A 57,671-nucleotide genomic window follows, 5' to 3' on the forward strand; every position below is an offset into this window, starting at 1 on the left:
TTTCCTTTATTGACTACTTCAACCAAACGATGGCAAAGCCCTTTCAATGGACATTCAAGGGTAAGTTACTGGCGTTCTAAACCATAGGCTTATTTATGCCGCCGAGTACTAGTCAATTCCATCAAGCTACTTTACTCTTAGCAAGCTTTTTATAACATTTCGGTTACACAACATATGAACTTCTATCTATTGACGATTCATCCATTATTCGATATCGAAATGGCTTATTGGCAAAAGCTATATAGATAGAAGTTCATACCCTTTGTATCCCTCATGCAGTCGGGTGAAGGGCTTTGAATCGATAAAGAATTACAGTCTAAATATCAAAGGCGATAACACATTCAATCAATTCTTTATTCATTGATGAATGTAACTTCTACTTTTGAAGTGTCTTGTATTTCATCAAGTGTTTTGTGTTTGCGCTATGTACGAAGTCATTCGTCTTAACGATTGCGCACTTGATATTTGCTCTTTTTTTCCAACTCAAACCGCAATTATTGTAGGAAAAATCAAAATGGCTAACATTACTGGAAATGACAACTCAAATACTCTCTACGGCGATATCAATGGTTATGCTGAGAACGATGTCATTAGGGGACTAGGAGGAGATGACATAATTTATGGTGGCGGTGGTAACGATATACTCTCTGGTGACGATGGTAACGATTGGCTTCATGCTGGCGCTAGTGATGGTCTCTTTTCTCAGTCTATCTATGGTGGCAACGGTAATGACACGATGTTGGGTGATGGTAGCGAGATCATGCAGGGTGGTACCGGCAACGACATTTACTATGTCAATCATGTAGGTGACAGCGTTATTGAGGAACTTAATGAGGGGGTTGATCTTGTACGTTCTAGCATCAGCTATACGTTGACCTTCGGTGTCGACAACTTAGCTTTGGAGGGCAATGCTGCCAACGGCACGGGCAATGGTTTAGATAATGAGATCTGGGGTAACGCCGCCGACAACCTTCTCTCGGGTGGCGATGGCAATGATGTGCTCCGGGGCGGTGATGGCAATGACGTTCTTCGGGGTGACAACGGTGACGATCACATTAATGGGGAGTCGGGTAGTAACCAATTGATTGGAGGGAGCGGCAACGACGTTTACTATATCCAGAATGCAACCACCACCGTCTTTGAGTCTGCTTCTGGGGGAAATGATGGTGTGCGCTCCATCGTCAGCTTTACCTTGTCAGCAAATGTCGAGTCCCTAGCCCTGGATGGCACTGATGCTATTAACGGAACGGGTAACGGCCTAAATAATACTATCCACGGTAACGCTGCCAACAACTCCATCTCTGGCGGCGGCGGGAACGACTATTTAGCAGGTCTCGGAGGAGATGACATCATAACAGGTGGATCAGGGCAAGATGGATTTCTCTTCGTTGCTCCGCAGCAAGGAATTGACACGATTAAGGATTTTAGCGTTGTGGATGACAATTTCTGTATTGATCGAACTGGCTTCGGTTCTGGATTAGCAGCAGGATACATTACAACCGGTCAATTTCGGCTTGGATCAAGAGCTCAAGATAGTAGCGATCGCTTTATCTACAACAAATCCACTGGAGCGGTGTACTTCGATGCTGACGGCATTGGAGGAGCGTCTCAAATTCAGATTGCTAAAGTATCAGCTGGCTTATCGCTGACGAATAAGGACTTCTTAGTCGTAGGTTAGGGTTTATTTTAGAAGTTGTTTTTTCGTGCGCTTCGCGCACGAAAAAACAACCCTGCGAAGAACTTAAGAAGGGCGATCGCTAAAGAATGGAGAGGGCGATCACCCTCCTTCTGATAAACTTGCGGCCATGCTTCCAAATGGTGCTGATACCCTGGCTGGCAGCGAGTTCCACTAGGATAGGGGGAAGGGAAAAAGTTTTTCTAACTCAGGGTCGTAGCGATCCAGGGCGTACTGCATCACTCTGTCGGAGATTTCACCTGCTTCGTAGCCTTTGAGTGTGCAATACACCTCGATCAACCGCTCTCGGTAAAGAGCACCGGAATACATGAGGTTCAAGGCACGCTGAGAGAAATATTCTAAGTTCATGGTTGGTTGCACCAATTGGGGTTTTAACTGTTTTACAAATGCTGAGGGTGTTCGGCTGGGCCGTTTCAGCGGAAGTGACACGATATTGTTGACAGGGCGATTCCTAACGGAGCGGCAAAGCCGAGCGCCCATGTTCCTACAAACCGCACATCACGCTTCATGGTGTGGGTTATCAAAGATGTGAGCTTCAAAGCGATTAATCGTTGTTGCTTCCAATTGTTCCCACTGGGGTCTGTGTACCCGTTTAAGGGACTCATTGAAGGCATAGCATGGGAAAAAGGAAAGATCAGGGTCGCCACAGAAAGTACATCGTTAAATCCACCTAGATTTAGAATGCCCAAGATTCCAAAAAAGCAGTAATTTTAACGAAAAGTTTTGTAAGCATGCTGAGCTTTCTGGTTTCGTCTGTGGCGTGGCAGGGTGAGTTATAGCCCTAACGTTCTACAATTCAGTCTCAAATTTCGGAAGGGATAACCATCTCTTTAGTCCGTTGTTTCAAGCTCTACAGGTAGCTTACTTCTGTCTGTCGAACCAATGACGGCATCCAGCCGCTTCATAAACATTGAGGAGCGATCTCCCGACATCACCAACTGATCAATCGCCCGTGTCATCGCCACATAAAGCAGCCGGGCCTCCTCTTCTGGGGTGCTATGGGTATTCGGCAGGAACCCTAAACCAGGAATAAAGACTACCGGGAATTCCAACCCCTTTGAGGAGTGCATCGTCACAAGCTTAATGCTGGGTTGGCTAGGGTGATAGCCTTGCTTACCAGCCTGGTTGATCCATTCCACCGGGACATTGGCTTTCTGAAGGCGATCGCACACCTTCTGGGCCATCCACTGACTGCGGTACACCACTGCCATATCACTCCAGGCAATCCCCTTCTCGTGGAGTTGCCGGGCACGGTTTATCAGGTGCTCGACTTCTGCATTAAAGCTGGGTAACTTGATGAGCTGGGGTTGTGGCCCTCGTCGCCCGGCACTTTCAGGCAGCACCAGCAACGGAGAATCTTCACTATCTCCAGTTGTTCCCAAAGCAGATTCATCCAGGTTTGTTTGGGATGCATTTGGGGACAGGTACTCTTTGGCGAAGGTATAGGCAACAGAAAGGATTTCTTCTGTGTTGCGGTAATTCACTTTGAGGATCGTAGTGCGCCCCTGAGCTTGAATACCAACGCTCTTAAAGCTGAACTTTCGCTTTTTTTGGTTGCCGTAGATATGCTGGGCATCATCATAAAGCAACAGCAGAGCATTGGTACTGGGGTCCACCATCTGCCCCACCAGTTTCAGCCAATGGGGTTGGAAGTCGTGCCCCTCATCGATGAGAACAGCTCCATAGGTGCCAGCGGGGATAGTTCCAGCTTCAACCGCCTGGATGACTCGCTGTACTAACTCCTCCACATAGGCCGTCCCCTGAAACTGGTTGCTGCTCGGTTGAGGAACAGCATGCTGGCGCAACATCTCCATACACCAGCCGTGGAAGTGGCGGATATGAACCTGGCGATCGCCTATCCCCTTCTCATTCAGTAGGTGCCGCAGCCGTGCCGCAAGGGATTTATTAAAGCACAGCACCAGGACGGGCTTATTCAGCTCAGCAGCCAGCTTTAGGCAGCGGTACACCAAGATAAGGGTTTTACCAGAACCCGCAACCCCATGAATCACCCGATGCCCTTCTCCCAGACTGCGAGCTAACTGCTCCTGCTGCATGTCCATCACCCGAATCAGGTCAGGGATGGCGATCCCCTCCTCTGAGATGTCATCCGGGAAAAGGGAAAGCTGTTCTCCAATACGCACTTCCGGGAAGAGGTGCCAGCGAACACGATCGATCTGGGCTGTTGTCAGCAACTCACCAAAGTTATAGGTGCAAAGGTTCCAGAGCCGCTGCTGAAATTCCATCGGGTCTACATCTTCATACATTTCATCCTGGCAGATGACGAGGTTGGGCTGGAGGATAGCTCCCAGGTCAGCAGTGTCAAATTGCTTACGGGTGATGTTAGTCAGCACCAGGCCGTAGCTGTAGGGGAAGGCAAGTTTACCGGCATAGGGGCCGGTGCTCTGGATGAGCAGCGAATCTTTTTCGAGGAGATTGGCGATCGCCATCATATACTCCCGCGCCTGCCGTAGGGGATTGCGATCCGCCTTACCGCCATTGGGTGTTATGAGGATGGCATTATCCGGGTCGATGCTCCGAATTGTACTGAGTTTCCAATCCTTCACCTCCAAAACGATAATGCCTCGGAGTGGGTGGAGCAGGATGAAATCAGGGTGAAGGCGTTTGCGGCCTATCGGTACGTTGTACCAGAGCAGGTAATCATCCTCCAGCTTACTTTCTAGCCGTTGGGCAAGGCGACGTTCTCCCGGTGTCATACGCTGGGAGCAAGTAGAGAAGCTAGGGATGAGGGTTGCCATAGACATCAGGTAGTTGAATATACCTGGCTCTAGAATGCCCAAATTTTAGAGGAATGCAGTAATTTTAGTTATGCTAGGGGTTCCAGGTGTAGGGATAACTATATTGGTACCGTTAAAAGCAGGCTTGCACAGCCATCGTAGACATTGTTCGAGCAGTTTTTCTGAAACCCTTGCTTTGCCTATGCTTCGCGTACGCAAAGTCAAGGGTTTCAGAAAAACTGCCTAGAGTATTGATCAAGTAAAGCCGAGATAAAGCTGCCGTTGAGCGCAGCTCAGAACGTTCTAATAAAAATCCATTTGGAACAACCGTGGCTGATTCAAGCGCAAAGCGCTGTATTACTTTATAAGGTTTCTAAATTCAGTAATTTTATGAGAAATCTAAGCTAAATGTTGATGACACAGAGAGTAGCCGTTATATAGCATCAGAGTATTCTTCTTCTATGCTTATTGTCCTAAAGGACATTTTTTCTGGGTTATTAGGCAAAAGTACTCTCCCACAAAACCGTTACCGGATAACCCATTTAAGACCTCTTCACCTGATTTAGAATCTGGAATGCTCGCTTACATGCTGCACTTATACTCCTTCCTGGATCGTTTCAGATTGCTGAGAAAAAGCTACATAGCCAAAATTATGCTAGTTGCTTTTCTGGGTACTCATGTCCCACTTCTGGCTCTACTTCTAAGTTTTGTCATCTCAAGTGCCTACTCCTGGGAAATGGCGATACGAGTACTGGTCACTGCCTTAGTGGCAACATTAATAGGTACAGCCGCCACCCTTTATGCTCTACGTCATCTCCTAAATCCCGTATTACTGACATCTGCCGCATTGCAGAACTATCTGGATACTAAAAAATTACCTGAACTACCAACACACTTTGTTGATGAAGCAGGTCTGTTAATGGCAAATACGTCCCATACGCTCTATCGACTTGATGAATTAATTCATTACATCAGCAGCTACGACGATTTGACAGGACTGGCTAATCGTGACCTATTTTGCGATCGCCTCTACCAGATGTCTCAAGTTCAAAATCACTCAGGTCTTACAGCCGTTCTTGTACTGGGGATTGACGATTTTGTGGGCATTAGCCACACAAGGCAGCGTGAGACCACAAAGTTGCTATTGAGGGCGATCGCTCAGCGCTTAATCACCTGTCTTCCCCAAACCAACAGCTTTGCGAAGCTAGATGGAGATGAATTTGCAATTGCTCTGACCGAGATTTCTTCCCTAGAAAGTGTGATTAAACAATCTCAGTTACTGTTGAGTACACTAGCAAAGCCCTTTTTAATAGAGAACAGCCTGATTCACGTCACTAGTAGCATTGGGATAACAATCAATCATTTTGAGGATCGCAATGGCATCGCTCAACTTTTGCAACAAGCTCAAGCTGCCCTTCATACTGCAAAACAACGAGGACGTAGCCAGTACCAGTTTTATTCACCTGAGATTACTGCTCAGCTGCAAGAAAGATTGACGTTAGAAAATGAATTACATGGAGCGCTTGAGCGCAACGAAATGGAAGTTCATTACCAGCCGTTAGTCAACTTACAAACCGGAGAAATCACAGCAACCGAAGCGCTATTGCGCTGGAAGCATCCTACACTTGGTCTGGTTTCGCCAACTAAGTTTATCCCGATTGCTGAGTCTAGCGGGTTAATCGTCTCTCTGGGAGAATGGGTTTTGCGAACAGCTTGTGCTCAAAATCGGGCCTGGCAACTGGCAGGATTTCCGCCCCTTCGAATATCTGTTAATTTGTCGGCTCGACAATTTGAACAACCCAACCTAGTAGAGCAAATTAAGCAAATTCTGGTAGAAACTGGCTTACAGCCATGTTATCTGGAATTAGAAGTAACCGAGAGTTCATTAATGGTTGATATTAAGCAATCAATTGAGACTCTAGAACAACTACGAGAATTAGGAGTATTCCTAGCACTGGATGATTTTGGAACGGGGTATTCTTCGTTGAACTACTTGAAGCAATTTCCGGTAGATATGCTCAAGATCGATCGATCTTTTGTGCAAGATGTGCCGTTTAACCCTGATAGCATTGCAGTAACGAACGCTATCATTGCATTAGGTAAGAGCCTCCAGTTAAAAATTACAGCAGAAGGCTTAGAAACCCAGGAGCAACTTAATTACTTGCGGATGCAGGGCTGTCACGAAGGCCAGGGATTTTATTTCAGCCGCCCTGCACCAGCAGAGACCATTACCCAACTGCTGAAAACCAACTTTCTGCTGGAAACAAGCTTTTTAGTGAAAACAAACTTTCAGTGAAGGTTGATGCACTCCATCGTTCGCCATTGCTGCCACAGTTGATCTTTTTCGCTTCATTTTCATACTGAGATGATAGCGTTCTAGAGATGTGGATGGGATGTGGTGAAAGGGGCACTTCGTGCCCCTTTCACCACATCCCATCCACGCAGTTGAACCATGACCCACTGAGGTTATCGTGCGTTCGCCAAGTATCCAACACATGATTATTACAGAATTGATCAGCTCGTTTTGTGAAGCACTCAATACACGTACTCCTTATGAGGCTGAAACTCGCATTCGGCAGCATGAGGGTGAATATCCCTATATGAATGTACGTGGTATTCCAGTCATCGATGCAGATGGTAGCGTCTGTTTGGCCATCAGGAATCAAAGCGGATTCATGTGATAGACGTATGGTTGGTTGCTATAGAAGAAGCACTCATCACCCCTTTCACAGCAATCAACCATACGTTTGGAACACAACTGTTATCTAGATGAGCTTGAGCCCCAGCACAATCAGACCCACGAGGCTGAACAAGCCGAGCGATCGCCGGAAGTAGTTGACTCCAGCAAAGAGTTCCTGCCATGCCCAAGTGAACAATGCACCATACCCTATTAAGCCAAACGTTGTTTGGATGTTTCCACTCGGAAGTACAAATTGAAGCAAAGCTGCTGTTAATCCAACTAGAATCGGCAGATTGGGTACTTGAGCAATTACAAGGTTACCCTCACTATCCCGGAAGGTATGATCAATCCATGTACGTTGCTGTGCCTTGGTGTCCTCTAGCTCGCGTTTTACTTGATCAGTGTTCACTTGAGATGTCATCTGTTCTACCTAAAATGCAACTGAAAATCATGGTAGTAGCGTTCCAAATGACAGCCCTATATCGGACGTTAGATTAACTAATCACTTAAGCAGTTTTGATACTTTGGTAATGAGCCATTTAGCATAACTGTTAACTTTTGAAATAGACAAATTCTCCTTAAGTTTGATTCATCCTGAGCCAAGCCGGGTATTTGTATCGCAACTCGCCATTGCCAGAGTGGGCAAGCTCAAGCTTGCTAAACGCTTGTAGCGCTCGCTCCCTCTATCTTTTTGAACTTTCAGTTGCCGGTGCAACCGTAGCCATTGGAACAGGAATGCTAGGGTTCGCTTAAGGGTTACTTTTTCGTGCGCTTAGTGTACGAAAAATAATCTTCTCAGACAGTTTCAAAGCAGGCCCTAGCTCAGGCCATCCAGCGGAATATGACAATGAGCGATCGCCCTTCTAAAGCACCACCCGTACTACTAGCGTAGGTGGATAAGGCATCATTGCAGTGGAAACTGCTGAGGTCTGTTCCTCGAATTTTTTTGGCACGTTTAGTAAATCAGCTTGCAGGAGTTCCCGTACTGGGGCTTGATTACTTAGTAGATATTAAAACTCCGAAAGATAAACTGTTGGTAAAATCCTTGAAAAATTGCTGTCAGCGTAGAGAACACATTTATCGGTTTTGAGAGAGGCAAATGCTTATGTACCTCTTCCCAAACCGATAGATATGCAGGTATGCCCCATGAACGCTTGTCAGTAAGCCGTGTTGGAAACGTACGATCGCTTGCATAATAACGTTCCTTTAAAGGATTGTCGGGGAGAGTAGCCTGACAATATCCTCCATAGCTTTCTAAATAAGTGGAAACCGCATACCCTCCTCATGCGTCAGGCGTAAGTAACGGTAAAGGTAATAAGTGCCTCAGCCATATTCCCCCATAAGCTTTCTGGAGGTACGTTATGTGGATTAGCCCCGATAAAGTAGAACTGTTTCAACACCCTGTCCCTGGCATTCTAGAAGCGGAGGTGTCCATTCACCAGACAGGACGGGTAAAAGCGATCGCCTCTTCCTGGCCGGCTGAACTTTATCCCTCAGATGCACGCACAATCGCTGTCGGTTCTCCCGTGTTGGTGATGGGCATCCGAGGCATTACGCTGCTAGTCAAGTCCGAGTTCTGAGCATTCATGACGTTATTTCTCTTACTCCAACAATTGCATCAACTATAGTTTTGTCTGGCATCATGCACCACTCCTGATGATGGTTATTTAACCAATTGTCCAGCAAAGGATTAATTGAGCCTCAACCACCGGTGTAGAACTTCCGCTAACCAGTAACAATTCTCTTCGCTTAAGCCCTTACCCAGAAATACTTCTGTCCGTCCTACTTGCAGGACAACCACTCTAGCTTCATAACGGTTTTTGCCACTACCAAAGGTCTTTACGGTCTGAAAAACATCTCTAATAGCACGGGTTTCACCGATATCGATAGAAATTAGCCAGCCAAATGGACGCTTGTAAATGCAATATTCTTGCTGGTTGAATTCGGCAAAAGTAGGCAAGAATTCCCAGTAGATCATTACGACAAGCAGCACAACGATCAGTATCACAAAGAAGACAACAGAAAAAGAGGCCATGAGATAAGGCAACACGGGACTGAACATGGCTCCTAAGATTGTCAGCGCAACCCCAATGGGGATGAGCAATAACAATTGCCAGCGGTTGGGACCAGGAATTGTTATTGACAAGTTTTCGGGACTTTGTTGGACGGTGATGTTAGCTCCAGTGGGAGCAGTAAAGGATCGTGTTTCGATAATTTCCTGCAAGGGAGCAGGAGGAGGCAACGGGGGTGATTGAACTCGGTACACAGGCTTAGGGGGTTGATCCTGCATAGCAGCCAAAGCCTCCCTTGCGGATGGGAAGCGATTGTCTACATCTGGTTCCGCCAGGCGGCTGATCCATTGCTCAAAAGTAGGATTCAGGCTAGTGCGATCGCCAAACTGAATCCGCAGATCCTTCTGCGGCAACTCAGCCGGAGATACCCCGGTCACTAAATGAATCAGCGTCGCGCCCAACCCATACAGGTCAGAGGCAGGAACGGCCCGTCCACCAAATTGTTCTATCGGTGCGTATCCATAGGTACCAACAACAGTCAAGGTAGCGCCTTCCGCCGCTGCCCGGTTCTGCACTGCACCAAAATCAACCAGATAGACGCGCTTATCCTCCCCCAATATCACATTACTGGGTTTGATGTCCCGATGCAGGACAGGTGGGCTAAGCTCATGAAGATAAATCAAAAGCTTTAACAAACTGGTTGCTATCTGGCGAACCTGATTCTCACTAAAGTGTTTTCCCTGCTGCAATAGTTGCTTAAGAGACTCCCCAGGCAAATAATCCTGAACCAACCCGAACCAGAAAAGCCGATCTTCGATCGTAAAAGAATCACGATATTTGGGGATCTGGGGATGATTGAGCTGTTTGAGCACCAAAGTTTCCCGCTCAAACAGTTTCAAATCCTCCCACTGCATGCCGTCTCCAAGCGATAGTAGTTTAACGACAACGGGTTCCGGTGGTTGCAGAGATATGTCCTGCGCCAGCCAAGTTTGCCGCCCTACTGCCTTCCCCAAAGAACGATCCAGTTGGTAACGATTCTGTAGAATTTGTCCAGGTTGTAGCATGGGCGATCGAAGTGCTGATAGGTTGAAGTGGCTCTGCCCACTCTATAGAAACTACCGCAGTGGGTTTAAATTACACTACCCGCCACGACTGTTAAAGTCGGCATTTCGGATAAAAGTTCCGTTGTTTGAGATTACACGATAGTGATACTCACAGGGAGCAACGTTCCAAAATTGTAATTGTCTAGTAGGCTGGGGCAGAAGTGTATAACCTATTTTTTGTGGTGGGGTGCTTCGCACCCCACCACAAAAAATAGGCAACGAACTTAGGCCGTAGCCTACTAGTCTATGCAATTCCGTTCTGTTCTATTGAATTGATGGTGAGAGGCCTCGTAATTGGCGGATTAAGCTCGCCTCTGGCAATCATGAACGTTATTTCTTCTAATAACTGCGAGGGGTCTGTAATACCATAGAGACTAAACTGATCCTTTAGGCATCTAAGCTATGAAGAAAAGAACAGGAATCAGAATTCTTGAATTTAGTGTGCTGGTGATTGGTGCTGTCCTCGTTGTCTGGTTTGTCAATCAGGTGGGTATCGAACAAATTCGAGCCAATGTTAATCAATTCGGTATTTGGGCACCACTGGTTGTGTTACTGTTGCGATTGACCAGCATTGTAATCCCAGCTCTGCCCGGAACTGCCTATTCGATTTTGGCAGGAACTCTATTTGGTTTCGTCAATGGATTAATTGTGATTGCGATCGCAGATTTAATCGCCTGCACTGTCAATTTCTTCATTGCAAAACGCTATGGCAGGGAACTTGTAGAAACCCTGGTAGGTCAACGCTTCATAGGTAAAATAGACCATCTAAGCCACACCTACCTGGAAGGTAATTTTTTCCTATTTACCGGGGTATTAATGACAGGGGTGTTTGATTTTGTGTGCTATGCCGTTGGATTAACCCAAATGTCATGGCGCAGTTTCATGACTGCTTTGAGCTTAAGTATTGTGGTTGCGAAACCACCGCTCGTTGCCCTTGGCGCTGGCCTCTTTGAAGGTGGGCGAGTGCTATTAGGTGTAGCCCTTCTGGGCACCTTCGTGTTGGCAATCATTACAGGATGGCTCAAGCGCCGTCGAGCTTTGGAGCAACAACGTGAGGACGAGTAATTTTACCGGGTCGAAACTTCTCTGTGTTCTGAGGCTCCTGGCCCTTCATGGGCGCTAGAGAGCGTAAATATTCTGAATCTTGCCAGCTAACCGCATCAGTAACGTGCACCCAGTCAGCAAAACCAAGATGAGTAAAAATTTTCTAGATTCAGTTTATCAGGGCAAGAATCAGTGGTGGCTCTATTCTTTCGTCATCCTAACTATTATTTTATATTGGTGGTTTCTAAGCGGCTACATTGCTATTTTCTTTCACTCTGTCTTATCTTTAAATTTGGATTCTTCTTACATAAACTTCTTTGTTTCCACCTCCATCCCTTTTATTTTTTTACTTGCAATTTTAATTCTTGCAGTCAAATGGCTTCATCAACGAAAATTCTATTCGTTAGTTAATCCGAATTCATCTATCGACACTGGACGATTATTTTTAGGACTTAGTATATGGGGTCTTCAACTCTTGATTCTTACTTTTTTAGATGTAATTCTGCATCCAGAAGGCTATATTTATACATTTGATGTAGGTCAATGGTCTCTACTCCTACCTCTCGCACTATTTCTTATGCCCATTCAAACCTCAGTCGAAGAGTTTCTCTTTAGAGGGTATATAATGCAGGGACTAAGCTTGATTACCAGGAACAAGTTTATCTTAATCTTGATAACAAGTTTTATATTTGCGCTACCTCACTTTAGTAATCCGGAAATGCAACGCGGATTCATATGGAGTGCTCTTACCTATTTTGCCTATGGAGTTTTCTTCGCTTTTATAACTCTTAAAGACAGTGGTTTGGAGTTAGCATTAGGTGTTCATTGTATTAATAACTTATTTGTTTTTTTAGTCGCAAATACATCAGATTCAGCCCTTCCGTCTCCTGCTGTTTTTACTTTTGTAGGGGCCATTGATCCAAGAGCAGATTTTTTCTTCTTGCTGATTCAAGCTGTAATCTTTTGTGCAATAGTTTTCAAAGGAGTACCTCGAAACTTTGAATCAGTGTAAGTTCTGCAATCCCAGTCATTAATATGCCATGCAGCTTTAATATCAACGTATTCTATTTTCTCGAGAACCGCCCTAGCTATTACTTGGAGTCTATCTGAAAACCTAATTTGAGAAAAGTGTGTACGTATACACCCCTCCTAAATTAGGTTTTCGGCTTCCACACAGATTTTCAAAGCCATTCAGGTCATTAATCAAATATTCTAATCTTATCCAGGGAATTACTGAAATCTCGTTAGACTATCCGGAAAATTACTTAAATACTTTTTTGCGATTTAGGCCATAATCAGCACAGATTTTTCTAACCTGTTGCAATGCGGCTAGCTTAATTTTACAGGTACATACATGATGAAAGGGGCTTCTGCTGCTGTGGGCTTGCCTATGCCCATGAATGAGTATTATGCGTCTAATTCCGATATTTCTCTCATTCATCACCTATTTGAAGCTCAGGTTAGTCAGTGCCCAGAGGCGATCGCACTCGAAGCCTATAAAGAAATTGCCTCCGATTGTCAGGGTGAGTTTTTAACCTACCAAGCCCTTAACGATCGCGCCAATCAACTAGCACATTTTTTGCAATCCCACGGGGTTAAACCCGATACCCCAGTAGGTCTCTGCGTTGATCGATCGTTTGATCTGGTGATCAGCGTATTAGCGATTCTGAAGGCAGGAGGAGCCTACCTGCCGCTCGATCCGAGCTATCCAGTCGAGCGGCTGCACTACATGCTGGAGAATGCTCAAGCTCCATTACTGCTGACGCAAAGTCACCTGCTACCTCATCTCCCATCGGGCACGATTTCAACAATTTGTCTGGATACAGAAGCTCAGAGTATCACTCAGCTCAGCACGGCCAATCCAACCAGCGAAGTTGAGGTAGGGCATTTAGCCTATGTGATTTATACCTCTGGCTCAACGGGACGGCCCAAAGCCGTTGCCATGCCCCATGCTCCACTGGTTAACTTGATTCAGTGGCAACAGCAATCATCGATTACCGCAGGGGCAAAAACCCTGCAATTTACCCCGATTAGCTTTGATGTTTCGTTTCAAGAAATCTTTGCCACTCTGACCACGGGCGGCACACTCGTACTGATTTCCGACATCAGACGCCGTGACCCACTGGAGTTGTTGAAGTGCTTGAATCAAGCCCAGATTGCACGATTATTTCTGCCATTTGTTGCGCTACAACACTTGGCAGATGCGGCTTGTGACACGGGTACTATTCCAACGCATCTGCGCGAAGTCATTACGGCTGGGGAGCAGTTGCGGATTACTCCGGCGATCGCTCATTGGTTTAGCCAAATGCCCGATTGCACCCTCCATAATCACTACGGCCCATCGGAAACCCATGTCGTGACTGCCTACACGATGCAGGGGGCACCGTCAGAATGGGAACTGTTGCCGCCCATTGGTCGCGTGATCGCCAATACTGAAATTTATTTGCTGGATCCGCAACTGCAACCCGTACCCGAGGGAACGGCGGGAGAAGTCTACATTGGAGGGCTGTGTCTTGCCCGCGAATACCTCAATCGTCCCGACCTGACGCACCAACGGTTTATTGCCAATCCGCTGACCACGCGATCAACGGAACGGCTTTATAAAACAGGAGATTTAGCCTGTTATTTGCCCGATGGTAATTTGAAATACCTGGGACGGGCCGATCAACAGGTTAAGATTCGAGGTTTTCGGGTTGAATTGGGAGAAATTGAAGCGGTTCTAGAACAACATCCGGCCGTGCAAGAAGCGGTGGCGATCGCCCGTGAAGATGATTCGCGTCAGCGTTTAATTGCCTATGTCATTGTGGCCCCAGAGCTGACGGACGATGATATTGCCAGGTTGCCAAAGCTGTTGCGTCAGTTTCTCAAAACACAGCTTCCTGACTACATGCTGCCCCATAGCATGATGGTTTTAGATCAGTTTCCCCTCACACCGAGTGGAAAAGTGGATCGTCTGCACCTACCCATTCCACAACATCAGCCTGAGGTCGAAAGTCTCACACGACCTCGCACCGCGACAGAAGCGACACTCGCGCAGATCTGGGCCGGGGTGCTGGGTTTACAGCATATTGGAATTGATGACGATTTTCTAGAGTTGGGTGGGCATTCGTTATTGGCAACCCAGGTGATGTCTCGGATTCGGGATGCATTTGGGGTTGAGCTGTCGTTGCGGTGCCTCTTCGATGCTCCAACCGTGCGGCAACTGGCCGAAACTATTGTTGCGCAGCAGTCCTCCGATACTGCACCACTTCAGCTAGAGCCTGTGCCACGGAATACAGACTTGCCTCTAGCCTATGTGCAAGAGCCATTGTGGTTACTTGACCAGTTAATGCCAAGCCATCCGTTCTACAGCGTACCTGAAGCATTTCGAATTGAGGGGTCGCTGGATGTTCAAGCACTGGAGCAAAGTTTCCAGGCCATTGTCGATCGCCATGAAGCGGTGCGAACAAACTTCTTAATCGTGGATGGTAAGCCTGTTCAGGTTATTCGTCCCTCGATGTCGTTCCATCTAAACGTGGTTGATTTAGAGCCTCAGGCGATCGCCCCCTCACTACCCGTCACCCAACAAGATACAGAACTGGGATGGCTGATTCTAGAGGAATCGCGCCGACCCTTTGATCTAACTCAGGATTTGTTGCTTCGTGCCACGTTATTTAGCATGAGCAACACGGAGCACGTTCTTTTCATCAACCTTCATCACATTGTTTGTGATGGTTGGTCGCTCTCAATCCTGCTCCACGAATTATCAACGATTTACCAAAATTACGTCTTTCACACGTCTATTGCATTACCAGCGTTGAAGATTCAATATGCAGATTTTGCAGTATGGAATCGTCAATGGCTGCAAGATGACATTCGAGAACAGCAGCTTGCCTATTGGAAACAAAAATTGGCAGGCTTGCCACCAATGCTACAACTGCCGACGGATTATGCCCGTCCATTGACGACGCGCTATCGTGGTGCTCGTCATTTTCTGAGCTTGTCTCATCAGGTGAGCGAACGCCTGAAGCAGTTGAGTCACCAGGAAGGGGCTACGCTGTTTATGACCCTGCTAGGGGCCTTTCAAACTCTACTGTTTCACTACAGTGGGCAGGACGATATTGCGATCGGTTCCCTCCTCGCCAACCGCCACCGTCCAGAACTGGAAGCGCTGATCGGATTTTTTGCCAATACGATTGTGCTGCGAACCGATTTGTCTGGACAACCGACATTTCGGGAATTGCTCCAGCGGGTGCGGGAAACGACCCTGGAAGCCTATGCCCATCAAGACTTGCCTTTTGAACAACTGGTGCGATCGCTCCAGCCCGACCGTGATCTGAATCAAAACCCACTGGTTCAGGTGGTGTTTAACTTACAGAACACGCGCACCTCAGCCTGGGGGATACCAGGTGTTGCCTTAACGCAACTGGCGATCGACAACGAAACCGTCAAGTTTGACCTATTTCTGGAGTTAGCGGAAACTCCAACGGGTTTAACCGGCTACTTTGAGTACAGTACAGACCTATTTCATGCCGACACGATCGCCCGTTTAGCCGAGCATTTTCAAATTCTGCTGGATAAAATTGTGGCGAACCCGGATCAAAAACTGTCCGAGTTCTACTTGCTCACTCCCACCGAACAGCAGCAACTCTGCACCTGGAATCAGACCCAGGCCGATATTCCTTCAGCCTGTATGCATCAACTCTTTGAGGCGCAGGTTGAACGAACCCCTAATGCGATCGCTGTTGAGTTTGAAGGGCGATCGCTCACCTACCGGGAACTGAACCAGCGATCCAATCGATTGGCGCATTATCTGCAAACGCTGGGGGTGAAACCAGAAACCCTGGTAGGGATTTGTGTGGAGCGATCGCTCGAAATGGTCATTGGGTTGCTCGGCATTCTCAAAGCAGGAGGGGCCTATGTGCCTCTCGATCCGGCTTATCCCCAGGCACGACTGGCGTTTATGCTGGAGGACTCTGAGATTTCAGTTTTGCTGACCCAGCATGGACTGGTCAAGAAGCTGCCAACTCATACGGCCCAGATCGTCTGTTTGGATACTCATTGGGAACAGATTGCGATCGCGCCCCAGGAAAATCTCGATAGCGGTGTCACCGCTGACCATTTGGCCTACACCATTTACACCTCGGGTTCTACAGGCAAGCCCAAAGGGGTGCAGATCGAACATCGGGCGCTGACCAATTTTCTGCACTCCATGCGGCAACAACCAGGTTTAACTGCCCAGGACACACTGCTTGCTGTGACGACAATTTCGTTTGACATCGCCGCTCTGGAACTATATCTCCCCTTGATTGTCGGAGCACGCCTGGTATTGGTCAGCCGTGAGGTTGCCTCCAATGCAACTCAATTGTCCAGAGCGCTTCAGCAATCGGGGGCTACGGTGATGCAGGCAACCCCTGCAACCTGGCGGTTGTTGCTTGCGGGAGGATGGCAGGGAAATCGTAGCTTAAAGCTTCTCTGCGGCGGCGAGGCATTACCCAGAGAACTAGCAAACCAACTACTCCCAAGATGTCAGTCTCTCTGGAATATGTATGGCCCAACGGAAACAACGATTTGGTCGGCGCTTCATCCGGTAGAGCCAGGGGATGGGCCTGTGGTTGTGGGACGGGCGATCGCCAACACCCACATTTATATCCTCAACTCCCATGCCCACGACGTCTTTAACCCAGTTCCAATTGGCGTACCAGGTGAAGTCTTCATCGGCGGAGACGGGTTAGCGCGAGGCTACTTAAACCGTCCAGAGTTGACCGCTGAGCGCTTTATCTGGGGGCAACTGGATGGAACAGCAACCCGCCTGTATAAAACGGGGGATCTGGGCCGCTATCGACCGGACGGCACCCTGGAAATCCTGGGACGGGTCGATCACCAGGTGAAAATCCGAGGATTTCGGATTGAGTTGGGAGACATCGAAGCAGCTCTTAGCCAGCATTCCAGCATTCGAGAGGCGGTTGTTGTGGCCCGGGAAGATCAGCCCGGTGATAAGCGGTTGGTTGCCTACGTGGTGCCGAAGTCTACGTCAGAGGGAATGGGCAGCCCAACAGACATTCAAGCCAGCCTTCAGGCAGAACAACTCCAGCAATGGCAAGCCATCTACAACGAAGCTTATAGCCGGACATCCAGCAGCAATATTGCCGATCCCACATTCAACATCGGCATCTGGACCAGCAGCTATACCGGGCTACCCTATGAAATGGAAGCCATGCAGGAATGGGTCGATCGCACTGTCGATCGCATTCTTTCCCTGCGGCCCAATCGCGTGTTAGAAATCGGTTGCGGTACCGGACTTTTGCTATTCCGCATTGCACCCCATTGTCAAGATTATCTTGGCTTTGATCTTTCAGAAGCCGCTATCCAGTATGTTGAGCAGCAGTTGCAGCGCAACCCAGAACAATATTCCCATGTCACACTCGCTACCCGTAGCGCCGATGCCCTTGGAGATATAGAGCCGGGAACTGTGGATACGGTTGTGCTCAATTCCGTGATTCAATATTTTCCTGACGTTGACTATCTGGTACGGGTTTTAGAAACAGCAGTCAACCTTGTCAAACCAGGCGGTTCTGTTTTTGTCGGAGATGTGCGCTGTTTATCGTTGTTGGAAGCATTCCATACATCGGTTCAACTGTATCAGGCATCAGACGAATTACCCCTTGCCCAGGTCCAGCAATTGGTCCGTGACCACGTTGCTCAGGAGACTGAGTTGTTAATCGACCCGTCCTTCTTTACGGCTCTCCAAGATCATCTTCCTACCATCAGCCAGGTTGAGCTGCAACTGAAACACGGTCAGCATCAGACTGAAATGACCCGTTTCCGTTACGATGTCATTCTCCACGTTGGCTCCAAGCAGGATACTCTGACCGTAAATCCTCATGTTTGGGATTCAGGTTGGACTCCAGCGGCTATCCGTCAGACATTGCAGCACCATCAGCCCGAGGTTCTGGCCCTAACGCAGGTGAAGAATGCACGCATTGCTGCTGATCTCGAAGCGATGAGTATGCTCTCTACCCTGGAGGCTTCTCAAACCGTGGCGGGGCTAAAGGCAGCCTTGGTGAACCGGGAACCAACTGGGATTGACCCGGAATTGCTGTGGAGTTTAGGGCAGGAATGGGCCTACCACGTTTCTATTACGTGGTCAGAGCAGGTGGATTGTTTTGATGTGGTCTTTCAGCGATCGCCCACCCCCACCATTCAGCTAAAACCATCATCTGCGGTGCCAGTGCGCCCGTGGCATTCCTACAGCAACAACCCCTTACAGAACCACAGCACCAGCCAAATCGTGCAACAGTTGCGGAGTCATCTCAAGGAAAAACTACCGGAATTCATGCTGCCTTCGGCGATCGTGTTGATGGAGTCATTGCCCCAAACACCCAATGGTAAGGTCGATCGCAATGCCCTCCCTGCACCTCACCGAGAATCCCTGAACCTGAGGGATTTCACAGCACCCCGCTCCGACACTGAAAAACAGTTAGCCATGATTTGGGAACAGGTTTTGGGAGCCACACGGGTAGGAATTCACGACAATTTCTTTGATCTGGGCGGTCACTCTCTCCTGGCAGCTCAAGTTCTGGCCCAAATCCAACGTGTGTTTCACATTGAGTTTTCCCTGGTCAACCTTTTCCTGGCTCCAACTATCGGGCAACTGGCACCCCTGATTGAGGAGAGAACAGCGCCAACACCAACAACCCTCCAACCTTCCCCCCTTGATCTACGGGCAGAAGTTGTTCTGGACGCAGCTATCAGAGCCAATGGAAAGGCGATCGCCCCCACAGCCCAACCCGCCAATGTTCTACTCACAGGAGCATCCGGCTTTTTTGGAGCGTTTCTCTTGCATGAGTTGCTCCAGCAAACTTCTGCCAACGTTTACTGCTTAGTGCGGGCCAGCGACACGGAAACAGCGAGGCAACGGCTACAGCGTAATCTAGAACACTATTCTTTATGGCGATCGGAGCAGGCTGACAGGATCATCCCCGTTGTAGGTGATTTATCCAAGCCGTATTTAGGGCTGGCCCAGGAGACATTCCGAAGATTGAGTGCGACGATCGACAGCATCTATCACAATGGCGGGCTAGTCAACTTTATCTATCCCTACCCTGTACTAAAAGCAGCGAATGTTTTGGGCACTGAAGAAGTCTTGAGACTGGCAGGTCAAACCCGGACAAAACCTGTTCATTTTGTTTCCACCGTAGGAGTATTCTCACCGATCGCCTATGAACATGGACAGAGCATTCGTAGCCAGGATCAGCCTGAACGATTGGAGGGGCTCTACGGCTACACCCAGAGTAAGTGGGTCGCAGAGCAGTTAATTAATCAGGCTCAAGCGCGAGGGATTCCTGCCGCAATCTACCGTCCTGCCTGGATTGAAGGCCATAGTCAAACGGGGATCTGCAATCGAGCCGATTTCGTGCGCAGTCTCATCAAAGGCTGTATCCACATGGGCCTAGCCCCAGATTGGAACATGCCGATGGACATCGCGCCGGTCGATTACATCAGTCGAGCGATCGTACATCTGTCCCAAAAACCAACATCCCTGGGAGACGCCTTTAACTTCTCAAATCCGCGATCGCTCATGTGGACGCAACTCGTCGAGTGGATGGTGCAATTTGGCTATTCACTGAAGACAGTTCCCTATGAACAATGGCTGACTGCGGTTCGCGATCAGGCTCAACATCCAGACCACGCACTCCATGCTTTCCTGCCGTTTCTGACGGAACCCCTATCCGGCTACCCGCTATCGGTTCCCGAGATCTACTTCCAAACGAATGCCATTCACTTTGATACTCAAAACATCCAGGCAGGCCTGGCAGACATCAATCTGGTCTGTCCCCCATTAGACGATCAACTGATGACAACCTACTTCTCGTATTTCATCCGCAGTGGATTTTTACCACCTCCTGATGCGTTACAATAAAGCCCTTTTAGGGCTGCCTCAAAAACCATTTGGGGCAATTGATAAGATCTCCTGCAGGAATCGGCTTTTGAGGGGCGTGAATTGTTGTGAAACGATTCACCCAGGAGATTTCTTCTTTGCGCATACAGATGCCAGAAAAATCAACTTTCTCGGAATTTTTTGATTAGAAAAGGGGGGGAGATTCCCACCCTTTTTTGTGCCCTATAACTCTTTCTAACCTCAGTTCGGGTTAAGGGCCTTTTCGAGTGCCGCGCGTTGCGCGGCACTCGAAAAGGCCCTTAACCCGAACTCAGGTTTTCTAATGCTCAAGTCGGTACAAGATATACATATAGCGCTGTGGGCGTTGATTAAGTACGTTGGGATGGGGCACTTAAAGCACAGGCATATTGCTATATAAATAGATTTTGATTAAGTAAAATTACGTTAACAATGGGTAGCTTGGGGGCATACTCTGAGTATTCTCGGATGCCCACTACTCCTCCGAGGCTTAGATAACGAAATCATGTTCAATAGATTTCGTTGCTTCCAGTATGGGTTCCTACTTGGTGACCAGAAGACCTTATCCAGAAGAGAGTTATGCAACAGAGCATTCCACGCAGAAAGTTTCCACCTGTTTTGAACTGGACTGTTTTTCTTGTAGCCCTGGCTCTCGGTCCAATTCATTATGGCCTGGTTAAATTGGGTGGAATTCTGTCCTATCAAGGGGCTTACACAGCACTCTGGCCGTCTTCAGGTGTTTTTCTGATTGCAGTTTTACTGTTGGGTTATCGTATTTGGCCTGCTTTGTTGCTGATAGATTGGCTTTGCAATTATTTGCTGTTCTATCCAGATAATCCTCTGTTGAGCGCGGTCATTGCCACAGCCGATCTCTCTGATGCCTTGGTAACGGCATTTTTGCTTCGCCAGTTTATTAGACGGCAGAACCCTCTAGAGCGATCGCACGACATTTTCCGATTTGTTGTGTTGTTGATGGTGAACCCAGTACTGAGTTCTACCATTGCTACGGGAGCATTATGTTTTTACGGAATTACGCCGTGGGCAGATTTTCTGTTTACTTGGCGAACCTGGTATATGGCTGTGTTCGCCGGAATGCTGATTGTTACCCCCGTTGGTTTGTCCTGGTTCTATTCTTTCAAACCATGGGGAAGTTTTAAGGCAGCTTATGCCGCAACGTTTACTAACGTATCTCGCAGCCAAAAACAGAAGCTGATTGAGTTTACCTTTCTGTTACTTCTATCCGTTTCTGTGAGCCGAGTTGCATTTTGGGGGGGCTATCCAATCGAATATATGATGATTCCCCTCCTAATTTGGGCGGCCTTTCGGTTTGAACAACGGGAATCAACTCTTCTGGTACTAATCGTCTCTATTATTTCAACGTTTGGGACTGCCCGTGGATTTGGCTCTTTTGCTAGAGAATCTGTCACACAATCCCTGAGTCTTTTACAATCTTTTATTTGTGTTCTTTCCGTCACAACTCTAATTCTCTGCACCGTACTCGCAGAAAACCGCAGAGCCAATATTAAATTGAGGCAGGCCAACGATGAACTAGAGCTTCGAGTCGAAGAACGCACTACGGAGTTAAGGGAGGCTAAACTCCTTGCCGATCGCGCGAATCAGGCTAAGAGTGATTTTTTGGCCAATATGAGCCATGAGCTTCGTACCCCGCTCAACGGTATCCTCGGCTATGCTCAAATTCTTCGGGCTAAGAACTCCAACAATGCAGAGCAAAAAGCGATTGAAACCATCTACCAATGCGGCTCCTATTTATTGGTATTAATCAACGATATTCTTGATCTCTCCAAAATCGAAGCCAGAAAAATGGAGCTTTTTCCAAAGGATTTTCATTTCCCATCTTTTCTGGAAGGGGTGATTGAGATTTGTCGGATCAAGGCAGAACAAAAGGGCATTACATTTTCCTATCAGCCTGATATTCACCTCCCCGATGGAATCCATGCGGATGAGAAACGGTTGCGTCAAGTTTTGATTAATTTGTTGAGTAATGCAATTAAATTCACGGACCAAGGGGAGGTCAGCTTTACCGTCAAAGTTGAGCATGGGATTAATGAAGCGACTTGGCAAGAAGCTGAAGATTATCCTCGAAAACCACTCAAAATCCGCTTCCAAGTCAAAGATACAGGGGTAGGAATGTCCCCTGAACAGCTAGAAAGGATCTTTTTGCCATTTGAGCAGGTTGGAAGTTCTGCAAAGCAAAGTGAGGGAACAGGGTTGGGATTAGCGATTAGCAAAAAAATCGTAACCCTGATGGAAAGCACTATCGAAGTGCAGAGCGAGCCTGGAAAAGGTAGCACTTTCTGGTTTGAGGTCGTGTTACCCGAAGCGCAGGAATGGAGAAATACGTCTAGAACAACACAGTTTGGAGAGATTACGGGATTTGAAGGCAAGGCGCAGAAGATATTAGTCGTGGATGATCGGTGGGAGAATCGCTCGGTAATCCGACATTTGTTGGAGCCAATTGGATTTGAAGTTTTTGAGGCAACCCATGGTCAGGAGGGTTTGGCGATCGCCACCCAAATTCACCCCGATTTAATCATTGCAGATTTGGCGATGCCCATTATGGATGGATTCGCCATGGTGAGACACCTACGCCAATGTACTGAATTGCAAAATACAATCATCATTGCATCATCTGCCAGTGTTTTTGATTTCAATCGTCAGGAAGCTATCAATGCAGGCTGTAATCATTTCCTGCCCAAACCCGTACAGGCCGATGAATTACTCGGACAACTCCAACAACTGCTCCATCTGCAATGGATTTATCAGCCCGTCGATCAGATTTCTGAGATAGTAACAGAGCAACCCTCCGAAGCAGAACTCATCATTCCGCTGGCCGCCGAACTCGAAGACCTTTATGAAGCAGTACAACGATGTCGGGTCGTCACTATTCAAGCAGAGGCTCAACGACTGAAGCAAATGAATCCCAAATATAGTGCTTTTGCCAGTAAAGTTTTAGCCCTTGCAGATGAATTTGAGATTGATGCGATCGCCCAATTGATGCAGACCAATCTGGCCCATGACAGTTTAGAACAATGAATATGACAACCTCAAATTCCATATTAATAGTCGATGATACTCCTAATAACATCAAAATCTTGCTGGACGTTCTTAATACTGCAGGGTTCGAGGTTTCTGTCGCTAAAAGTGGTGAAATAGCTCTTGAAAAGCTACCTTTTATCCAGCCAGATTTGATCTTGTTGGATGTAATGATGCCTGGAATTGATGGATTTGAAACCTGCCGTCGCCTCAAAGCTGATGAGAACAGCAAAAATATTCCTGTTATCTTTATGACGGCGCTTTCAGATTCTGTCAATAAGCTTGCAGGACTACAAATGGGAGCAGTTGACTACATTACAAAACCAATAGAAATTGAAGAAGTTTTAGCTCGTATCAATATTCATTTGACGCTTAAAAACACACAACAAGCATTGATAACTGAGATCGAGGAACGACGACAAGCAGAGACAAAATTAAAAGAAACTCTACTCAATTTAAGACAAACTCAGACGCAGCTTATTCAAGCTGAGAAAATGTCAAGTCTGGGGCTGCTTGTTGCCGGAGTTGCCCATGAAATTAATAATCCAGTCAACTTTATTTATGGCAATCTAGACCATACTCATCAATATACTCAAGTGCTAATTGAATTATTACAACTTTATCAACAAAAGTTTCCGACTACTGATTGTGAAATTCAAGCCAAAATCGAAGAAGCCGATTTGGAATTTATGTTAAATGACTTTCCTAAATTGCTGACTTCTATGAAAGTGGGGATAGAACGTATTCGGGAAATTGTTCTATCTTTACGTATTTTCTCGCGTTTAGACGAAGCAGGCCTGAAAAAAGTAGATATTCACCAGGGGATAGATAGCACTTTGACAATTTTAGGGCATCGGTTAAAAGCTAACTCCCATGATTCTGATATTGAAGTTATCAAAAATTATGGAGACCTCCCCCTTGTGGAATGCTATGCGGGCCAGCTTAACCAAGTATTTATGAATATTTTGAATAATGCGATTGATGCATTATTAGAAGAAAATCAAAAACAGACTGTTCCAACTATTCAGATCTCCACAAGTATTACAGATGATCAATATATCAGTATTCAGATTGCCGATAATGGTCCGGGCATGACAGCGGATATAGCACAACAAATTTTTGATCCGTTTTTTACGACGAAGTGTGTTGGTGTTGGCACTGGTATGGGGTTGGCCATCAGCTACCAAGTGGTCGTTGAGCGTCATCAGGGGGTTTTAGAGTGCCGATCTCAACCGGGAGAAGGTACTGAGTTTTCAATTCGAATTCCTCTCAGTCAAAAACTTATTAAGTAGCTCACCCCAAATCGATGTGAAGCTCACAGAATGAGAGTGCGTAAACCATCCCCCTCAATACAAGCTAGGAGAACTGGGCTAGTTAAAGTTATGGCCTCAACACTGGCGATTTGGTTCAGTAGCTTACAAATACAGGACTTACACAAGTCCGCTACCTGTAGTGCATGTTGTTGTGAGTGGGGTGCGGAGCACCCACTCACAACAATGCGTAAGTCCTGAAATATTAGGCATATAAACACCTCTTCTACCACTTTAGAGGCTCTATCTCTACCGCAGGATGGCTGTGTTTTAGCCCAGTATGACTACACTGTGAGACAACTGTTGCAAAGCATGATTCTATTTAGGAGAAATTGTAAATATGTTTGCTGATGACTCAAAAGATGTCCCCAAGCAAATTGCCGAGGAAGATTGGTTTAGTCGTGGCAAGGCGGATGCACTCATGGGCTATTCCAAGTGCCCCCCCGAAACCGATCCCGAGCAAGCAAGCCTGTATGACCTGGGGTATGGGGAAGGAAGCATTCAACATTCTCTGGCCGAGATGTCCACCGTGTCAGAGGATGCGATCGCCAAACATGAGGAACTGTAGCGCTTCCTTTTTCATGGTCTTGTTTGCCATATAACAGCAGGATAGCAGCCTGTGGGAAAGGAGCCAGCGCCTGTGGGAATGCTGAGACAGTTAAGTATTTTGTCTAACTAACGGGCACCTAAAACCCTGCCCTCCCGATTGTAAATGGAGCGATCGCCCATAATGCAACCAGAACAAATTGCCATTGTTACAGGAGCAAATCGTGGAATTGGATTGGAAGTGGTGCGGCAACTTGCTCAAAAGGGGATAACCGTCATCCTTGGAGCACGGGATTTACAAAAAGGCGAAGCCGCAGCCATACCGCTCATCAGCGCAGGGTTACCCGTTTTTCCACGCCAACTCGATGTCACCGATCCAGAGAGTATGACTCGGCTGGCTGCTCAAGTGGAGCAAGAGTATGGACATTTAGATATTTTGATTAATAATGCAGGCATTCTCTACGATACTTGGCAACAGCCCAGCACAGCAGACTTAGACACGGTGCAGGAAGCGATCAACACCAATATGCTGGGGCCGTGGCGAATGTGTAAAGCATTTGTCCCCTTACTACGGCGTAGCCAACACGGTCGGATTGTTAATGTTTCGAGCGGAGCCGGCTCGATCGCCAGTATGGACAACGGCACTCCTGCCTATAGCGTCTCCAAAGCTGCATTAAATGCTTTTACACGTTCCCTGGCAGCTGAACTGAAGAGCGCAGGAATTTTAGTCAATGCCATCTGTCCTGGATGGGTGGCAACCGATATGGGAGGCGCAGGTGGGCGACCTGTAGAAGATGGGGCCGCCAGCGTCGTTTGGGCTGTCATGCTAGCTGACAATGGACCAACCGGTGGTTTCTTCCGAGATGGTCAACCTGTGCCGTGGTAAGGGTAAGGAAGTTGCCGAGTATCACATCTCAAAATTACCTCCAGCCTCTTCTAAGGAGATTTCCAGCAATGAAATTACCCCCAGGATGTTGGTGTTTTGCCCGCGAAGCGGGCAAAACACCAACATCCTGGGTAAATAACCTCCTAAGCTTGTACATGCCTAAAAAACAGACTATTTTAGGAGCGGAATCGTCATAACTTTAGCAGGCTGCTCTCCCTATACGCTTAATAGTTAACGTTTTAACAGTGGGCACATAGCCCGGATGCTTGACTAGGGGCATATTTTAGCCCGTCTAAACCGCTTAGCTCAAATCCATAACCAAATGGCTTCCGACATTTCAACAGCAGGATGGCAACAGCGAGTTGCAATTATTCAAGGGGACATTACACGGCAGGATGTAGATGCGATCGTCAATGCTGCCAATGAATCACTGTTAGGGGGTGGCGGAGTAGATGGAGCCATTCACCGCGCTGCTGGGCCTCAATTGTTAGAGGAATGCCGGAAATTAGGAGGTTGCCAAACAGGGCAAGCAAAAATTACCAAAGGGTATAACCTTTTGGCCAACTGGGTCATCCATACCGTCGGCCCTATCTGGCATGGAGGGAAGTATCACGAAGCTGAGTTATTAGCCCGTTGCTATCGCAGCAGTCTTGATCTGGCTGTGAAGCATTCGATCCAGACCATTGCCTTTCCAGCTATCAGCACAGGCGTCTATGGTTTTCCACTGGAGCAGGCAACTCAAATCGCCGTTCACGAGGTCAAAGAGTTCTTGAACCAAGATGTAACCATCCAGCAGGTACGGTTTGTGTGTTTTGGGGAGGCAACCTACGCCTGCTATGAGAGCGTGCTTACTTGACCAGTGCGTCCTTATAAAGGCTATCACCTCTGGTCCCAGCTCGGTGGGCGACGCGTTATAGGTCAGCATTGAAATGCCACAAGTCTTTTCCTCCTCGCACTGTGAAGCCTACAGGACAGGGAAGAGGTCTATTTTACGTGTTGTTCAGGCAGTATCACGGCTCGATCTACTGGGGGTCTGGGTCAGTTATCCTTCACCTTCAGTTGATAAATCCGTGTGGATTTGTGCTGCGTCACCATCCGCCAATAGAAACCATTTGGAGGGGGGGCCATGCGATCGCCGCATCGATACCCCAAAATGATGTGACCATTTCGGTAGAGTCGTTGCAACTTCTGTCGCAGGTCGTCTTGAGGCAGCACCCAAAATAGATGAGATACTCCAGCACAGCCAGACTTGTAAATGCTTAACGATACCCATTCCATAATGGGTTGGATTTCCGCTCCCGATAGACCACTGTTCTCCTGACCGTAGCTATGGAGTTGGAAGGTTGTTAGCTCGCTTCTGGATGCGGTTGTTACTTTCTCAGGAAGCCAGGAAGCAGCGACCTGTTGGATGCGTTGTAGGTGGCCCATCGTAAATACAGAAAGGTAAAGCTACCTTAAAGTACCCAAGGTTGAACGGACGATAGCAATAACCTCAGGTTACCTAGCAACGTTACTCCGCATCACACATTGAATGGATTGCATAACCTGTTGACGCAAACGCGCCTCCTGAAGCCGATCAGCAACCTGCCGTGCCCGATCGCCCTGCCCAAATTGGGCGTATTGCAACGCGATCGCTTCTAACAAGCTACCCCGATCATCGGTCCTATCGAGAATCGTTAAGCCATCTACCCCAAACCGATCGACCTGTGATTCCTCGCCAGGAATGGTTTGAGCGAACTGGAATGCTTGAGCGAGAATGGGGAGTGCTGCATTAACCTGCTGTAAATCGCCATAGCGTTGAGCGATCGCCAATAATAGCTGAGTTTTATGGCTTGGCTCGACGAGTTGATCGACAACGGGCAGTGCCAAGTCAAAGCGATTTTGCTGTACTAAAGCTGTCGCACTGGTCTGTAAGCGTGATTCGCGAGCGTCTGAGTTGGGGGTAGCTTGCGCGAGTTGCAGAGCGCCGACATATTGTTGCGCATCCATAAATACAGCAAACGGCTGATCAACAGGCCCACCCAATGTCGGGTTTATTATCGACTCATCTAACTGACTGACCTGTTGCAGGAGTTGACGCATCAGGTCATTCTGCCCAGTTTGCGAATACACAACTGCAAGCGCAGTAAGAGCGCTGGGCTTGGCTCGAGGACCCTCCGTCAAATCTTCGGGAAATTGGCGTTGGTAGGCTGCGGTGAGAGAATCTACACTCTGTAACGTCTGCTGTAGCAAATCATTGGCCCAACTGGTTTGGCCTGCTTGATGGGCTTTGAGGGCGATCGCCGCTAATAATCGAACCCGCAAAACTGGACGGTTGTCGAGAGGAAGTTGTTGTGCCCATTGAGCCGCTTGAGTGTATTGACCCGTGGCTGCATAAGCGGTTGCGATTTCGACCACTTGCGCATCTTGAGGACCGTAATCAATGGCGGCAATGCGGTTCCATTCTTTGCCAACCCATTCAAACTGCTGAGTGGCGATCGCTACTTGAAGCATATCTTGTAAGTGAAAGCGTTGTTCCGAGGAGTCCGGAACCGTTTCAACATAGCTCAACTGTTCGGACAGCCACGATTCAACCACATCATGCTGCCCAGCCTGGCTAAAGGCAACCAGCACAGACTTGGTTACCTCTTGCCGCGATGACCTTAACGCTGTTTGTGTTAGTTGCAGAGCTTCGTCGCGTTGTCCCAATTGCAAGTAAGTTTCGACCAAATTTCTATAGGTAAATTCCGGATTGGGCAGCCCGTTTGCCGATTCTGCCAGTTGTCTTGCCTGACTGACCCATTGCTCAGCTTTAGCAGGTTGATTGATGTTGTAGTAAGCGATCGCCAGTGCCTCAAATGCCTGAATCCGTTGAGTTATAGCGGGAATTGATTGCGCTGATGCTTCTGCTTGGGTGAAATGGCCATCCGTTCGCCAGATAATCATTCCTTCAACAATTCCTCGTAAGGCGATTGATTGAATTTCGTATTGATCGGGCAAACGGTCTGCAATTGCTTGGGCATTTGTGAAGTAGCCAATTTGAGCGTAGGTGGTTGCCATACGCTGAAGGATGAACCACTTAAGCGGTTCAGATGTATTGGGTGGAATTTGCTCAACCGCTCCTCCAACTTGAGTGAGAACGACCAGCGCCGATGTTGTGTCGTCCATCAGAGCGTATGCTTCTGCAACATCGATCAAAGCACTTGCGGTAAAAACTTCACCACGAATGGATGTTGCCGCCTGACGTGCTTGTTCTAGTGCTTGTCTGGCTTGCTGATTTTCGCCTGGATCTAAGGTGATGGAGTAACGGGCGATCGCGGCTAATGAGCGAGTTTTGACGTAGCTATAGGCTGGCGTAAGTTGATTTGCAGTTTGGGAAAACTGCCCTAAGGTTGCTTGAAGTTGAGCCGATTGAGCTTGTTGATCAAGGTTCTGCGTTAACCGCTGCCATCGTGTGGTGGGATAACCTTCATTGGCATCTAACAACCATTGCTGTAAAAAGTCTGCTTGAAGGCGCGGATTTTGTAACTGAGCGGCGATCGCCAATGCTGCTTGTAACGATTGCAGAGCTTCTTCTGAATGCGATTGCTCAAGCGCAGAACGAGCCTGCTCTGATGCCATCCCCAGGCGGTTTTGTATGGGCAGGTTGAGATCACAGGTTGCTACAACTACTGGAGTTTGAGCCAGTGCAGAATAAGCAGGATTGAGAGTATTTTCTAGTGTGGTGATTACCAATACACTTAACAGGAGAGCTGAGTGAATAGAACGAATCATGTTTGATAATTTATTTTGAATGGTTCATTTCTTCTGGGAACAATTTCACAGAAAATAAAATACAGCGCTGAAAATTGTAATTCTGCTTGCAGGAATTGGACTTTTCTACATTAATCAATTGACGTGAATCAATTGAACGAGGAGGAGACACTTCCTGAGCTGGTTTTTCGCCCGATCGCTTCCCTTTCACATATCACCGGGTAATCGCTGCATTCCTATCAGCGCGATCGCCATCAACAGCGAGGGAAGATTCCAGAAAACTGCCAGGTCTAACAAAGCTCCAGCAATCACTCGACCTCCTGCATGAATCGATTTCTGAAAGCGTGAATCGTTGCGCGACTGCACCGCACGATGATTCACGCAGGAGGTCTACTACACTGTGTCCATGTTTTGATGTATAAATGCCTGACCTTGTGTAAGGCCAGGCATTTGGGTATATATAGCTGGGGTCTTTATAGGTTCGTCCCCGTGGTATTTATAAGCGCTCTCATCAGTTTTAGTATTGCTCACATACGCTTGTGTCCGCTTCTACCAGGAGTAGGAATACTAGGAACCGAAAGAGGGAGCCCTAGTCTGGATACAGCGCTTCACGCAGACGACGCTCCAAGAAGCGACGTTCACTCTCATTTGTAACCAGTTCCAATGCCCGTGTATAACTCTGCGTCGCTTCTGTGAATGCTCCAACGCGCCGCAATAAATCCGCACGGGTAGCATGGAATAGATGATAGCTGTCGAGTTCAGTGGCAAGTCTATCAATCAGTCCAAGTGCTACCTGAGGACTATCGGCCATCGCGATCGCCACTGCCCGGTTGAGCGACACGATCGGTGATGGTTGCAAACGTTCCAGCACACCATAAAGCTGCGCAATCTGTGCCCAGTCTGTTTCTTCGGCTCGTGTAGCCTGACAATGGAGTGCTGCGATCGCCGCTTGCAGGGCATAAACTCCCGTTCCACCCCGTAATGCCTCTTCCACCAGTGGCAACGCCTCGGCAATTTGTTGGTGATGCCAACGACTCCGGTCTTGATCCTCAAGCAGAATTAGGTTGCCTGCCTCATCCAGACGCGCATCGCGTCGCGAGTCATGGAGTAACATCAACGCCACCAGTGCGGTCGCTTCTGGAGGAGGCTGGGGCGACATCAACTGCCTCAGCAGTTGCCCCAGCCGGATTGCCTCAGTGCACAGGTCTGCTCTGACGATCGTCTCGCCTTTAGTCGCCGCATAGCCTTCATTAAAAATGAGATAAATCACCGTTAGCACTGCGTTTATTCGAGAAGCGAGATCGGTTGCATCTGGCATTTTGTAAGGAATTCCTGCATCTCGAATCTTGCGTTTGGCACGCACCAGCCGTTGTGCCATCGTCGCTGTAGGTACGAGAAATGCGCGGGCAATTTCGTCTGTTTCCAGTCCACCTAGCATTCGCAGGGTCAGAGCAACCTGTGCTTCGGTTGCCAGGGCCGGGTGACAGCAGGTAAAGATTAGCCGTAGTCGATCGTCTGGAATTTCATCAGAGTCGTAAGTGGGCTCCTCGCTCGACGGAATTAAACCGGATGCAGCGTACCACTCTAGTTTTTCGTTGAGTCGCGTGCGTCGTCGAAGGCGATCGATCGCTTTGTAGCGAGCTGTGCGGATAATCCAGGCGCGAGGAAGATCGGGAACACCGCTGGTCTCCCACTGATTGACTGCTGCTGCAAACGCCTCCTGTGCCGCTTCCTCTGCAATATCAAAATCTCCCACTAGTCGAATCAGGATGGCGACAATCCGCCCCCATTCGGCCCGATAAACTGAAGCAATCGCCTGAGTTACATCTGATTTTGAGGTTGAAGCCATACCTGACATAAAAAGACATCAAAAAATTTTGACAAGGTGTCGATTTGAGCGATTGTTGTTCGATTCACTTACAAAGGAAGCAAAGTTCAATCGTACCGAATGAGAAATTTTTTGGCGAGGTGTCGATTTGAGCGATTGTTGTTCGATTCACTTGCAAAGGAGGCAACCCAATGAAATACATGCTGCTGATTTACATGGAAGAAAATGCTCTGAGCGAAATTGAGCGGGAGCATTGCTATGCAGAATCGGCCCAACTCGCCCAGGAACTCAACGTAAAGGGCCAATATCTGGCGACTGCTCCCCTCCATCCTGTTGCGACAGCAACCAGTGTCCGGGTACGTGAGGGCAAATCATTGGTGACCGATGGCCCATTTGCTGAGACCCGTGAACAATTGGGCGGTTTCTTCCTTATTGATGCTCAGGATCTGGATGAAGCGATCGCGATCGCCGCGCAGATTCCAGGTGCCCGAGTTGGCACGGTCGAGATTCGCCCTGTGCTTGAAGTTGCAGGTTTGCCAAAAGGCTAGTGTTCGCTAGTTCCAGCTTGCCTGATTTTGCCAACCGTCCCAATCCAACTATTAGAACCTTCAATCCACAAATTGAACAAGGAGATACTTCAATGCGATTTATGTTGCTCATGATTCCCAGAGGCTACGAGAATGCAGCTCCAGGAGCGATGCCGGATGCCAAAGCGGTTGAAGCCATGATGAAATATAACGAATCCCTTCAACAGGCGGGTGTACTCATTACCCTCGAAGGGCTTCACCCACCCTCAATGGGCGCACGGGTGACCTTCAGTGAGGGAAAGCCAGAAGTGACTGAGGGAGTTTCCTCAGACGTGAAGGAGGTGCTTGGTGGCTACTGGATGATTCAAGTGAACTCGAAAGAGGAAGCCATTGAGTGGGCTTCTCGCTGTCCGGCCTCAGGCAATGAGACGATCGAAGTCCGTCAAGTACAGGAATTTGAAGACTTTCCTGAAGATGTTCAGGAAGCCAGTGCTGAGTTTACAGAGTCATTTTCTAACACAGCAACAGAAAATACTCACACAACCCATGAAGCTCAAATTCACCAGCTAATTACCGACCAACAGCATGCTATTTGCACAAAGGACGTGGATCAAATCATGTCTCGCTATGCTGATGGGGCTATCCTCTTTGACGTCAAACCGCCATTCCAAACCAAAGGGAAAGAAGCAATTCGCCAATTATGGAAGGACTGTTTGCCTTACTTCCCAGACTCTTTTGGGATGGAAACACGAGATCTTACGGTTACTGTCAATGGTGATTTAGCAGCTGCGCACTGGCTATTCCATTTCACAGGAGAAGAAGACCATCCTGCGATGCAAATGTGGATGCGCGCTACGACTGTTTGTCAGAGACACCAGAGCGAATGGCAGATCTTACATGAACATATCTCGGTGCCATTTAGTCCAGAAAATTCTCAAGCGGTCCTTACTCTCAATCCATAACGAAATCCACTAGACGAATCAAAGGAGCAGTCATGAAAATCAATCCGTATCTGATGTTCAATGGTAACTGCGAGGCAGCGTTTAAGTTCTATCAGCAATGTCTCGGTGGCAAGATCACGATGATGATGACGCACAAGGAAGCACCCTCGGCAGAAAATGTATCACCTGAATGGCATGACAAAATTATGCATGCTTGCCTTGATTTGGGCGATCGCTTGTTAATGGGGTCTGACTGCCCACCCGGATATTTTGAAACCTCTCAAGGCTTCTACGTACAGATTAGCGTTACCGAGCCAGCCAAAGCCGAAGCTATTTTTTACGCCTTAGCAGAAAACGGCAAAGTGACGATGCCGATCGCTCAAACCTTTTGGTCTGCCCGTTTTGGCATGTTGATTGACCAGTTCGGTACACCATGGATGGTCAACTGTGAGCAGGTGGTCTGAATCTTCTAATCACCCTTCAACTTACTTGCAGTTTTTCACAGATCGTTCTACAACACACAACGCCGAGAGAAACCATGGGTACTCAAATTTTTGTCAATCTACCTGTTAAAAATCTCAAGCAATCGATCGAGTTTTTTACACAACTTGGCTTTCAGTTCAATCCTCAATTTACTGATGAAACTGCCGCCTGCATGATTGTCTCTGAAAACATCTTCGTGATGCTTTTGACCCACGAGAAGTTCAAGACGTTCACCCCAAACGCGATTTGTGATGCCACAAAAAGTACTGAAGTGCTGACGTGCTTGTCTGTTGAGAGCCGAGTAAAAGTGGATGAAATGATTCGTGCAGCAATTGCCGCTGGTGGTACAACTTACAACGAACCTCAAGACCACGGGTTCATGTATGGGCACGGGTTTCAAGATTTAGATGGCCACATTTGGGAACTGGTATACATGGAAGCTGATGCAATCGATCAGGCTGAATCTGCCCAGGAAAAGGTAGAGGTGTAAACGACATCAAAACTTCGAATATAGTGCTACACGCTCAGAAGCAGACAGATTATGTTTGAAAAGCCGTGCTGAGTGCGGCTTTTCAAACATAACTGTCCTAAATTGTGGAGATTCATCATTGACTGATAGCGCTTTTCAAACGCTTAAAATCTGGTTGTTTTTGTGAGAGCCGCGCTCCGCGCGGCTCTCACAAAAACAACCTGTAAAAAAGTGGCACTGTGCGAAGTACAGTGCCACTTTTTATCTTGGTTTTGAAATAGGGTTGAGTTTTGNATATAGTGCTACACGCTCAGAAGCAGACAGATTATGTTTGAAAAGCCGTGCTGAGTGCGGCTTTTCAAACATAACTGTCCTAAATTGTGGAGATTCATCATTGACTGATAGCGCTTTTCAAACGCTTAAAATCTGGTTGTTTTTGTGAGAGCCGCGCTCCGCGCGGCTCTCACAAAAACAACCGTGGCTGATTCAAGCGCAAAGCGCTGTAAGCAATCTATTGTGCGCATCTTGATGATGACTTTTCTATTCATCATCCACTCTGTAAATACATACCATTGCTCCTACACGAGCTTGTGAGGAAGAAGATGCCTTCTCCCTCTACAGTCCATAGTATTCATGGAATCTAAGTTTCTCGATTAGCGCTTCGCTAGAGGGAAAGATAAAGAATTCTTGCCCCAGGGGTTTTGCTTTTCGATGCAATTCGATTGCATCAATGAGTGGGTAAAACATGATCGGAATCCATCTGCCACTGTAGAAACAGACAACTACCAAATGAGCTGCGTATTCCTCGGATGGGAGAGGATTATGCCAGGAAGAAATCACACGTTGATAACCTTTTTTTAAGTGAAAGATTAATTATTTCTCTCACAGTACCTATCCTTGTGCACGAAAAGATACCCCTTTAGATAGAAAAACAGACCGTCTTTGTAATTCTAGGGAGCACCCTAGAATCGACCTCAGTTTGGGTTAAGGACATTTTCGAGTGCCGCGCGTTGCGCGGCACTCGAAAACGCTCATTTTGGCGTGTGCAAAGCGCACGCCAAAATGAGCACTTCAGCTTATCCCGAACTGAGGTTAGAATTAGGGAACGTACTAAACTTTAAAGTTTTTAGGCTGAGTTCCTTACTAACCCTGCTAAATTGGGCGATCGCATCATTAGGATATTAAATGTCGCAATGGAAGCAATATAGGGAATGCTAAACCTAGATACCTTAAGGGTTTTTCTCCGCCGTCATTAGATGGCGGTTTTTATTAACATTTGAAACAGATGGATTCTACCTTTAGAGGGATGCCATAAGAGGAGATTATCACGCTAGGCAAATCCTCATAAATAGCTACGCTGCTCTGAAGCAACTTCTTTCTAGGGCTATCTCGAATAGGACTTACGCCGGCTATAAAGGTTGGATGAGGGTAGCGATCGCAGCAATGAGTTGATCCAAATCTACAGGCTTTGCCATATAAGCTGAGTATCCGGCAGCTAAAACCTCTTGTTGAATGGTTCTAGTCACAAATCCAGTAATCGCGATCGCAGGTAAATATTGCCAATACTTTTTTGTACCCGTGCGTAAGCGGCGCAGTAGTTCACACCCATCCATATCGGGAAGGACAATTTCGCAAAGCAGCCCATGAAAATGGCTTTCATCTAAAGCTCTCAAAGCTTCTGTGGCAGAAGAAACAGTTACGACCGATGCACCTGCTGTTTCAAGGGCAAATGTGAATAGTTCAGATGTGTCGACATACTGGTCAACAACCAACAATCGACAGGGAGATAGCTTTGCCATTCATTATCTTCCAACTGCTAGAGCGTCCACAAACGGTATTTTTTAAGTTAATCCATCGATTAAATAAGGCCTACTTCTATTATTGAAAGAAGCCAGATTAGACGTGCGACGACAATATGATCAAATAAGTTCCCGAATAAATTCAGAAAATTAGATGTATCTTAAACGACGATTTCACTATACTAAATTTTGCAAAGCAGAATTCGAAAAATATAAATAAAATATGAAGTAGATGGTATAAATCAATGTGGTTATGTTTTTTTGTATTCCTAAAACTTCGCTGGGTTAGAGCGTTTCCGGGCCATTCGTGTCAGCCTTATCTGAGTCCCACTACAGGATGGAGCGGGTATTGCTAGTGATTGCTAACTTGAGTAGAAGTATTGATGGCTTACTTAATTAGGGTAGGTAGGCAATAGACCTATTGCTAATAGGCTTCTAAATCTTGAAGAGACATACTAAAAAGTTTCTATAGAGAATTTCAATCTGCGCTTATTCTTTCGATACCAAGCGAGATTTTGTATTTAATTATTGACCCTTGTTTCTATAAACGGTAGGTAGGCCAGCATGAGAAAGTTTAACGAGCAAAAAATAGAAGATCCTCCTGTTACGCAAGAACACTCTTCATTCCCTCAAGCACGTTTGGATAAGAAGCCGAATTTTCAATCAACGCTACGTTCGAGATCAGGCTATGAAATTTTAGAAGTATTGTTGGCGATCGCCCTGCTCCTTATCACGGCACATCTAGGTTACAGCTATGTTGCAACAGGGCCATTTTCATTGCCCCATTTTGATAGCAGCAAAGATGCAGCTCGCCTCTAGGCCAGTGATAACGATTGACCAAAAAGGGGAGTGCACAACTGATACCCCTCTCATTGAGTTGGAGCACAGAGAAGGGGTGTAGGACACACCTACAATCCCTCCCCATGTCTGAACCAAATGAGAAATGATGTGGAAGCCGCACTATAGCCCTTTAAAACAAAGCTCAGACCAGTTTTTATAAAAATGAAACCGAGCTCTACCTTTAAGAGGGTATTTAACAGATTACTTGTTGGTAGACTAGACATGTTAAAAATCTGCTACAAACACCCCTCACCGCAGTTGACTCTGCGGTTTTTTGTAATCTGCTTTATATGGAGAATTGGCATCCCCTCAAAAATGCTAGAGGCAGCAGTTCTCTTCTCCACAATCTACTATCGTAACTTGAGGCCAGGTTGACGGTATTTTCGAGGGCTGAGCGTTGCGCAGCACTCGAAAATACCCTTTCAATGTACTCAAAGCATATTCCAGAATAGCGCTTCAGCTTATCCCAAACGGGTACATCCCACTTTTGCAGATTGAAATCCCAGTTTTGTTAATGTGGCGGGCTTCGCCCGCCACATTAACAAAACTGGGATGCACCCATCCCAAACTGAGGTTGCTATAACAAGTCATCTATCTTTAGATAGAGCCAAGATCAAACTTTCAAAGCAATCAAAAACAACATCAAGCTTCTAAGAGCCTATATATAGGTTTCTAGAAATTTGATGTCATTCTCTTGAATCATAATCATCTTCATCAAAGGAAAACTCCTGACCTTGCATGAGTTCTTGCCCCCATCCTAAGGAGATGAGCCAAGACTTCGGAACTGTTTGAAGGGCAGTCAGAAGCTTTTGATTGAGATCATCAATGCGATCGCGAACTTCCAGGCTATCAGCGATAAAAAGAGCCTGATTTGGATCGATATCTTGCTGGGGGCGTTGGGGATGCTCCATAACTGAAGAACACAGCCTCTATCCAGAACCAAAGGGAACTTACTCTTATAATGCACTGTTTAGATTTGTTAAAGTTCTATCACGAGGAGAACCACTTCATCCCTCCCAAGACAGAACTCACAAATCATTGAACCGCTAAATCATATTCTGAACGCACTTGATGAGTAGCAGTGGCTTTTGCATGTCCTAAAATTCCATGACTAATAGCATTTCTCCTGCGATCATTGTGACGGATTCTCTTTACTTGAGCGTTATTCATCTTCTGCTTTGGCTTGCGCAACGTATAAGCCAACTACCAAAGCCTTAACAAAGATTCAAGCTGATTCTGCGTGCGCCTTGTACACGCAAAATCAGCCACCCGGGAGGAGTGGAACTAGCGGACAGGTGCCGCTTCCCTACACATATCTAGCATTCGATGATCGTTCGCACTGATCGTGCGAACTTTATGCAAGTTGTTTAATTCTGCTTTTACTTCACGGGGCTCAGATACCTCGGGAACTACAGCCTCAACCGCCAACTGGCTACCCTCGATATCGCCTGAAAAGCAGGTGAACTCAGACTGTGGCACATAGAATGCACCAATTACTTCGTCATTGTGACGCTCAAACAGAACGTAATCTCGTGCCAGTTGGTTAGGTTGAGGAGAGGTTCCGTAGAGATAAACCCCATCTGACGCTGTGGTCGATCGATCGCCTGACTGTTCCTGAGCTTGTGCCGCAGGTTCTCGCAAGCCCACCGTGATAAGTGATATAGGAAATAGGGCAGCAAGAGCAACGCGGAACCATAGCTGTCGATTTGAAGCAGGTGGAATCATTACTGTTTCTCCTTGCATTACAGTTCGATCACGTTCAAGCGGTCCTTAAGGAATACCAATCGACTACTGGCTCACCTCTAGGGCAGAATCCTACCAATCCTTCTCATTATTTATGGATGAGTTGGAAAGATTGTTTAAACGTGAACAGGTTCCAGACTATCGGCAATTATCCATAAGCCTTTCTTCCATAAGAACTGGATCTTGTATCTAACTTACGAAAGAGACTTGATGCTAAAAAGCTGAATATGGAGTTTTCAGTGGAGTGAATGTTCTACTTAGTAAGCACGACAGCATAGCAGAGAATTGAGATGCTCCCAAAGAGTCCCCTCAGATAGAGCGCTACACAAATTCTCACATTTCACCTCACCCTTTTGGCAGATAGCCAAGCCAAGCAAGCTCTGCCAAAATGAGTACAAATTAGCACCTGATAAAGCCGCTGCTACTTACTGGGCGGCTTTTTCATATTTAAATTTAGAGATAGGGTCTGCATCAAATCCTTGTGGAATTAGATTGCGATCGAGTATGGGGTGGGCAGTTCTCGAAAAGTAGAAATACTCAAGATCTTATCCCCTGAGAAGCTATAACCCCTGCCACACGCTCTCTAAAGCAATGACGGTTTAGCCGTTTGTATGAGAACTTAGCGACAGCCGTATGTTTAGGGCATTAATCAGGCAGTTAGAGTCTGTCGTTACCTACTGCTCTACTACCCCATCCGGTAAACAATCGCCCAGAACATCAGGACAGCAGAATCAGTTGGGCAGTTATGGGCGAAAATCAATTAAACCTAACTGAAACTATTCCTAGCAATGACTGCAATTCAAACGAAACCAACATTACTGAACGCCACTCTGCAATCTACCCCGATCGAAAACCGCACTGCCCAGGTAGCCTGGACAATTTTTCGAGTGGTGGTGGGCTTACTGATGATCCATAACGGATTTAGCAAATTGGCAGACGTGCAGGGTTTTGCGAGCGGGGTTGTAAGTTTTATTGGCTTACCCTACCCAGTTTTCCTGACCTATTGTGCTGCCTATGCTGAGATTGTAAGTTCGATTCTGCTGGCAGTTGGATTATTCACTCGGCTAAATGCCCTGGTACTGCTATTTACCATGCTAATTGCGATATTCTTTCATCTCAAAAAAGACGGCTGGCAGGTTCCTCCGTTGGAAACGGCTTCCCTCTACGCCCTGTGGTTTAGCTTCTTCCTGACTAATGGTGGTGGTTTATTCTCCCTCGATACGGCGATCGCAGCTTGGTTAAGAAAACCCTCATCTCCCTAAGGTAATCGACGGAGAAGAGCCACCGTTTCTCGTGTAGCTGCTACCATGCCTTCTGGATGTGTTGTAGCTTTAGGGCTCTTCGCCCAGTTATAACAAGTAAGGTTAAATGCACACAACAAAAAGCAAGGTGACGCTTTGCGTCACCTTGCTTTTTGTTGTGTGCATTTAACAATCTTCAACTGCGGCGATCGCTCATTCTACATTCATTACTGCCTATAGATCCGCTTGAATAAAACAGTGGACAACCGGCAGTACTTCCCAAGCTATAAGGGCTCTCATAGCCTTCAGGTAGACGAGTAACTTGGTCTAGAATGGCGAGCGCCGCAATATTCATCAGACATCCCTGAGTGGCCTGGACAGCCCCAGGTAGACGTTTAATTTCTGCCCCATCATCTGGGTAGCAGCTTTTAAGGAGGCCTACTTTGGTACGCTACTTAACGTCAGTTCGGGATAAGCCGAACCGCCCATCATTGCGTGCGCGACCGCACGCAATGATAGGCTTTTTCGAGTGCCGCGCTTCGCGCGGCACTCGAAAAAGCCCTTAACCCGAACTGAGGTTACTTAGAGAGGTTGAATCTCTGATGTATCGGCATACTGATCAACGACCAGCAAGCGACAGGAAAATATCTGTGTCATTGCTTTCCAAGCGTTACAGCTTCTGTGTGCTATAGCTCTCCAGCTAATCTGTCGACCAAACGAAGCATACTTTTGATATTGGAAAAACACACATTAAATAAAGGACGATAACAACCCAAAATAAGTTCCCTCATCGCCACGAAGAAATATGAACATATTAATTAGCTAACTTAACAATACTAAACCATACGAAAAAATACAAATAAAATATTTAGACAGAACAACAAGTAGTACATATACGTATTTTATTTTGAATCCTTCAAATAAACTTTGTGTGTTAGATCACATCCAGATCATTCACACCAAATTTATCTATCTCTTCCTAAGGAATGAGCACAGATGCGGTTAATGCTGATTAGCCTGAATACAGCATCGATAGCTTCATTCATTAAGATGCGTAGACAATAAAAAAATGTCGCCAATTAGCTCCTGAATTTTTAGAAAGGTGACAAGATATCTTTTTTTGCACAATTCTCAATCCGTTATTTCCATCAGGTGGGATGCCATATATAGGCATTAACATCTTGTTTTTTTAGATGATGGGTATCCCAGCATGAATGAGTTCAAGGGACAAAAGTTAGAAGGCCCGCCTGTTGTAGAAGACATCCGGCATCTTCGAATCTATTCAGGTAAGAAACCGAATTCCCAATCAATGGTACGGTCTGCTTCAGGTTACGAAATTTTAGAGAAATTGTTGGCGATCGCCCTTATTCTCATAATGGGCTACTTAGGTTATAGCTACATTGCAGCAGGGTCATTTTCACCTCCTGATTTTGAGATCAACAGACACTCAGATCAACTCTAAAGCGTAAGACAGTGACCTTCTAAAGGGAGCCAGTCTGCATCGTAACTCTCACAATGCCCGACCACAAGGGTTTTGACAGGCCGTTGATTTTGGTAGGAAAAAGAAGCGATCGCCCGGTGATATAGCGCTGTGAACGTTGATTAAGTACGGTGGTGTGGGGTACTTCGTGTCCCACACCACCGTTGCTGTATTTATAAAGCAGTTCATGAGCATTAGTTCGGACAGTTTTTCTGAAACCCTTGATTTTGCGTGCGCTTCGCGCACGCAAAATCAAGGGTTTCAGAAAAACTGTCCAGAGTATTGATGAGCGGAAGCCTGTATTGTGCAGACAGAATGAGACAGGACAACCCGTACAAAGATCAAGTTGTCCTGTCAATGATATTTCAATCCAAGCTACAGCCCTACCACTCGTCGCATGCAAGCATGAGCCAGCTCATCGTGGATGAGCCGTTGGAGTGGGTTAGGAGTTTGTTAGAGGAACCAGTAAGGGAACTACCTCAGAACCTCTTTCGTCAATTTGCAACGGCGTTGACGTCCCCAGTGTTACAAGTTGGTCGGAAGGATTCAGCATGGTAGACGGGGATAGCGGTTGCAATGGCGTAAAGCCCTGCGATGGATCAAGCAAAGAAGCCGGATTAACTGAGCCAACTAAATCCTCGTAGCTTACGCTGCTCTGAGTCCCTCCCCCCAGTAAGGGATCAGACTCAACGCCTCCTACTAGCCCATCTTCCCCAGTTCCTCCATTTAAGGGATCATCACTGGGGCTTCCCACCAGCAAAGCTGTCGTATTTTCGGTTGGAGCCAGTGCCAGGGTAGCACCATTGCCCGCTGTATCCTGAATCGTGCCACCATTCAGGTTCAGCGCGGAGCCAACCTCAATACCGTCCGTATCTTCATCACCTGCCGCTACGGTATAGCCAAAGACCAACGCGTTAGTGTCGCTGCCAGAGATGTAAGCTGCATCAACGGTCTCTGACCCAACTGTAAGGGATAAACTGGGCGTTCCTGCGGTGGTATCTACTGTAACTGCCTCTGAGAAGGTGAGCGTGAATTCCAATGTCTGGCCTAGACCATAGACACCATCGCTGGGAAGGGCGATCGTTGTCACTTCAGGTGCAACCGCATCCACCAGAATGCCTGTTGTATCTCCAACATTAGCAATGGCTAGTGTTGCAGAATTGTTTGCGGCATCGGTGATGGTGGCATCGCCCTCCAACTGTAAGTCGGTTCCAACCTGAATGCCATTGGTATCTGTATTACCCTCAGCAACGGTGTACCGGAAGATGTAAGTGTTTGGATCGGTGCCAGGGCCTTGCAGTTCAGCAAATAGCGGTTCGCCCGAATCCAGAGTAATGGGTAGGCGGATAGACCCTGTACCGGGGGTGAGGGTAACCGCTTCACTGAAGGTGACCGCAAAGTCGAGATTCTGTCCAACCCCATAGGTGCCGTTCGTGGGTAATGCGACCGCCGTGATGGTCGGTGCAACGGCATCCACCAAAACACCCGTCGTATCTACGCCAGTTGGAAGGGTCAGTACAGCACTGTTGTTAGCAGCATCACCGACCGTAGCATCCCCTTGCAACTCAAGCGCCGTTCCAACTTCAATACCATTACTATCAACATTTCCTTCAGCAATCGTGTAGCGGAACACGTAGGAGTTGGGGTCTGTACCGGGGCCTTGCAATTCAGCAAAAATAGGTTCGCCTGAATCCAACGTGATGGGCAGGCGAATGGAACCTGTACCCGGTGTTAGGGTAATGGCTTCGTCAAAGGTGACGGTGAAATCAAGATTTTGCCCAACACCATAGGTGCCATTTGTCGGTGGGGTGACAGTTGTAATGGTAGGTGCGACAGCATCCACCAAAATCCCTGTTGTATCTCCAACACTTGGGAATGTGAGCGTCGCAGGAGCACTAGCAGCATCAACAATCGTGGCATTACCACCCAGTTCAATCGCTGTACCTAATTGGATACCTGTGGTGTCAAGGTTGCCTTCTGTAACGGCATAGCTAAAGGTATGCGTTGTTGAAGACGCACCTGTTCCCTGGAGAACCGCAAAAGCAGTATCCCCTGCATCTAATGTAACGGGAATACGTACTGAATCCGCGCCATCTGGGGTAATGGTGACGGGTTCATCAAATGTCACCGTAAATTCTAGTATTTCCTGATTCCCGTAGGTCTCATTGGAAGGCAGCGTGATGCTTGTAATGGTGGCCATGGAAACCTCCTAAAAATTGTAAATGCTACAACCTGAAATGCTTCGTTGATGGCTACTCCTACCCTAGAAAAAAGTGGACAAGGGACTGGAGACAGCTCCGAAGCGACAAAACAGTATGAGCTAGCTACTGTTCTTCTAAAAAACGCCGTGCCAAGCTTGAGGCATTTTGAACACGCCCCAAGGATAAATGGGTCAGGTTTGACCTATGGGTTGCAAAGGCTCAAGGCTTCAGAATTAGCCTGAGATGCAGGACTTAAAGGGATAGAGGAAAAACTTCAACGAATACAGCACTGAAGTTGGACATGGGCCCTCCTGGATAAGCAACGAACGCGTTTAGAAGAACGCTTTGGTTCCCCTAAAGGGTGAACTTTATTCGGAAGAACACAAGAGACAGTTGTAACCGAAAAAATGTAATTTAGAGCGCAATTTTCTTAGCTAAATTCCGGACAGCTACGGAGGACAGCATGAAGCTCCTTAAAAAAGATCACCAAAGGTCTAAGTATCCTTTCAAGAACAAGAAGGATGATGAGACTCGCATTAAGCGAGCTCAAGTAAACTAATCTCATAGTTTCGATTTTGCATAGATCCTATTCATACTTTGGTTTACAACAGGATAAATTTCTTCCAGAAACGCAATGTTGTCCTAAATTAAAATATTTTGCGTATCAATAGAAAAACAAAAAGTTTCAGGTTTGAAAGCTAGTATAAAAGTTGTCACCGAATAAGTCATTTGAATGGCTAATCTGTTTAGGCTTTCAACTATGAAAAAGTTAATCACTCCATAACATCATCTAAATATCAACTGTGAGGGTATTGACTCTCTAAATATTTTTACTTGTGATTTTGGTTGCTTCTATAGCTATATGCAGATAATCAACCTGAGCATTCAGGCTCCTGAGATCATTGGCTGCCCACTTCTCCAACACGGTATATAGCTCCGAATCAATGCGGAGCAGAAATTTCTTGTCGCTTACGTGTACAACGTATCTGTATTGATAATGGGTTGAGTAGAATTCTCCGGCTCAAGAGCGTCTACAACAGCATTCGGATTACCCCGAAGCGATTCAACCTTTGGTATGGAGATTTCCAGTAATGAAATTACCCATAGGATGTTGGTGCTTTGCCCGCTTCGCGGGCAAAGCACCAACATCTTGGGTCAATTCTTGTGCACAAACCTCCTATGTTGGACAGACGAAAAACTGGAAGACTCAGTGGACAGGGCGATCGCCTCAGTATGTAGGGGCGATCGCCTGTCTCGTTTGGCAGCTCACCGGCTTGCGGTTGGTTTCTGACATCCTCTCGTGGCCTTGCTCTTGCCTTAAGCGAGTCGTTAGCATCACTCAGATCTGTTGAACAGTCTGAAGCCAGTAATCATCTAGCTTATAATTTTTGACAACTATTGAGATTTTAAATGAGTAATCTTTTTATTGATATTATCTTGCCCGCTTTGCTGAATGGCACTGTGATTAGCTTAATGGTCGCCATCATAGTGGGAACCATCGTAGGATTTATCGTAGGAATCATCTCCCACTCCCTCAAAAAAAGCATCGCAAAAGCGATCATTGGTGCTTTCTTTGGGACGCTTCTAGTGGCTGTACTGCCCATTTTTTCAAAGCCAGAAATTATGGGAAGTGGTCCCTATGGAGGAATTACTATTGTGCAGATGGCGATCATTCTCGTACCCCTGGGTTCCGTGGGTGGCGCATTGGTGGGAGTGTTGTCCAAGTTGAAGCTGAATCACCCCGAGCATCAGAAAAATTTGCTGCTGTTGTTAGCCGTGAGCTACGTTCTGATTGCATTCATCACTTACGGACGCATTACTCACTACTGCCAGCAACTTCAGCTCTTTCAGCGAATCTTTCCGCCCGAAATTTGTAGGGGTTCAAACTAACCCGCAATAGCAATGGCAAACGCGAACAACGGTGGATTCGGAGCTTAGGAGGTTTCTGCATAAGAATTTACCCAGGATGTTGGTGTTTTGCCCACGAAGCGGGCAAAACACCAACATCCTGGGGGGTAATTTCATTGCTGGAAATCTCCTTATCTATGGTTGAGCGAGGGACAACGCTGTTCTGGCAGCTCACTGCAGTCCCAGAAACACGACCGGCAAACGGAACTGGTTTTGTAGTTAAAGCCATATCTGACACAAAAAACATAAAAAAATTTTGGGAATGTGTCGATTAGGGCAATTCCCGTTCGACTAACTTACAAAGGGGGCAAAGCTCGACCGTGCTGAATAGATTTTTTTTCAGTGAGATGTCGATTTGAGCGATCGCCGTTCGACTTAACCACAAAGGAGGCAGCCGAATGAGATATTTACTACTGATCTATACCTCAAAAACGCTCTGAACAACGCCGAGCGGGAGCATTGCTATATGGAAGCTGCCCAACTCGCTCAGGACTTCTAGACCAAGCGCAATTGATCAGGCTCAATCTACCCAGGACAAGGTAGAGATGTAAACCTCAATAAAACTGCAGATGCAACGTAGCTTGTTGTTCGAATTCAACCATTACACCGTGGAGATTCACCATGTTTCAGAAAACAATTGCACATCCAAGTATTGTTGGAAGAGATGAGTGGCTGACTGCTCGTAAAACACTGCTTGAACATGAGAAAGAGTTGACAAAGCATCGCGATCGCATCAATGCTGAACGACGCAGGCTGCCTATGGTCAAACTTGAAAAGGAATATACCTTTGAAGGATCGAATGGCCCTGTCAAACTGATCGATTTATTTGCAGGACGGACCCAACTCATCATCTACCACTTCATGTTTGCTCCGGAGTGGGAGAAGGGTTGTATGGGCTGTACAGGCTACGTTAATGCCTTGGGTGATCTTTCAAGGTTGAATGAGCGTGACACAACATTTGTACTGATCTACACCTACTCGACTTATGCCCGTGGCGTTGAATCCCTCACTGATACCTACAGTCTTCTCGATGTGACCCCCTATGGGCGGCAAGAGGACTTTGAAGACTCTCCAAGCGGATGGCCGCAACATCCAACGTATGGGTAGAGTGCAGTGCTTTTGACTCAACATCAATGCGATCGCAATCTTCCATCATTCATCATAAGGAGATAAAAAATGGAAACCATCCAAATCGAACAAAGCTCACCCATGCCTGTTCACCCTCAAAAAGAACATCAATGGCTGCAGAAGCTCGTTGGTGAGTGGACTTATGAAACCGAAGCGATGATGGGTCCCGATCAACCTCCCGTAAAATCAACAGGAACCGAGACTGTTCGCTCGATTGGGGAAATCTGGATTCTGGCGGAAGGACAGGGTGAGATGCCTGGATGTGGTCTTGCAACAACGCTGATGACCCTCGGCTACGACCCACAGAAACAACGCTATGTGGGCACATGGGTTGGATCAATGATGACGCATCTTTGGCAATACGATGGGGAGTTAAATGCAGATGAAACCGTGCTAACGCTAAATTCTGAAGGACCTGCTATGACGGGTGACGAGAAACTAGGAAAGTACAAAGACGTGATCGAGTTCAAGAGTGACGATCATCGAATTCTAACTTCCCATATGTTGAGGGATGACGGGCAGTGGCAGCACTTCATGACCGCCCATTATTGGCGCAAGCAATAGGACGTATCGTTCCGTTGATACGACCAAACCTTACACAAAAGCTGAGCCAAAGCATGGCATCCAACATGGCTCGGAATACCTGGTTGTAGTTGAAGATGCGATCGCTCGTTAAGAACAGCAACGGTGGTGTGGGGCATGAAGTGCCCCACACCACCGTACCTAATCGCTTAATTGGCATTTCTGAAGTACCAATTAGGTGTTGGGGAATGACACACTCAAGACGATAAAGGGCTGCCTTGCTTCCACCTGGTCTCAATCAATACTCTGGACAGTTTTTCTGAAACCCTTGATTTTGCGTGCGCGAAGCGCACGCAAAATCAAGGGTTTCAGAAAAACTGTCCGAACTAATGTCAATAATACGCTCATTAAAATTGTTGCGGATTCGGCTTCGTGACACACTGCAGTTGCCCGCACGCGACCGTAAAATTCCTCCCACATGGACATTCATATAGAGAACACCTGAAGAGCTGATTGCCAGCGATCGCACATCGGGCGCATCACCTAAGGCGTATACTAGGCTTCCCGTCCCTCTGCTTGTAGGATCAAGCAGTCAATACTTTTTGATATTGGCATGATTGCCCCAGCGTTTTATATCAGTCTCTACATTCTTAGTGGAGCTTTGGACACCATTGTAAATAAGGCGGCGGCTATGAATGCTGCGATCGTCCGAATATGGTTCCAAAACATCCAGTTCGTCAGATATTTAGACCAAAGCTCTACGCCTTCTTTACTGTTAGGGTTTGCAGCAGCTAACGCGTTATTAAGGGGGACATTGAACACGATTGTCACCCCAAAACAACCGATCAGGTAGAGCAAAGCAGCAATGAGCAAATAAACGGCTATGGGCTGTTGCCAATTGAGTAGCGAAAAGACAATTAAAACTAGACAAACAACACTCGTACCCAAAAACGCAGCCATAAACCAGGGGTTAATCACCGTGATGTTAATGGATTGCATGGTAGCAATTCCCTGAGCGGGTGGTTGCTGAGCCAAAGCTTGCATGACAAAGGTCGAGAAGGCAAAGAACACTCCTGCAATTAACCCACATCCAAGTGCTGCTGTTAGTTTTAGCGGAAAATATAGCTGTGCAAACATGACTATTCCCCCCAATTTTGTCGAGCAAGACTTATTCGAGTGCGTACGAGAATGAGAACATTCTCCACGTGGACTAGCATCAATGTGCCATAGATGTGCCATTTTTCTTCCTACCTTTGCTGATGCATTCTCTCAAGACATTTTTAGGGTAGGAAAATGCTTATCCCCCTGCTATCTAATTCTTGCTCCACTATCAAATTCTTGAGCCTATTTGATTTATTCAGCTAAACGCACTCAAAGCTGCATCTTTCATCCCATAGTGGGTATTTTTGCCAGATACAGCGCTTTTCAAGCGCATAAAATCGATTGTTTTTGTGAGAGCCGCGCTCCGCGCGGCTCTCACAAAAACAATCGTGGCTGGTACAAATTTAGATAGAGATAACTTCACAAGACTTCTCGTCGCGTTCTAATTATTCCCAACCAGACCTGTAATCGCTTGTACCAACACTTCCGGTTCAATAGGCTTTGAGATATGTTTTTGAAAGCCTGCGGCAATAACCTGTTGCCGGTTGGTGTCCCCTGCGTAAGCTGTGAGGGCGATCGCCGGGATTTGGCCTCCCTGTTCGGGGGCAAGCGCTCTCACCTGTTGGATCAACATATAGCCATCCATCTCCGGCATCCCAATGTCACTGAGTAGAACATCTGGTTTCGCTTGAGGCAGAATGCTCAATGCTTCCTGGGCAGAAGTAGCGGCTGTTACCTGTGCCCCTTGTTGCTCTAATACAAATGCCACCAATTCTCGGGTATCGGATTCATCATCCACAACCAGAATTTTAGTGCCCCTCAAATCGAGAGATGGGTCGGGCGATCGCTCATCCTGGTTGGTGTTCGATGATGGGGACAGGAGAGGAAGCCGGACGGTAAAGGTTGCTCCTTGCCCTTCACCAGGGCTTTCAACACTCACCGTTCCTCCATGCAATTCAACCAAATGACGCACAATCGCCAAACCTAACCCTAATCCACCGAACTTTCGGGTTGTCGTCCCATCTTCTTGACGGAAGTAGTCAAACACATAGGGTAAAAAGCTAGGGGCAATCCCCTGTCCCGTATCACTAACGATGATTTGAGCAGATGAATCAAGACGGTCTAATCGAATACTGACCTGTCCTCCTGGGGAGGTGAACTTCACAGCATTGGAGAGAAGATTCCAAACCACTTGCTGTAATCGAGTGGAATCCCCCAAAATCAAATCGGCATCCTCTACAAGGCTTGCTTCTATTTGGATGGACTTCGCTTCTGCTGCCAACCGTACCGTTTCCATTGCGGCTCGAATGGTGGAGGCAAGATTGACCCGAGCCACATTAAGACTCAGTTTGCCGCGTAGAATTCGAGAAACATCCAGCAGGTCTTCAATCAGTTCTGATTGAAGTTTGGCATTCCGTTCGATGGTTGCTAAAGCTTGGGCTGTTTTTGCTTCGTCTAGCTTGCGGCTCTGAAGCAATTTAGACCAGCCGAGAATGGGATTAAGGGGCGATCGCAATTCATGGGATAAGATGGCCAAAAATTCGTCTTTGATGCGGTTGGCACGTTCGGCTGCCTCCCGTGCGGCTTGTTCTCGTTCTAAAAGCTGTTTACGTTGGGCGGCGTCTTGTCGCTGCTCAATCAAGTCCGCCGCTTGCCGCGCGAGCAGATCGAGAAATCGTAATTCACGATCGCTCGGTCGGTGACGAGTGCGCCAGTGGGTGGAAACCATACCAATGGGTTGGCCCGAACGAGACATCAGCGGGGTGGATTGGGCCGAGAGCAGCCCAGCCTCAAAATGCAATCGCTTCGAACCGTCAGGGTCTTCGCTGGCTGGCACATCAAAATCCACAAATGCTCGCTCGCCAGTTGCTAATGCAATGCCACAGGATGTATGGCAACGCGTGCTCAACCGATTAAATTTCTCACCCACTTTCGGGCTGATACCTTGAGTGGCAAGCAGCAACAGTTCTTGAGTTGCTTGATTGAAGAATTGAAACGAGCCGGCGTCCGCCTGTGTTAGCGCGATCGCTGTCGCTAAAATCTTGTCATAAAGCACCTGAATATCGGTTTCAGTGGTCATCCGCGCACTCAGGTCACGCAGCAGTTGAGTATCTCTAAGGTCGGCGGCGATCGCCGCTTCAGCTTGTTTGCGGTCGTGGATATCGACGGATGCACCGAACCAGCGAATAATCTCACCCGTTTCTGGGTGGCGATAAGGCTCGGCTTTCACGAGAAACCATCGATAGGTTCCATCGGCTGCTCGAATTCGATGTTCGACCGTGAAGATGCTACCCATCTCGCGCGCTTGATTAAATGCCTCCATCGTCATGGCACCATCATCCGGATGAACGAAGTTGGCAGCAATTTCTGCGGCTGTCGTTGGCTCGTAAGGCACTCCTGTATAGTTGCTCCATTGTTTATTGAAAAACTCAACCCGACCTTCTGAGTTCGTAATCCAGACGATTTGAGGAACAGCATCCCCCATGAGCCGGAAGCGCTCCTCACTCTCACGCAATGCGATTTCAGTTTGCTTGCGATCGCTAATGTCGTTAAAGAGAACCGCCACCTTGCGCTCTTGTGGCTCACCCATCCGGAAGCCATAAACATCGTAAAACCTTCCCAGTTGTTGGGCAGCGTTTTCAAATCGCTCTGGCACTCCTGTTAGCGCGATTCTGCCGTAAAGCTCAAACCAGTGTTCCTCAAGCTGCGGCACTAATTCGCGTACGGTTTTGCCGATCGCGTCCACCAACCCGGTCTGTTTCTCAAAGGCTGGATTGACTTCGAGGAAGCGGTAATCAAATGCCTTTCCAGTTTCATCAAACAGAACTTCGATCAGGCAGAAACCTTCGTCTATCGACTCAAAAAGCGATCGATATTTAGCTTCTGATGCCCATAGGGCTTCTTCGATACGAGCACGTTCTAGACGTGGGAAGATTCGGTTTGAGATTTCCTCAATCAGTTGAATTTCATCTTCACGCCAGTCGCGGGGTTTCGAGTCACAGATGGCGATGTAATGGGTCCACGTGTCATTATGATGAAACGGAACGGTGACGAATGAATGTATGTTGAGTGCAGCATAGCCTGCTGCATCCGTGCGTGGGTCAATTTGCGTATTGCAAATCACAACCATCTCTCCAGCCCGGCTTGCCCGCTCAAACTCTTTGCTTAAGTACTGAGAAATGCGAAACGTGCCTCTTGTACTTGGCACATCTGAACTGCTCCAGCCATAATGAGCCGTCACCTGATCGTGAGCTTTATCAACATCCGCAAAGTTGCAAGTCGTAATCTGCAAATAGGCACCGATCTTTGCCCCAACCGTTTGCATGATCTCATTAGCGCTCGAAAGACGCGAGAAGTCTTCGGTGATGTCAGCGAGGAAGGCAAGATTTGCTTCACGGCGTTTGCGATCGCTGATGTCGTTGAAGAGTATCGCTACTTTGCGCTCTTGCGGCTCACCGATGCGGAAGGCATAAACATCGTAAAACTGCCCCGCTTCCTGAACAACGTTTTGAAACCGCTCTGAGACTCCTGTTAGTACAATTCTGCCGTAAAGTTCAGACCGGTGGTTCTCAATCTCCGGAATTAATTCGCGGATGGTTTTTCCAATCACATCTACCAGTTCAGTCTGTTTCTCAAAAGCTGAATTGACTTCTAGAAAGCGGTAATCAAATGCTTTTCCGGTGTCATCAAATAGAACTTCAATTAGGCAAAACCCTGCGTCTATTGATTCAAAGAGCGATCGATATTTGGCTTCGGATTCTCGTAGAGCGGTTTCAACACGAGTCCGTTCTAGCTTTGTCCAAATCCGATTCGCCAATTCGCGCATCAAATCAATCTCATTGCTGCGCCAGTTATAAGGAGTTTGATGATAAATACCAAGCGTAAACTTCCATTCACCCTCTCGAATCAAAGGAACGTTGATAAACGAACCAATTTTGAGGGCTGCAAACTGCTCTGGGTCACCAATATGGGGGTCAGTTTCGACATCTCGAACAATAATGGTTTGCCCAAGTTTGGCAGTCTGAAGGAATTCTCCTGTGACAAATTCTGGTAGACGATAAATGCCGACCAAGCTGGGCACATCTTCCTGATGCCAGCAGTAATCAATCGTCGCGACCTTCGCGCGCTCGTTAATTTCGACAAACGCACAATTGGACACTTGCAGATAGTGGTTAAACTGTTCGCCAACTGTTTGAATAATGTCTTCAACACAGGCTGCCTCAGCCAGGTTTTGAGTTACTGTAGCGAGTAATTCAGCACTCAACTCTGCCTGTTTGCGGGCCGTCACATCGCTCGCCGCTCCCAGCCATTCAACGACTTCATTTTGGTCGTTCAGCAGTGGGATTGCACGCGAAAACGTCCAGCCGATTGTTCCATTTAGCTGAATAATGCGGTGTTCTAGCTCAAAGGTGCTCTTGGTGCGGATAGCTTCTGCGATCGCCGCCATTACCCGAGGCTGCTCTTCTAGAGGAATATATTTCTCAAACCATATCTGACTTGGAAGTTGGGTACTGGCAAGAAAATCCTTGCCATTAAGGAGACGCATTTCGCGCCAATCCGCGCTCATTTTATATACTGTGTCAGAGCTAGCAGCGGTGAATAAGCGGAACTGTTCTTCTGATGCCCGCAGGGATGCTTCTGCCTGTTTGCGCTCAGTAATATCCAGAACGATCGCGACCGCCGATTGCGGTTTACCATTGCGACCGCGGATCACCGAGACACTGTTGTTGACCCAGACAACCGAGCCATCCTTCCGGATATAACGCTTCTCAATTTCAAACGGCGTACCTTCGGTCCGCATCCGATGAAACAGTTCGACATTACGAGGGAGGTCTTCAGGATGGGTAATGTCATGTATTCGGAGTTGCCTCAGTTCATCAGCTGAGTATCCGGTGATATTACAGTATTTCTGATTGACCAGTATTAATTTACCATCGAGATCGGCACAGGCGACGCCTGCCACAGCTTGATTAATAATGGCTTGATAGCGCTCTTCTAAATCCCGCGATTGCTCCTCTGCTTGTTTGCGTTGGTCCTCAATCTGTCTGCGCTCAGTAATGTCGCGTGAGATGCACAACAGCCGTTCAACTTTCCCATCTGCACCTCGAATGGGACTGATTTTGTTATCCCACCATTTGGGTTCGCCATTCAACGTTAGACAATAGCCTTGAACCGAGCGAACTTCGCCTGCTCCTGCACGGGCGATCGCCTCCCTAGCCGCTTGCTGCTCCCCTTCCTGCCAAAATTTTACCCAGGAGGTGTTAAGGAAGGGCGTGATGTCCTGAATACCGAGCAGTGCCTGCCCTCCCCGATTCATGAACAGGATACGTCCCTCCAAATCCAGCACCTTGATACAGTCATCGCTGCTATCGAGGATTTGTAGCGCCTGGATCTCTAAAGGTAAATTGGCCGTTTGGGAAATGTCTTGAGATGAACCATTGTTTGAAGAAATAGAGTGGCGGAGATTATCGGTCATCGGTTCCCCATCCTCACTCTGAGAAGTATTTGGCAAGCAAATCCTGACCGGCCTCACCCATCTGATGCAATAAGTGCTCAATCTGCTTCAATGCAATAGGTAAGGGCTTTGTTCGCCCATTCTCCCAGCGATTGATGCTTTGAAATGAAACCCCTAACTTTGCAGCAAACTTAGTTTGAGAGAGTTCTAAACGCTGTCGCGTTTCTCGCACGAGATTTGCTAACTGAGGATGATCGATTGCAGGCATAAAGCATACTGGGAGCACTCTAATTAGCTATAACACCTGATATAGTGCTTGTTCTTCTCTCTTAAGGTGTAAAACTCAAGGTTTTACATAACGTTTCGCTCTCCTAAAGTAGTTGCTATAGAACGTGACCTACAAGGGACAAAATCTTGGAGTAAACAAGAGTTTGAGTATGTCAATCTAGGAGATAAACGCTTAAGGAGATTTCCAGTAATGAAATTACCCCCAGAATGTCGGTGCTTTGCCCGCTTCGCGGGCAAAGCACCGACATTCTGGGTAAATTCTTATGCAGAAACCTCCTAAATACTCGGTTGAAGAAGTTGGCACAAGACCTATCAGAGGCACCAGAAGCCCCGATAAACCAAGCAAGCAAAGATTGGGCAGCAACCAAGGCAGCTTACCGATCCTTCCAGAACGCTCATGTCACCTCTCAGCAGAAACATCTGAAAGCTTTGGCAGGAAAGTCTTTTGAGCTTCTTGTCTCCCTATTACCCATAAAGGCTGTTATATACGATCGCAGACCAGCCACCCCTTTGTGCCAATTGTCCCGGCATCATCGATCACAACGGGTTCTAGCACATCCACTGTCCATACCCGCGCAAACGGTAAGCCCACTTTGCGAAACGATCGCCGTACCGTCTCTGCATCGGGGGCTTCAAACTCACAGATCACCCTGGTTCGATCATGGGACATTGTGGAACGAATCCAATGGACATCATGGCTACTGTGGCAGGGAATTGCCATCTTTACATCCTGATTCCACTTTTCTTTTGTGATCGGCGGATCAAATATTTTTTCAACCAGAACTCTTACCATTTCTACCTCCTATCTCTTGGTTACAAGATTATCTATGAATTGCATTTCTTGATATTTAGCTAATTGATTTAGCCTTTCTCTGGCTGTTCTACTAGATATTCTGCCAACTGTTGAATTGCGATTCGCGCTCGCTCACTAATCATATAAACATTAATTCTCTGGTGCAAATCTTCAAATAATTCGAGGGCAATTTGATGGTCTTCATGCATTAACCTGCTACGAATTAGGGTTGCTTCGGCAAGCGCAGTCTCACTGGGATGGTCCACAATCTGAGCGGCTCTAACAGCGGCTTCGGCCCGATCGATCGCCAATTCGATGCGATGCTCCTTCAAATCAATTTCTGCGGCAAACGTTAGCGTATAAGCTATCATTCGCTGCGAATCCAGTTGGCGAAGCGACAACAAGGCTTGTGCCAACATTTGCTCTGCGCCCGTTTGTCCAACTGCATAGCGGGCAAGGGCATCGAGGGCGGCAGCAAAGGCTCCTTCACTTCCCTCTCCGCTGATTTTGGCAGCAACGGCTGCTAATTCCGATGAGTAGGGAATGGCGGCGATCGGGTTACTGGCTTCTAGCTCTGTCATTGCCAGATAGGTTAGACAGGCGCACTCTCGCCAATGATCCTGCTCTGCCTGCGCCATCTTCCATGCTTGATGCAAAAGCGATCGAGCCGTTGGATAATCTGCTGCGTGGCGGCGCACACAGCCCAGGCCGCAGGGAATATCAATCAGCTCTACACCCACCCTGGCAGCGAGGGACTGTGCTTCGAGCAACAGAGCTTCTGCACGAGGCATTTCGCACTCGGTTTCCGCCAAACACCAGCCTGTGTATGCCAGCATTCGAGCCGTTGTGGTAGAACTGGCTGCCCGACCCCGCTCGGCTGCCCGCAGCGAATGCTCCTGAACGCTTGTCAAATTGCCCTGCTCGTAATTCAGTGCGATCAGCACTTCAAACCCGGTTGCCTCCTCGTCCTGCAACTCTAAAGTGCGAGCCTCCTCAATAAGCTGATGGAGTTCGGCTTCGAGTTGGGCAAATCGCTCTCTGTTCACGCCTGCTAAAACATGCAGCTTCAGTAACTCAATCCGGCAGCGGACTCGCGCTGAATGCTCAAGATATTGACAGTGTTCAAGTCCTCGCTCGGTTAACTGGGAAGCTTCAGCATAGGCAAACAGGCGTAAACAGCGTTCCGCTGCAATGATACAGGCCGATGCTGCCAAGTCATGATTCCCACCTAAGGAAGCATGGTAAGCAATCTCACTGGCAAAAGAATCTTCGGTGGCAAAAGATGATTTCAATGCCTGAGCAATTTGTCGGTGCATTAAACGACGACGTGGGACAGACATCTGATGATAGGCAATCTGGCGCACAATATCATGCACAAAGTCGTACTGCGTTTCGCCTTGAACGATCGCCCCTGGGCAAATAATGCCTTCCTGTTCCAGTTCTTCGATCGCCGTCAGCAGTTTATTTGAAGGGAAATCTACAATTTCAGCAATGGTCGTGGGGTTAAAGCTGCGACCCAGCACTGCCGTCCAGGATAAGAATTCTCTAGTGGATTGACTGAGCTGCTGAAGTCGCTCCTGAATCAGCGCCTCCAGACTCTCCGAGCAGGCTGTCCCATGCTGTGCAATGGCGCGAGCAATTTCCAGCGCAAAGAGCGGATTGCCACCACTCTCAACAAAAATCTGGTTGCCGTCGATCGCCCAATCAATTTCCTGAACGAGCTGCACGGTGTGGGTTTGATTCAGAAGTGGCAGTTCCAGACTTTGCAATCGATTTTCGCGCCGGAGGGACTGCACCAGTTTGTTAACGGGCTGACTCGCTGCTAATTCACGGGCACGGGCAGCACAGGCAAATCGCACCCTCGTATGGCCCAGTAAACGGGCAGCGTAGTGTAGCAGAGCGGCCGAAGCTTCATCAAGCCACTGGATATTGTCTAGAATCACGATCGCGAGCTTGTTAGCTGAAAGCTGCGACAGTAAACGCACCATTGCGTCAAATAATCGTCTTAAATCGGTTGGTTCTGCTCTGGGAAACGCTTCGGGAAACAGCGATTGGAGTTCGACTGGCAAATCCGCCAGAGCCTGGGCAGGAAGCGAGTGCAGCGCATCTATCCAGACTCCGTAAGGACGCAGCATTTCGGCTTCAAATGCCAATCCCCATAGCACCTGACCATTGTTAGCTCGTACCGTGGTCGCCAGTTCTTCCAGTAAGCGGGTTTTGCCAATGCCGGGTTCACCCAGCAGCAGCAGGATCTCTGAGCGGTGATCGTCGGTTAGCCATCGGTGCAGCAGGTTCCACTCCTGCTCACGTCCAATCAGAGGCAGGGTGTGGGATGTGGAAGCGCTGTCTGCCTTGCTGTCTCGTTCAACTGCCCCCAATGTTCTTAATGCCGTTCTCTGAGCTTCGGTAAGTCCGATCGCCCCTGCAATATTGGTTCCTTGATAGGGGCGATCGGCTCTCAGGGTATGTAAGCATTTTCCCGTGTGGATATTCCAGAGTTTAATAGTTTCATCCTGACTACCGCTTGCCAGCGTTTCACTATCTGGACTAAAGGCGATTGACCAGATGAGATTGCTATGTCCCTTCAGCGTATGCATGCAGTAGCCTGTATCAACCTCCCACAGTTTCACTGTTTGATCGCTGCTCGCACTGGCAAGCCTTTTTCCATTGGGACTAAATGCCACTGACCAGATACGACTGCTGTGTTCTTCTAGCGATCGCCGACAGTCTCCGGTCGTTGTATCCCATAGCTTCACCGTATGATCCCCACTGCCGCTAGCAAGCGTTTGGCCATCGTCACTAAAGGCAATTGACCAGACCCAGTTTTGATGTCCTGCTAGAGTATGCAAACATTTTCCTGTGCGAATGTCCCAGAGCTTAATCGTCTGGTCGTAACTGCCACTAGCCAGAGTGTAACCATCCGGGCTCAGGGCAACTGAGCACACCCAGCTTGTGTGCCCTCGCAACGTCTGAAGACACTGCCCGGTTTGAACATTCCAGATCTTGACTGTATGATCATCGCTGCCGCTAACCAGGCGTTGGCGATCAAGGCTAAAGGCAACGGACCAGACCCGACCTGTATGTCCCTCCAAGGTGTGCAAACACTGTTTACTCGAAATGCTCCATAGCTTAATGGTCTGATCGCCACTGCCGCTGGCTAAAAGCTGACCATCGGCACTAAACGCCACGCCACAAACCGAATTCGTGTGGCCTGCCAGCGTATACAG

General features: G+C 47.5%; 40 protein-coding genes and 2 pseudogenes (1 of these 42 running past the window's edge). 24 read left to right on the forward strand and 18 right to left on the reverse strand.

Annotated elements, in window-relative coordinates:
* Positions 1–514: 514 nt before the first annotated feature.
* Complete coding sequence (locus NDI52_RS22345; RefSeq protein ID WP_190773198.1) at positions 515–1,678, forward strand: calcium-binding protein; 1,164 nt, start codon at positions 515–517, stop codon at positions 1,676–1,678.
* Between the two features lie 171 nt (positions 1,679–1,849).
* Here NDI52_RS22345 and NDI52_RS22350 read toward each other — a convergent pair whose 3' ends face one another.
* Together NDI52_RS22350 and NDI52_RS22355 are read right to left on the reverse strand one after the other, a co-directional pair.
* A complete protein-coding gene (locus NDI52_RS22350) occupies positions 1,850–2,044 on the reverse strand; it encodes a hypothetical protein (protein ID WP_190773197.1) in 195 nt (64 codons plus the stop codon).
* A gap of 482 nt (positions 2,045–2,526) precedes the next feature.
* Positions 2,527–4,452: a 3'-5' exonuclease gene (locus tag NDI52_RS22355; protein ID WP_190773196.1), complete on the reverse strand. Its 1,926-nt coding sequence runs from the start codon at positions 4,450–4,452 to the stop codon at positions 2,527–2,529.
* Between the two features lie 553 nt (positions 4,453–5,005).
* Here NDI52_RS22355 and NDI52_RS22360 point away from each other — a divergent pair.
* A complete protein-coding gene (locus tag NDI52_RS22360; RefSeq protein WP_190773195.1) occupies positions 5,006–6,727 on the forward strand; it encodes an EAL domain-containing protein in 1,722 nt (573 codons plus the stop codon).
* Between the two features lie 469 nt (positions 6,728–7,196).
* On the opposite strand, the gene NDI52_RS22365 is transcribed toward NDI52_RS22360, so the two are convergent.
* Positions 7,197–7,532 (reverse strand): hypothetical protein, encoded by a 336-nt coding sequence (locus NDI52_RS22365; protein ID WP_199308015.1) that lies wholly within the window; start codon positions 7,530–7,532, stop codon positions 7,197–7,199.
* Positions 7,533–8,472: 940 nt separating this feature from the next.
* On the opposite strand from NDI52_RS22365, the gene NDI52_RS22370 reads away from it, so the two are divergent.
* Positions 8,473–8,691, forward strand: a complete 219-nt coding sequence (locus tag NDI52_RS22370; RefSeq protein ID WP_190773194.1) for an NfeD family protein — start codon at positions 8,473–8,475, stop codon at positions 8,689–8,691.
* Between the two features lie 110 nt (positions 8,692–8,801).
* Here the strand turns inward: NDI52_RS22370 and NDI52_RS22375 are convergent, their stop codons facing one another.
* Positions 8,802–10,187, reverse strand: a complete 1,386-nt coding sequence (locus tag NDI52_RS22375) for a serine/threonine-protein kinase (protein WP_190773193.1) — start codon at positions 10,185–10,187, stop codon at positions 8,802–8,804.
* Between the two features lie 441 nt (positions 10,188–10,628).
* Here NDI52_RS22375 and NDI52_RS22380 point away from each other — a divergent pair, with 441 nt between their 5' ends.
* The 9 genes from NDI52_RS22380 to NDI52_RS22420 all read left to right on the forward strand — a co-directional run bounded on the left by NDI52_RS22380 (position 10,629) and on the right by NDI52_RS22420 (position 26,821).
* A complete protein-coding gene (locus NDI52_RS22380; RefSeq protein ID WP_190773192.1) occupies positions 10,629–11,291 on the forward strand; it encodes a VTT domain-containing protein in 663 nt (220 codons plus the stop codon).
* 127 nt (positions 11,292–11,418) lie between these two features.
* On the forward strand, positions 11,419–12,282 hold the full coding sequence (locus NDI52_RS22385) for a type II CAAX endopeptidase family protein (RefSeq protein ID WP_190773191.1): 864 nt from the start codon (positions 11,419–11,421) through the stop codon (positions 12,280–12,282).
* 342 nt (positions 12,283–12,624) lie between these two features.
* A complete protein-coding gene (locus tag NDI52_RS22390) occupies positions 12,625–20,172 on the forward strand; it encodes a non-ribosomal peptide synthetase (protein WP_190773190.1) in 7,548 nt (2,515 codons plus the stop codon).
* Between the two features lie 576 nt (positions 20,173–20,748).
* Positions 20,749–23,223, forward strand: coding sequence for an MASE1 domain-containing protein (locus NDI52_RS22395; protein ID WP_190773189.1), 2,475 nt, complete (start codon positions 20,749–20,751; stop codon positions 23,221–23,223).
* Entirely contained in the window at positions 23,220–24,515 is a 1,296-nt protein-coding gene (locus NDI52_RS22400) for a response regulator (RefSeq protein WP_190773188.1), read from the forward strand. Before NDI52_RS22395 ends, NDI52_RS22400 begins: the two co-directional genes overlap by 4 nt.
* Positions 24,516–24,873: 358 nt before the next feature.
* Positions 24,874–25,101: a hypothetical protein gene (locus NDI52_RS22405; protein WP_190773187.1), complete on the forward strand. Its 228-nt coding sequence runs from the start codon at positions 24,874–24,876 to the stop codon at positions 25,099–25,101.
* A gap of 162 nt (positions 25,102–25,263) precedes the next feature.
* Complete coding sequence (locus NDI52_RS22410) at positions 25,264–25,965, forward strand: SDR family oxidoreductase (RefSeq protein WP_190773186.1); 702 nt, start codon at positions 25,264–25,266, stop codon at positions 25,963–25,965.
* 68 nt (positions 25,966–26,033) lie between these two features.
* Complete coding sequence (locus tag NDI52_RS22415; protein WP_277874855.1) at positions 26,034–26,162, forward strand: hypothetical protein; 129 nt, start codon at positions 26,034–26,036, stop codon at positions 26,160–26,162.
* Between the two features lie 125 nt (positions 26,163–26,287).
* The gene (locus tag NDI52_RS22420) at positions 26,288–26,821 is read left to right on the forward strand and encodes an O-acetyl-ADP-ribose deacetylase (RefSeq protein WP_190773185.1); all 534 of its coding nucleotides are present in this window, start codon (positions 26,288–26,290) and stop codon (positions 26,819–26,821) included.
* A 182-nt stretch (positions 26,822–27,003) separates the two neighbouring features.
* Here NDI52_RS22420 and NDI52_RS22425 read toward each other — a convergent pair whose 3' ends face one another.
* The 4 genes from NDI52_RS22425 to NDI52_RS22440 form a co-directional block, all read right to left on the reverse strand.
* Positions 27,004–27,393, reverse strand: coding sequence for a hypothetical protein (locus NDI52_RS22425; RefSeq protein WP_190773184.1), 390 nt, complete (start codon positions 27,391–27,393; stop codon positions 27,004–27,006).
* Positions 27,394–27,462: 69 nt separating this feature from the next.
* On the reverse strand, positions 27,463–29,718 hold the full coding sequence (locus NDI52_RS22430) for a tetratricopeptide repeat protein (RefSeq protein ID WP_190773183.1): 2,256 nt from the start codon (positions 29,716–29,718) through the stop codon (positions 27,463–27,465).
* Positions 29,719–29,904: 186 nt separating this feature from the next.
* Positions 29,905–30,078 (reverse strand): hypothetical protein, encoded by a 174-nt coding sequence (locus NDI52_RS22435; protein ID WP_190773182.1) that lies wholly within the window; start codon positions 30,076–30,078, stop codon positions 29,905–29,907.
* 208 nt (positions 30,079–30,286) lie between these two features.
* Positions 30,287–31,546 (reverse strand): RNA polymerase sigma factor, encoded by a 1,260-nt coding sequence (locus NDI52_RS22440; protein WP_190773181.1) that lies wholly within the window; start codon positions 31,544–31,546, stop codon positions 30,287–30,289.
* Positions 31,547–31,716: 170 nt separating this feature from the next.
* Here NDI52_RS22440 and NDI52_RS22445 point away from each other — a divergent pair, with 170 nt between their 5' ends.
* The 5 genes and pseudogenes from NDI52_RS22445 (at position 31,717) to NDI52_RS22465 (ending at position 33,966) form a co-directional block, all read left to right on the forward strand.
* Entirely contained in the window at positions 31,717–32,073 is a 357-nt protein-coding gene (locus NDI52_RS22445; RefSeq protein WP_190773180.1) for a YciI family protein, read from the forward strand.
* A 92-nt stretch (positions 32,074–32,165) separates the two neighbouring features.
* A pseudogene (locus tag NDI52_RS22450) lies at positions 32,166–32,546 on the forward strand (YciI family protein); the annotation flags it as partial.
* A 75-nt stretch (positions 32,547–32,621) separates the two neighbouring features.
* Positions 32,622–33,014 (forward strand): annotated as a pseudogene (locus NDI52_RS22455) (nuclear transport factor 2 family protein); the annotation flags it as partial.
* A gap of 32 nt (positions 33,015–33,046) precedes the next feature.
* Positions 33,047–33,457, forward strand: coding sequence for a VOC family protein (locus NDI52_RS22460; RefSeq protein ID WP_190773178.1), 411 nt, complete (start codon positions 33,047–33,049; stop codon positions 33,455–33,457).
* Between the two features lie 74 nt (positions 33,458–33,531).
* Complete coding sequence (locus tag NDI52_RS22465; RefSeq protein WP_190773177.1) at positions 33,532–33,966, forward strand: VOC family protein; 435 nt, start codon at positions 33,532–33,534, stop codon at positions 33,964–33,966.
* A gap of 1,388 nt (positions 33,967–35,354) precedes the next feature.
* On the opposite strand, the gene NDI52_RS22470 is transcribed toward NDI52_RS22465, so the two are convergent.
* Entirely contained in the window at positions 35,355–35,744 is a 390-nt protein-coding gene (locus tag NDI52_RS22470) for a response regulator (RefSeq protein WP_190789514.1), read from the reverse strand.
* A gap of 564 nt (positions 35,745–36,308) precedes the next feature.
* Here NDI52_RS22470 and NDI52_RS22475 point away from each other — a divergent pair.
* Positions 36,309–36,563, forward strand: coding sequence for a hypothetical protein (locus NDI52_RS22475; RefSeq protein ID WP_190789513.1), 255 nt, complete (start codon positions 36,309–36,311; stop codon positions 36,561–36,563).
* 707 nt (positions 36,564–37,270) lie between these two features.
* Here the strand turns inward: NDI52_RS22475 and NDI52_RS22480 are convergent.
* Together NDI52_RS22480 and NDI52_RS22485 are read right to left on the reverse strand one after the other, a co-directional pair.
* Positions 37,271–37,495, reverse strand: coding sequence for a hypothetical protein (locus tag NDI52_RS22480; RefSeq protein WP_348256522.1), 225 nt, complete (start codon positions 37,493–37,495; stop codon positions 37,271–37,273).
* 373 nt (positions 37,496–37,868) lie between these two features.
* Positions 37,869–38,309, reverse strand: a complete 441-nt coding sequence (locus NDI52_RS22485) for a hypothetical protein (protein WP_190789566.1) — start codon at positions 38,307–38,309, stop codon at positions 37,869–37,871.
* 806 nt (positions 38,310–39,115) lie between these two features.
* Between NDI52_RS22485 and NDI52_RS22490 the strand changes: the two genes are divergently transcribed.
* Positions 39,116–39,589: a DoxX family protein gene (locus NDI52_RS22490; protein WP_190789567.1), complete on the forward strand. Its 474-nt coding sequence runs from the start codon at positions 39,116–39,118 to the stop codon at positions 39,587–39,589.
* Between the two features lie 1,189 nt (positions 39,590–40,778).
* Positions 40,779–41,030, forward strand: a complete 252-nt coding sequence (locus NDI52_RS22495; RefSeq protein WP_190789568.1) for a hypothetical protein — start codon at positions 40,779–40,781, stop codon at positions 41,028–41,030.
* A gap of 460 nt (positions 41,031–41,490) precedes the next feature.
* Here the strand turns inward: NDI52_RS22495 and NDI52_RS22500 are convergent, their stop codons facing one another.
* Complete coding sequence (locus tag NDI52_RS22500) at positions 41,491–43,248, reverse strand: hypothetical protein (protein WP_190774167.1); 1,758 nt, start codon at positions 43,246–43,248, stop codon at positions 41,491–41,493.
* Positions 43,249–44,340: 1,092 nt separating this feature from the next.
* Here NDI52_RS22500 and NDI52_RS22505 point away from each other — a divergent pair.
* From NDI52_RS22505 to NDI52_RS22520, 4 genes are all read left to right on the forward strand, one after another.
* Positions 44,341–44,601: a hypothetical protein gene (locus NDI52_RS22505; protein ID WP_190774166.1), complete on the forward strand. Its 261-nt coding sequence runs from the start codon at positions 44,341–44,343 to the stop codon at positions 44,599–44,601.
* A 58-nt stretch (positions 44,602–44,659) separates the two neighbouring features.
* A complete protein-coding gene (locus tag NDI52_RS22510) occupies positions 44,660–45,139 on the forward strand; it encodes a hypothetical protein (RefSeq protein ID WP_190774165.1) in 480 nt (159 codons plus the stop codon).
* Between the two features lie 639 nt (positions 45,140–45,778).
* Positions 45,779–46,264 (forward strand): DUF899 family protein, encoded by a 486-nt coding sequence (locus tag NDI52_RS22515; protein ID WP_190774164.1) that lies wholly within the window; start codon positions 45,779–45,781, stop codon positions 46,262–46,264.
* A gap of 69 nt (positions 46,265–46,333) precedes the next feature.
* Entirely contained in the window at positions 46,334–46,849 is a 516-nt protein-coding gene (locus tag NDI52_RS22520; protein WP_190774163.1) for a DUF1579 domain-containing protein, read from the forward strand.
* On the opposite strand, the gene NDI52_RS22525 is transcribed toward NDI52_RS22520, so the two are convergent.
* From NDI52_RS22525 to NDI52_RS22550, 6 genes are all read right to left on the reverse strand, one after another.
* The gene (locus tag NDI52_RS22525; RefSeq protein ID WP_190774162.1) at positions 46,818–47,027 is read right to left on the reverse strand and encodes a hypothetical protein; all 210 of its coding nucleotides are present in this window, start codon (positions 47,025–47,027) and stop codon (positions 46,818–46,820) included. The genes NDI52_RS22520 and NDI52_RS22525 overlap by 32 nt on opposite strands.
* Before the next feature lie 422 nt (positions 47,028–47,449).
* Positions 47,450–47,944 carry an anthrone oxygenase family protein gene (locus NDI52_RS22530; RefSeq protein WP_190774161.1) on the reverse strand — a complete coding sequence of 165 codons (495 nt, stop codon included), beginning with the start codon at positions 47,942–47,944 and terminating at the stop codon, positions 47,450–47,452.
* A 406-nt stretch (positions 47,945–48,350) separates the two neighbouring features.
* Positions 48,351–53,384, reverse strand: a complete 5,034-nt coding sequence (locus NDI52_RS22535; RefSeq protein ID WP_190774160.1) for a PAS domain S-box protein — start codon at positions 53,382–53,384, stop codon at positions 48,351–48,353.
* Positions 53,385–53,397: 13 nt separating this feature from the next.
* The gene (locus tag NDI52_RS22540) at positions 53,398–53,631 is read right to left on the reverse strand and encodes a helix-turn-helix transcriptional regulator (RefSeq protein ID WP_190774159.1); all 234 of its coding nucleotides are present in this window, start codon (positions 53,629–53,631) and stop codon (positions 53,398–53,400) included.
* A gap of 501 nt (positions 53,632–54,132) precedes the next feature.
* On the reverse strand, positions 54,133–54,444 hold the full coding sequence (locus NDI52_RS22545; protein WP_190774158.1) for a DUF4242 domain-containing protein: 312 nt from the start codon (positions 54,442–54,444) through the stop codon (positions 54,133–54,135).
* Positions 54,445–54,512: 68 nt separating this feature from the next.
* On the reverse strand, positions 54,513–57,671 hold the 3' portion of the coding sequence (locus NDI52_RS22550) for an AAA family ATPase (protein WP_190774157.1). The gene runs 3,348 nt beyond the window's last position; only the last 3,159 of its 6,507 coding nucleotides appear in the window; its start codon lies beyond the right edge, outside the window; the stop codon is at positions 54,513–54,515.

It is taken from the genome of Leptolyngbya sp. PL-A3 (assembly GCF_039962325.1).
GTDB lineage: Bacteria > Cyanobacteriota > Cyanobacteriia > Elainellales > Elainellaceae > Vacuolonema.

Bases quoted from the DNA above. Each gene is read 5' to 3' on its own strand.
- NDI52_RS22345 (WP_190773198.1), top strand. From the start codon at position 515: ATGGCTAACATTACTGGAAATGACAACTCAAATACTCTCTACGGCGAT.
- NDI52_RS22350 (WP_190773197.1), bottom strand. From the start codon at position 2,044: ATGAACTTAGAATATTTCTCTCAGCGTGCCTTGAACCTCATGTATTCC.
- NDI52_RS22355 (WP_190773196.1), bottom strand. From the start codon at position 4,452: ATGGCAACCCTCATCCCTAGCTTCTCTACTTGCTCCCAGCGTATGACA.
- NDI52_RS22360 (WP_190773195.1), top strand. From the start codon at position 5,006: ATGCTCGCTTACATGCTGCACTTATACTCCTTCCTGGATCGTTTCAGA.
- NDI52_RS22365 (WP_199308015.1), bottom strand. From the start codon at position 7,532: ATGACATCTCAAGTGAACACTGATCAAGTAAAACGCGAGCTAGAGGAC.
- NDI52_RS22370 (WP_190773194.1), top strand. From the start codon at position 8,473: ATGTGGATTAGCCCCGATAAAGTAGAACTGTTTCAACACCCTGTCCCT.
- NDI52_RS22375 (WP_190773193.1), bottom strand. From the start codon at position 10,187: ATGCTACAACCTGGACAAATTCTACAGAATCGTTACCAACTGGATCGT.
- NDI52_RS22380 (WP_190773192.1), top strand. From the start codon at position 10,629: ATGAAGAAAAGAACAGGAATCAGAATTCTTGAATTTAGTGTGCTGGTG.
- NDI52_RS22385 (WP_190773191.1), top strand. From the start codon at position 11,419: ATGAGTAAAAATTTTCTAGATTCAGTTTATCAGGGCAAGAATCAGTGG.
- NDI52_RS22390 (WP_190773190.1), top strand. From the start codon at position 12,625: ATGATGAAAGGGGCTTCTGCTGCTGTGGGCTTGCCTATGCCCATGAAT.
- NDI52_RS22395 (WP_190773189.1), top strand. From the start codon at position 20,749: ATGCAACAGAGCATTCCACGCAGAAAGTTTCCACCTGTTTTGAACTGG.
- NDI52_RS22400 (WP_190773188.1), top strand. From the start codon at position 23,220: ATGAATATGACAACCTCAAATTCCATATTAATAGTCGATGATACTCCT.
- NDI52_RS22405 (WP_190773187.1), top strand. From the start codon at position 24,874: ATGTTTGCTGATGACTCAAAAGATGTCCCCAAGCAAATTGCCGAGGAA.
- NDI52_RS22410 (WP_190773186.1), top strand. From the start codon at position 25,264: ATGCAACCAGAACAAATTGCCATTGTTACAGGAGCAAATCGTGGAATT.
- NDI52_RS22415 (WP_277874855.1), top strand. From the start codon at position 26,034: ATGAAATTACCCCCAGGATGTTGGTGTTTTGCCCGCGAAGCGGGCAAA.
- NDI52_RS22420 (WP_190773185.1), top strand. From the start codon at position 26,288: ATGGCTTCCGACATTTCAACAGCAGGATGGCAACAGCGAGTTGCAATT.
- NDI52_RS22425 (WP_190773184.1), bottom strand. From the start codon at position 27,393: ATGGGCCACCTACAACGCATCCAACAGGTCGCTGCTTCCTGGCTTCCT.
- NDI52_RS22430 (WP_190773183.1), bottom strand. From the start codon at position 29,718: ATGATTCGTTCTATTCACTCAGCTCTCCTGTTAAGTGTATTGGTAATC.
- NDI52_RS22440 (WP_190773181.1), bottom strand. From the start codon at position 31,546: ATGGCTTCAACCTCAAAATCAGATGTAACTCAGGCGATTGCTTCAGTT.
- NDI52_RS22445 (WP_190773180.1), top strand. From the start codon at position 31,717: ATGAAATACATGCTGCTGATTTACATGGAAGAAAATGCTCTGAGCGAA.
- NDI52_RS22460 (WP_190773178.1), top strand. From the start codon at position 33,047: ATGAAAATCAATCCGTATCTGATGTTCAATGGTAACTGCGAGGCAGCG.
- NDI52_RS22465 (WP_190773177.1), top strand. From the start codon at position 33,532: ATGGGTACTCAAATTTTTGTCAATCTACCTGTTAAAAATCTCAAGCAA.
- NDI52_RS22470 (WP_190789514.1), bottom strand. From the start codon at position 35,744: ATGGCAAAGCTATCTCCCTGTCGATTGTTGGTTGTTGACCAGTATGTC.
- NDI52_RS22475 (WP_190789513.1), top strand. From the start codon at position 36,309: ATGAGAAAGTTTAACGAGCAAAAAATAGAAGATCCTCCTGTTACGCAA.
- NDI52_RS22480 (WP_348256522.1), bottom strand. From the start codon at position 37,495: ATGGAGCATCCCCAACGCCCCCAGCAAGATATCGATCCAAATCAGGCT.
- NDI52_RS22485 (WP_190789566.1), bottom strand. From the start codon at position 38,309: ATGATTCCACCTGCTTCAAATCGACAGCTATGGTTCCGCGTTGCTCTT.
- NDI52_RS22490 (WP_190789567.1), top strand. From the start codon at position 39,116: ATGACTGCAATTCAAACGAAACCAACATTACTGAACGCCACTCTGCAA.
- NDI52_RS22495 (WP_190789568.1), top strand. From the start codon at position 40,779: ATGAATGAGTTCAAGGGACAAAAGTTAGAAGGCCCGCCTGTTGTAGAA.
- NDI52_RS22500 (WP_190774167.1), bottom strand. From the start codon at position 43,248: ATGGCCACCATTACAAGCATCACGCTGCCTTCCAATGAGACCTACGGG.
- NDI52_RS22505 (WP_190774166.1), top strand. From the start codon at position 44,341: ATGAAATTACCCATAGGATGTTGGTGCTTTGCCCGCTTCGCGGGCAAA.
- NDI52_RS22510 (WP_190774165.1), top strand. From the start codon at position 44,660: ATGAGTAATCTTTTTATTGATATTATCTTGCCCGCTTTGCTGAATGGC.
- NDI52_RS22515 (WP_190774164.1), top strand. From the start codon at position 45,779: ATGTTTCAGAAAACAATTGCACATCCAAGTATTGTTGGAAGAGATGAG.
- NDI52_RS22520 (WP_190774163.1), top strand. From the start codon at position 46,334: ATGGAAACCATCCAAATCGAACAAAGCTCACCCATGCCTGTTCACCCT.
- NDI52_RS22525 (WP_190774162.1), bottom strand. From the start codon at position 47,027: ATGCCAATTAAGCGATTAGGTACGGTGGTGTGGGGCACTTCATGCCCC.
- NDI52_RS22530 (WP_190774161.1), bottom strand. From the start codon at position 47,944: ATGTTTGCACAGCTATATTTTCCGCTAAAACTAACAGCAGCACTTGGA.
- NDI52_RS22535 (WP_190774160.1), bottom strand. From the start codon at position 53,384: ATGACCGATAATCTCCGCCACTCTATTTCTTCAAACAATGGTTCATCT.
- NDI52_RS22540 (WP_190774159.1), bottom strand. From the start codon at position 53,631: ATGCCTGCAATCGATCATCCTCAGTTAGCAAATCTCGTGCGAGAAACG.
- NDI52_RS22545 (WP_190774158.1), bottom strand. From the start codon at position 54,444: ATGGTAAGAGTTCTGGTTGAAAAAATATTTGATCCGCCGATCACAAAA.